The organism is Chitinilyticum aquatile DSM 21506, assembly GCF_000430805.1.
GTDB classification, from domain to species: domain Bacteria; phylum Pseudomonadota; class Gammaproteobacteria; order Burkholderiales; family Chitinibacteraceae; genus Chitinilyticum; species Chitinilyticum aquatile.
This window is the reverse complement of the sequence record NZ_AUMS01000004.1, coordinates 391,048-448,078: the sequence shown is the minus strand read 5'-3', so window position 1 is coordinate 448,078 and position 57,031 is coordinate 391,048. Positions and strand designations below refer to the sequence as shown.

General features: G+C 61.7%; 52 protein-coding genes and 3 tRNA genes (1 of these 55 cut by a window edge). 41 read left to right on the top strand and 14 right to left on the bottom strand.

The genetic code is table 11. The features are described from left to right. Positions 1–20: 20 nt before the first annotated feature. The 3 genes from prmC to H559_RS0104930 all read left to right on the top strand — a co-directional run bounded on the left by prmC (position 21) and on the right by H559_RS0104930 (position 2,408). Positions 21–866, top strand: a complete 846-nt coding sequence (gene prmC, locus H559_RS0104940; protein WP_028451780.1) for a peptide chain release factor N(5)-glutamine methyltransferase — start codon at positions 21–23, stop codon at positions 864–866. A gap of 59 nt (positions 867–925) precedes the next feature. Then, entirely contained in the window at positions 926–1,243 is a 318-nt protein-coding gene (gene grxD / locus H559_RS0104935; protein ID WP_028451779.1) for a Grx4 family monothiol glutaredoxin, read from the top strand. A gap of 127 nt (positions 1,244–1,370) precedes the next feature. After that, the gene (locus H559_RS0104930) at positions 1,371–2,408 is read left to right on the top strand and encodes a hypothetical protein (protein ID WP_155845296.1); all 1,038 of its coding nucleotides are present in this window, start codon (positions 1,371–1,373) and stop codon (positions 2,406–2,408) included. Here the strand turns inward: H559_RS0104930 and H559_RS0104925 are convergent. From H559_RS0104925 to H559_RS19000, 3 genes are all read right to left on the bottom strand, one after another. Beyond that, positions 2,376–2,960: a Maf family protein gene (locus H559_RS0104925; protein ID WP_028451777.1), complete on the bottom strand. Its 585-nt coding sequence runs from the start codon at positions 2,958–2,960 to the stop codon at positions 2,376–2,378. The genes H559_RS0104930 and H559_RS0104925 overlap by 33 nt on opposite strands. Positions 2,961–3,053: 93 nt before the next feature. Beyond that, complete coding sequence (rlmH, locus tag H559_RS0104920) at positions 3,054–3,524, bottom strand: 23S rRNA (pseudouridine(1915)-N(3))-methyltransferase RlmH (RefSeq protein ID WP_028451776.1); 471 nt, start codon at positions 3,522–3,524, stop codon at positions 3,054–3,056. A gap of 433 nt (positions 3,525–3,957) precedes the next feature. Continuing rightward, on the bottom strand, positions 3,958–5,781 hold the full coding sequence (locus H559_RS19000; protein ID WP_034639674.1) for a TolC family outer membrane protein: 1,824 nt from the start codon (positions 5,779–5,781) through the stop codon (positions 3,958–3,960). 235 nt (positions 5,782–6,016) lie between these two features. On the opposite strand from H559_RS19000, the gene H559_RS0104910 reads away from it, so the two are divergent. Both H559_RS0104910 and H559_RS0104905 read left to right on the top strand, forming a co-directional pair. Then, positions 6,017–6,703 (top strand): transglutaminase-like cysteine peptidase, encoded by a 687-nt coding sequence (locus H559_RS0104910; protein ID WP_245579331.1) that lies wholly within the window; start codon positions 6,017–6,019, stop codon positions 6,701–6,703. A gap of 13 nt (positions 6,704–6,716) precedes the next feature. Then, positions 6,717–8,612: a bifunctional diguanylate cyclase/phosphodiesterase gene (locus tag H559_RS0104905; protein WP_028451774.1), complete on the top strand. Its 1,896-nt coding sequence runs from the start codon at positions 6,717–6,719 to the stop codon at positions 8,610–8,612. Between the two features lie 112 nt (positions 8,613–8,724). Here H559_RS0104905 and H559_RS0104900 read toward each other — a convergent pair. From H559_RS0104900 to H559_RS0104890, 3 genes are all read right to left on the bottom strand, one after another. Next, positions 8,725–8,800 (bottom strand) — tRNA-Lys (locus H559_RS0104900). Between the two features lie 36 nt (positions 8,801–8,836). Beyond that, positions 8,837–8,912: transfer RNA gene (locus H559_RS0104895), tRNA-Lys, on the bottom strand. Between the two features lie 13 nt (positions 8,913–8,925). Next, positions 8,926–9,000 (bottom strand) — tRNA-Lys (locus H559_RS0104890). A 141-nt stretch (positions 9,001–9,141) separates the two neighbouring features. On the opposite strand from H559_RS0104890, the gene gloA reads away from it, so the two are divergent. The 23 genes from gloA to H559_RS22560 all read left to right on the top strand — a co-directional run bounded on the left by gloA (position 9,142) and on the right by H559_RS22560 (position 37,088). Next, the gene (gloA, locus tag H559_RS0104885) at positions 9,142–9,528 is read left to right on the top strand and encodes a lactoylglutathione lyase (RefSeq protein ID WP_028451773.1); all 387 of its coding nucleotides are present in this window, start codon (positions 9,142–9,144) and stop codon (positions 9,526–9,528) included. 38 nt (positions 9,529–9,566) lie between these two features. Next, positions 9,567–11,003: a sodium:proton antiporter gene (locus tag H559_RS0104880; protein WP_028451772.1), complete on the top strand. Its 1,437-nt coding sequence runs from the start codon at positions 9,567–9,569 to the stop codon at positions 11,001–11,003. 284 nt (positions 11,004–11,287) lie between these two features. Continuing rightward, the gene (locus H559_RS0104875; protein WP_081412877.1) at positions 11,288–13,738 is read left to right on the top strand and encodes a phosphoketolase family protein; all 2,451 of its coding nucleotides are present in this window, start codon (positions 11,288–11,290) and stop codon (positions 13,736–13,738) included. Between the two features lie 234 nt (positions 13,739–13,972). Further along, a complete protein-coding gene (rpoH, locus tag H559_RS0104870; RefSeq protein ID WP_028451770.1) occupies positions 13,973–14,830 on the top strand; it encodes an RNA polymerase sigma factor RpoH in 858 nt (285 codons plus the stop codon). A 568-nt stretch (positions 14,831–15,398) separates the two neighbouring features. Beyond that, the gene (locus H559_RS0104860) at positions 15,399–15,854 is read left to right on the top strand and encodes a division/cell wall cluster transcriptional repressor MraZ (protein WP_028451769.1); all 456 of its coding nucleotides are present in this window, start codon (positions 15,399–15,401) and stop codon (positions 15,852–15,854) included. Beyond that, complete coding sequence (gene rsmH, locus H559_RS0104855; protein WP_028451768.1) at positions 15,851–16,783, top strand: 16S rRNA (cytosine(1402)-N(4))-methyltransferase RsmH; 933 nt, start codon at positions 15,851–15,853, stop codon at positions 16,781–16,783. Before H559_RS0104860 ends, rsmH begins: the two co-directional genes overlap by 4 nt. Then, positions 16,780–17,073 (top strand): cell division protein FtsL, encoded by a 294-nt coding sequence (gene ftsL / locus H559_RS0104850; RefSeq protein WP_028451767.1) that lies wholly within the window; start codon positions 16,780–16,782, stop codon positions 17,071–17,073. The genes rsmH and ftsL overlap by 4 nt, the downstream gene beginning before the upstream one ends. Then, on the top strand, positions 17,070–18,926 hold the full coding sequence (locus tag H559_RS0104845; protein ID WP_051278940.1) for a peptidoglycan D,D-transpeptidase FtsI family protein: 1,857 nt from the start codon (positions 17,070–17,072) through the stop codon (positions 18,924–18,926). The genes ftsL and H559_RS0104845 overlap by 4 nt, the downstream gene beginning before the upstream one ends. Continuing rightward, positions 18,923–20,404, top strand: a complete 1,482-nt coding sequence (locus H559_RS0104840; RefSeq protein ID WP_028451765.1) for a UDP-N-acetylmuramoyl-L-alanyl-D-glutamate--2,6-diaminopimelate ligase — start codon at positions 18,923–18,925, stop codon at positions 20,402–20,404. The genes H559_RS0104845 and H559_RS0104840 overlap by 4 nt, the downstream gene beginning before the upstream one ends. Then, a complete protein-coding gene (locus H559_RS0104835) occupies positions 20,401–21,768 on the top strand; it encodes a UDP-N-acetylmuramoyl-tripeptide--D-alanyl-D-alanine ligase (RefSeq protein ID WP_211230891.1) in 1,368 nt (455 codons plus the stop codon). The genes H559_RS0104840 and H559_RS0104835 overlap by 4 nt, the downstream gene beginning before the upstream one ends. Next, positions 21,768–22,853 carry a phospho-N-acetylmuramoyl-pentapeptide-transferase gene (mraY, locus tag H559_RS0104830; RefSeq protein ID WP_028451763.1) on the top strand — a complete coding sequence of 362 codons (1,086 nt, stop codon included), beginning with the start codon at positions 21,768–21,770 and terminating at the stop codon, positions 22,851–22,853. Before H559_RS0104835 ends, mraY begins: the two co-directional genes overlap by 1 nt. Positions 22,854–22,860: 7 nt before the next feature. After that, on the top strand, positions 22,861–24,264 hold the full coding sequence (gene murD, locus H559_RS0104825) for a UDP-N-acetylmuramoyl-L-alanine--D-glutamate ligase (RefSeq protein WP_028451762.1): 1,404 nt from the start codon (positions 22,861–22,863) through the stop codon (positions 24,262–24,264). Positions 24,265–24,269: 5 nt separating this feature from the next. Then, the gene (ftsW, locus tag H559_RS0104820; protein WP_081412876.1) at positions 24,270–25,457 is read left to right on the top strand and encodes a putative lipid II flippase FtsW; all 1,188 of its coding nucleotides are present in this window, start codon (positions 24,270–24,272) and stop codon (positions 25,455–25,457) included. A 110-nt stretch (positions 25,458–25,567) separates the two neighbouring features. Continuing rightward, complete coding sequence (gene murG, locus H559_RS0104815; protein WP_028451760.1) at positions 25,568–26,644, top strand: undecaprenyldiphospho-muramoylpentapeptide beta-N-acetylglucosaminyltransferase; 1,077 nt, start codon at positions 25,568–25,570, stop codon at positions 26,642–26,644. Beyond that, on the top strand, positions 26,645–28,054 hold the full coding sequence (gene murC / locus H559_RS0104810) for a UDP-N-acetylmuramate--L-alanine ligase (RefSeq protein WP_028451759.1): 1,410 nt from the start codon (positions 26,645–26,647) through the stop codon (positions 28,052–28,054). A 3-nt stretch (positions 28,055–28,057) separates the two neighbouring features. After that, complete coding sequence (locus tag H559_RS0104805) at positions 28,058–28,969, top strand: D-alanine--D-alanine ligase (protein WP_028451758.1); 912 nt, start codon at positions 28,058–28,060, stop codon at positions 28,967–28,969. A gap of 170 nt (positions 28,970–29,139) precedes the next feature. Continuing rightward, complete coding sequence (locus H559_RS0104800) at positions 29,140–29,901, top strand: cell division protein FtsQ/DivIB (RefSeq protein ID WP_028451757.1); 762 nt, start codon at positions 29,140–29,142, stop codon at positions 29,899–29,901. An 83-nt stretch (positions 29,902–29,984) separates the two neighbouring features. After that, entirely contained in the window at positions 29,985–31,217 is a 1,233-nt protein-coding gene (gene ftsA, locus H559_RS0104795) for a cell division protein FtsA (protein WP_028451756.1), read from the top strand. A gap of 59 nt (positions 31,218–31,276) precedes the next feature. Further along, positions 31,277–32,458 (top strand): cell division protein FtsZ, encoded by a 1,182-nt coding sequence (gene ftsZ, locus H559_RS0104790; RefSeq protein WP_034639668.1) that lies wholly within the window; start codon positions 31,277–31,279, stop codon positions 32,456–32,458. A 441-nt stretch (positions 32,459–32,899) separates the two neighbouring features. Continuing rightward, positions 32,900–33,814: a UDP-3-O-acyl-N-acetylglucosamine deacetylase gene (lpxC, locus tag H559_RS0104785; RefSeq protein ID WP_028451754.1), complete on the top strand. Its 915-nt coding sequence runs from the start codon at positions 32,900–32,902 to the stop codon at positions 33,812–33,814. A gap of 2 nt (positions 33,815–33,816) precedes the next feature. Further along, positions 33,817–34,539, top strand: a complete 723-nt coding sequence (locus tag H559_RS0104780) for a 16S rRNA (uracil(1498)-N(3))-methyltransferase (protein ID WP_028451753.1) — start codon at positions 33,817–33,819, stop codon at positions 34,537–34,539. A gap of 94 nt (positions 34,540–34,633) precedes the next feature. Then, positions 34,634–36,388, top strand: a complete 1,755-nt coding sequence (gene msbA / locus H559_RS0104775; protein WP_028451752.1) for a lipid A export permease/ATP-binding protein MsbA — start codon at positions 34,634–34,636, stop codon at positions 36,386–36,388. Between the two features lie 172 nt (positions 36,389–36,560). Next, positions 36,561–37,088, top strand: a complete 528-nt coding sequence (locus tag H559_RS22560; protein ID WP_155845295.1) for a hypothetical protein — start codon at positions 36,561–36,563, stop codon at positions 37,086–37,088. A gap of 88 nt (positions 37,089–37,176) precedes the next feature. On the opposite strand, the gene H559_RS0104765 is transcribed toward H559_RS22560, so the two are convergent. After that, positions 37,177–37,542 (bottom strand): hypothetical protein, encoded by a 366-nt coding sequence (locus H559_RS0104765; RefSeq protein WP_028451750.1) that lies wholly within the window; start codon positions 37,540–37,542, stop codon positions 37,177–37,179. Positions 37,543–37,558: 16 nt separating this feature from the next. Next, positions 37,559–38,299 carry a glycosyltransferase family 2 protein gene (locus tag H559_RS0104760; RefSeq protein ID WP_028451749.1) on the bottom strand — a complete coding sequence of 247 codons (741 nt, stop codon included), beginning with the start codon at positions 38,297–38,299 and terminating at the stop codon, positions 37,559–37,561. A 289-nt stretch (positions 38,300–38,588) separates the two neighbouring features. On the opposite strand from H559_RS0104760, the gene H559_RS0104755 reads away from it, so the two are divergent. The 5 genes from H559_RS0104755 (at position 38,589) to H559_RS0104735 (ending at position 43,943) form a co-directional block, all read left to right on the top strand. After that, positions 38,589–40,025: a M16 family metallopeptidase gene (locus tag H559_RS0104755; RefSeq protein WP_028451748.1), complete on the top strand. Its 1,437-nt coding sequence runs from the start codon at positions 38,589–38,591 to the stop codon at positions 40,023–40,025. Further along, a complete protein-coding gene (locus tag H559_RS0104750) occupies positions 40,015–41,343 on the top strand; it encodes a M16 family metallopeptidase (RefSeq protein ID WP_028451747.1) in 1,329 nt (442 codons plus the stop codon). Before H559_RS0104755 ends, H559_RS0104750 begins: the two co-directional genes overlap by 11 nt. Before the next feature lie 7 nt (positions 41,344–41,350). Further along, positions 41,351–42,472, top strand: coding sequence for a hypothetical protein (locus H559_RS18995; RefSeq protein ID WP_051278938.1), 1,122 nt, complete (start codon positions 41,351–41,353; stop codon positions 42,470–42,472). A 69-nt stretch (positions 42,473–42,541) separates the two neighbouring features. Beyond that, positions 42,542–43,339 carry a substrate-binding periplasmic protein gene (locus H559_RS0104740; RefSeq protein WP_028451746.1) on the top strand — a complete coding sequence of 266 codons (798 nt, stop codon included), beginning with the start codon at positions 42,542–42,544 and terminating at the stop codon, positions 43,337–43,339. Positions 43,340–43,406: 67 nt separating this feature from the next. After that, positions 43,407–43,943, top strand: coding sequence for a YaeQ family protein (locus tag H559_RS0104735; RefSeq protein ID WP_028451745.1), 537 nt, complete (start codon positions 43,407–43,409; stop codon positions 43,941–43,943). 93 nt (positions 43,944–44,036) lie between these two features. Here H559_RS0104735 and H559_RS22555 read toward each other — a convergent pair whose 3' ends face one another. Then, entirely contained in the window at positions 44,037–44,213 is a 177-nt protein-coding gene (locus H559_RS22555; protein WP_155845293.1) for a hypothetical protein, read from the bottom strand. On the opposite strand from H559_RS22555, the gene H559_RS0104725 reads away from it, so the two are divergent. After that, positions 44,206–44,976: a transporter substrate-binding domain-containing protein gene (locus H559_RS0104725; RefSeq protein WP_028451744.1), complete on the top strand. Its 771-nt coding sequence runs from the start codon at positions 44,206–44,208 to the stop codon at positions 44,974–44,976. The genes H559_RS22555 and H559_RS0104725 overlap by 8 nt on opposite strands. A 99-nt stretch (positions 44,977–45,075) precedes the next feature. Beyond that, positions 45,076–47,367 (top strand): YgiQ family radical SAM protein, encoded by a 2,292-nt coding sequence (locus tag H559_RS0104720; protein WP_081412874.1) that lies wholly within the window; start codon positions 45,076–45,078, stop codon positions 47,365–47,367. Positions 47,368–47,524: 157 nt separating this feature from the next. On the opposite strand, the gene H559_RS0104715 is transcribed toward H559_RS0104720, so the two are convergent. Together H559_RS0104715 and H559_RS0104710 are read right to left on the bottom strand one after the other, a co-directional pair. Further along, complete coding sequence (locus H559_RS0104715; protein WP_028451742.1) at positions 47,525–48,664, bottom strand: response regulator; 1,140 nt, start codon at positions 48,662–48,664, stop codon at positions 47,525–47,527. A 209-nt stretch (positions 48,665–48,873) separates the two neighbouring features. Further along, complete coding sequence (locus tag H559_RS0104710) at positions 48,874–49,695, bottom strand: DUF2272 domain-containing protein (RefSeq protein ID WP_051278956.1); 822 nt, start codon at positions 49,693–49,695, stop codon at positions 48,874–48,876. Positions 49,696–49,810: 115 nt separating this feature from the next. Here H559_RS0104710 and H559_RS0104705 point away from each other — a divergent pair, with 115 nt between their 5' ends. Further along, positions 49,811–50,191: a hypothetical protein gene (locus H559_RS0104705; protein WP_155845292.1), complete on the top strand. Its 381-nt coding sequence runs from the start codon at positions 49,811–49,813 to the stop codon at positions 50,189–50,191. 68 nt (positions 50,192–50,259) lie between these two features. Here H559_RS0104705 and H559_RS0104700 read toward each other — a convergent pair whose 3' ends face one another. The 3 genes from H559_RS0104700 to H559_RS0104690 form a co-directional block, all read right to left on the bottom strand. After that, on the bottom strand, positions 50,260–51,567 hold the full coding sequence (locus tag H559_RS0104700) for an MFS transporter (RefSeq protein ID WP_028451739.1): 1,308 nt from the start codon (positions 51,565–51,567) through the stop codon (positions 50,260–50,262). 106 nt (positions 51,568–51,673) lie between these two features. Beyond that, positions 51,674–52,939, bottom strand: coding sequence for a protein kinase domain-containing protein (locus H559_RS0104695; RefSeq protein WP_028451738.1), 1,266 nt, complete (start codon positions 52,937–52,939; stop codon positions 51,674–51,676). A 107-nt stretch (positions 52,940–53,046) separates the two neighbouring features. Continuing rightward, on the bottom strand, positions 53,047–53,856 hold the full coding sequence (locus H559_RS0104690; protein ID WP_028451737.1) for a dioxygenase family protein: 810 nt from the start codon (positions 53,854–53,856) through the stop codon (positions 53,047–53,049). Positions 53,857–54,081: 225 nt separating this feature from the next. Between H559_RS0104690 and H559_RS0104685 the strand changes: the two genes are divergently transcribed. From H559_RS0104685 to H559_RS0104665, 5 genes are all read left to right on the top strand, one after another. After that, on the top strand, positions 54,082–55,161 hold the full coding sequence (locus H559_RS0104685) for a protein-glutamate methylesterase/protein-glutamine glutaminase (RefSeq protein ID WP_028451736.1): 1,080 nt from the start codon (positions 54,082–54,084) through the stop codon (positions 55,159–55,161). Positions 55,162–55,264: 103 nt separating this feature from the next. Beyond that, complete coding sequence (locus H559_RS18990; protein ID WP_051278937.1) at positions 55,265–55,633, top strand: hypothetical protein; 369 nt, start codon at positions 55,265–55,267, stop codon at positions 55,631–55,633. Between the two features lie 102 nt (positions 55,634–55,735). Next, positions 55,736–56,101, top strand: a complete 366-nt coding sequence (locus H559_RS0104675; protein WP_028451735.1) for a hypothetical protein — start codon at positions 55,736–55,738, stop codon at positions 56,099–56,101. Positions 56,102–56,120: 19 nt separating this feature from the next. Continuing rightward, complete coding sequence (locus H559_RS0104670; RefSeq protein WP_028451734.1) at positions 56,121–56,807, top strand: response regulator transcription factor; 687 nt, start codon at positions 56,121–56,123, stop codon at positions 56,805–56,807. Further along, positions 56,804–57,031 carry the beginning of a sensor histidine kinase gene (locus H559_RS0104665; RefSeq protein WP_028451733.1) on the top strand. The gene runs 1,110 nt beyond the window's last position, so the window shows 228 of its 1,338 coding nt (coding positions 1–228); it begins with the start codon at positions 56,804–56,806; its stop codon lies beyond the right edge, outside the window. Before H559_RS0104670 ends, H559_RS0104665 begins: the two co-directional genes overlap by 4 nt.

The following is a 57,031-nucleotide window of genomic DNA, read 5'->3' as shown; positions in this document are numbered from 1 at the left end:
GCTGTATGCATATACCCGCAATGACCCAGCCTACTTACCAGCAATTGCTGCGCGACAGCGGCCTGGAACGCATCGACGCCCAGGTGCTGCTGCTGCACGTCTGCCAGCAAAGCCGCGCCTGGCTGATCGGGCACGGCGACGACAGCGCGGCGCCCGAACACATCGCCGCCTTTACTGAACTGGCCGGGCGCCGCCGCGCCGGCGAGCCGGTGGCGTATCTGGTTGGCACGCGCGAGTTCTTCGGCCGCGATTTTCAGGTCACTCCGGCGGTGCTGATCCCGCGTCCGGATACCGAGCTGCTGGTGGAGACCGCGCTCGAACTGGCCGGACCGGGGGGGCGCGTGGTCGATCTGGGCACCGGCTCGGGCTGCATTCCGGTGACGCTGAAACTGGAGCGCCCCGACCTGACTGTCAGCGCCGTCGACCTCTCTCTGGAGGCGCTCGCCGTTGCGCGCCGGAATGCGGCAACGCTGGGCGCTGATGTGCGCTTTCTGCAGTCGGACTGGTATGCCGCGCTGACGGGCGAAACCTTCGAGCTGATCGTCAGCAACCCGCCCTACATCGAGCAGCACGACCCGCATCTGGCGCAGGGTGACCTGCGCTTCGAGCCGCGCAGCGCGCTCACCGACGAAGGCGATGGCCTTGTCCACCTGCGCCGCATCATTGCCGGTGCCCGCACGCATCTGGTCGCCGGCGGCTGGCTGCTGCTCGAACACGGCTTTGATCAGGGGGCGGCCTGCCGTGCTTTGCTGCATGAAGCGGGTTTCAGCCAGATCGCCACACGCCGCGATCTGGGCAGCAACGACCGCGTGACGCTGGGCATGATCGGGCCGGAACTCGTTCATCCGGAGGATTGCCGAGGCTGAGGCTTCTGGCTTACAATTACCCGAGTATTTTTATCAACCATTCTGTTTGCGAGAACATCATGACCGCCCAGGAATTCATTCATCAAACCGTTACCGAAAACCCGGTCGTGCTGTTCATGAAAGGCACGCCGACCTTCCCGCAATGCGGCTTTTCCGCCGGTGCCGTGCAGATCCTGAAAAACTGCAATGCACAGTTCGTGGCGATCAACGTACTGGAAAACCCGGAAGTCCGTCAGGGCATCAAGGATTACGCCAACTGGCCGACCATTCCGCAGCTCTACATCAAGGGCGAATTCATCGGCGGTTCCGACATCATGCGCGAGCTGTTCGGCAACGGCGAACTGCAGAAAATGCTGGCCGATCTGCCCGCCAACTGACCCCCGGTCACACTCAAGTCCATGCCACGTCAGGGTTTTTCCCCACGTGGCATTTTCATGACAGACATTGCATGCCATCGGGCTCGGGGCTAGCATAGCGCCTTGACAATGCAACGGGCTGGCAGTGATGAAACGGATTCTTGGACCGGTGTTCAGGATGCTCGACAAGGTCGGGCTGGGGGCGCAGGCGCGTCCGCAGACGCCCGATTCACGCCTCGAACAATTGCACCGCCTGCTGGCCAGGCAGCGTCATGAGGAACTCGACCGCCAGTTCTCCCGTCTGCCACCCGAGCTGCAGTATCCGGCACTGCTGAGCCTCGCCCAGGCCGGCAAGGCCGTCGACTCGTGGGCGCTGCTCGCTCCTTCGCCGACTTCACTGATGGTGCAGTCCTGCGCCCTGCTACTGGAAGCCGCCACGCTGTCGTCGGAACTGGAAAAACACACGCTGCTGCAGGAAGCAGACGATTACCTGCAGCGGGCCCACACGCTGGCCCCCTACGACCCCCTGCCTTTCTGTGCCGGCCTTGCCGTCGGCTCGGCGCTGGGGCTGGACATTGCGACGTTGGAAGAACGCTTTGCCGCCCTGCGCCAGCGTGCGCCCAAGCATTACTGGGGGCAGGTGATGATGCTCGACGCCTACGCCGCCATCAGGGACAACGAGGCCATGCTGGCGTTTGCCCGCAAGATGCAGCGCCGCAGCTCGCGCGGCGACGGCACCAACATCATGCCCGTGCTGGCCCATCTGCGTATCGCTGCACGCTTTGGCTGCGTCGAAGACCGCGAGAACTACTGCCACACGCCGGAAGTGAAAGAAGAAATCCAGCGTGTCTATCTGCGCTCGCTGGCATCCAGCAGCTATGTCATGAGCGCGGCCACCGGCCATCAGCGCAATCACATGGCGGTGGCGCTGTTCCTGTGCGGCGCCAGGCGGCAGGCACTGCGCGAGCTGCGCCGGCTGCAGGGTTACGACAGCGAGGCCTGGCAACTGCTGACCAGAACGTGGCGCGAAAGCCAGAACCCGGGCCTGGTGATCGACCGCCTCTACCGGGCGATGATCACCAAACAGGCGCGCGATGCACGCGTCAAGCTGCGCAAGGCACACACGATTCTGCAGCCGCAGCTGCACACACGCTCAAGCCAGGTGCCCCAGACCGTACCGGGCTAGCAGCTGCCCGGTTTCATGCACCGGCAAGCCCATCACGCCGGTGAAACTGCCATCCATCCAGCTGACAAACAGCCCGCCCCAGCCCTGAATGCCGTAAGCCCCTGCCTTGTCCAGCGGTTCGCCGCTGGCGACATAGGCATCGATCTGCGCAGCGGACAGCGGCATGAAGCGCACCGAACTGGTCGACAGCGTCACCTCCACCGCGCCGGCGACACACACGGCCACTGCGGTCAGCACACTGTGGGTCGAACCCGACAGGTCTGCCAGCATGGCCCTGGCATCGTCCGCGTCCAGCGGCTTGCCAAGAATGCGGCCAGCGTACGCGACCGTCGTATCGGCACCCAGTACAGGCTGTGCCGGCTCGCCGGCGGCTCGCCAGCCAGCGAGAGCCTTCTCGCGCGCCAGCCGCAGCACATAGGCCTCGACACTTTCACCAGGCAGCGGTGTTTCGTCGATGTCGGCCCGGATGATATCGAAGCTGACGCCGAGTTGCGCCAGCAGTTCACGCCGGCGTGGACTGCCGGATGCCAGATAGAGTTGGGGATGATTCATGCTTGGCTCGCCTTGCTCCCGGCCAGAAAAGCCAGGGTATATTGATGAAGCCCTTTTGATAAAAGGGCTGCAAATCGATAGATGCAAATGTATCTATTCGCGATGGTAGGGATGGTTGTTCAGGATCGATACCGCGCGGTAGAGCTGCTCGGCCAGCAGCACGCGCACCATGCCATGCGGCAGCGTCAGCGCCGAAAGCTGCAGCAGCTGGTCGGCCCGCTGCTTCACACGCGGATCAAGCCCGTCGGTGCCACCGATGACAAAGGCCACTGGCCTGCCGTCACCATGCCAGCGCTTGACGTTGTCCGCCAGCTGCATGGTCGTCCAGTTCGCGCCACGCTCGTCCAGCGCCACCAGCCGTGCATCCTGCGGGACAGCCGCCTGAATGCGGTCAGCCTCTTCCGCCATCACCTGCTGCGGGGTTTTCGCGCCGACGCGCTTGTCGGGCTTCAGCTCGACCAGCTGAACAGTAAATTCGCGCGGCATGCGCTTCACGTATTCGGTAAAGCCGTCTTCAATCCAGGCGGGCATCTTGTGACCCACGGCGATCAGGATAATTTTCATCGGGTTCTTCTGAGTAACTGAAACTACGCAGCACGATAAGCGTGCCGCCTTTTGCCCTTGCAGCAGCCGAGAAACACAGCAAGCAGCAGGGTTTCGCGGGTGAGATGTTTGAGGACGAAGCCCGAGTTTCAAACACGCGCTGCTGCTTGCGAGTATCGCAGGGAATCCGCCGCAGGCGGGCTGCGATCACCGCAGAGCTTGGCGGCGTTGCCGGCAGCGCTAGGGTGCGCCTTGGGGGTGCCGGGGGGCTTGGCAAGACAAGCCCCCTGACGTGCCGCCGGGCACACCCGGCATCAAACCACCGCGCCGCAAGGCGGCAAACAAACGAAATGCCAGTCAAAACACAACGCAACAAACCTGGCTGCGTATATCAGCGAAAAAACACCCGCAAGCCTTGCGGCTGCGGGTGCATTTTGCCAGACCTGCGCGTGGATCAGCGCACGACTTCGCGCACGATCTTCCATTTGCCGTCTTCACGCTGCAGGGTCAGCGTCTTCTGTACTTCATCGCTGTACTTGTCGGCGCGGTAGGACTGAGCAAAGCTGACTTCGACCTTGTTGTCGACAATCTTGCTCAGCGTCGGCGCGCCAACGGTGACGCTGATGCTGGCCGGAGCGGCGATGCGCTGGCGGCGGGTCTTTTCCCAGTCACTGCGGGTAACGCCCTTTTCCGGCACGAATTGCACCGAATAAGCAGCCAGATACTGCTCGGCATCCTTCTTCGACCAGGCGGCGGCCCAGGCATTCACCGCATCGAGGGCAGCTTTCGCGGCCGGGTCGGCGGCCGGAGCCTTGTTTGTGTCACCACCGGCAGCGGCAGCTTCCAGCAGCGGATCCTTGCCGCGCGGCGGGCGCTCGGCCATGGCCGCAGCGCGGTCCAGCGTCACGGTATCCGGAACGGCAATCGCGCAGGTGATTTCGATGTCATCGGGCTTGTCGCCACCGAGATCGGTGTCGGGTGTTACGGGTTCGAGCGGCGTGAGCTGCATTGCCGGCAGCAAACGGTTGCTGATACCCAGCACGCGCACCTGGGCAAACAGCTGCTCGTATTCCGATTTCACGACCGACATGCGGGCCTGGAAGAGTTCGTTCTCGCTGTCGAGCAGATCGAGCAGTGAACGCTGGCCGATATCGTACTGGCGCTGGTAGGCATCACGCGCCTTGGACGTCGAGAGTGCGTGCTGTTCCTGATAGCGCAGCTGTTCGGCCAGGCGGGTCACGTCATTCCACGCGATGACCGTATTCTGGCGCACATCACGGCAGGCCTTGTCACGCAGCTCGTAGGCGGTATTGAGCAGCTGGGAATACTGGCTGACGCGCGCGCGGTCCGAGCCGCCGCGGAACAGGTTGTAGTTCAGCACCAGCTGGACGACGCCATCCTTGTAATCCCCCTTGATGCCATCGCGGTCCTGATCCATGCCCTGCGAGGCGCGGAATTCCAGTTGCGGCCAGTAGCCGCTCTTCTGCACTTCGGCACGTGCGCGGGCGGCGCGCACGTTATAGACAGCAGCCAGGAAGGCCGGGCTTTGCTTGATCGCCGCATTCAGCAGCTCTTCACGGGCCGGCAGCTGTTTGGAGAAATCAGGCGGTGGTGCCAAATCGGCGGCCGGCACAACGCCGACAATGCGGGTATAGCGGGCGCTGACATCCTGCAGATTGGCCTTTTCGGTCAGCCAATTGGATTCGGCCAGTGCCAGACGGCCCGCAGCCTGCTCCAGATCGACGCGGCGGCCGACGCCGGCCTTTACGCGCTCTTCGATCTGGTCATACAGTTCGCGGTGCACGGCATAGTTGCTGCGCGCCAGAGCTTCCAGCTTGCGATAGCGCAGCACGTCGTAATACGCCAGCGCGGTTTGCTGGGCGATGTCGTCGGTCACCGCGAGCAGCTCGTAGAACTTGCTCAGCTGGCCGTAGCCCAGGCTGCGCACTTCGTTCTGGACAGCAAAACCGTCAAACAGCAGCTGGCGCAATTCGATACTGGCGCCCGGATGGCTGAACGAGTTGGTCTGCTGGTTTGGGCGCTCCTGACGCTCGGAACCCATATAGCCCTGCAGATTGACCTGCGGCAGGTAGCGGCCGCGGGCAACGCCGACTTCATCCTGCGCCGCCTTGAATTCATACCAGCGCGCCTTGACCTCGGGATTGCGCAGGATGGCCTGTTCGGTCACGTCACGCAGCGATTCGGCAGACGCCAGCATGGGGAAAAGCAGGCTGCCCAGCGCAAGGCTGCCCAGCATGGCGAGAGGTTTGAGCTTCATTGCTAACAGATCTCCAGACAAGAGCACGCGCCGCCATGCAAAAATGGCCGCAGCATTGGCCTGCCTTGTTTTATAGTGGTGTGTGTATCCGGGCAAACTGCACGGACCAAATCATGCAAAGCGCATGATTTTAACGGATTTTCGACCGCAGGACTTGGCGTAAAACACGTATGATACGCGCAGCTTCCTGTCAGCTGCATTACGATATCGGCACAAGCAACCTGAAATTTACCCCTTGCCTACACGCACTCCTCTCCTGCAGCGCCACGTCCTGCTGATTCTGGCGATCCTTTGCTGCCTGCTGTACGCCAGCAGCCGCAGCAGTGCGTGGGACCCAGGGCGCATCAGCCAGCTGATGGCGAAGCTCCACGGTGCAACAGCGGCACGCAGCTTCGACGAGCTAAACAGATACACGGCCAGCCTGCGTTCGCTGCCGGACGAGGACAAGCTCAAACGGGTCAACGAATATTTCAACCGCCGCATCCGCTTCGAGGACGATCAGCTCGTCTGGAAGCAGGCCGATTACTGGGCCACGCTGGGCGAAACGCTGGCCAAGGGCGCCGGCGATTGCGAAGACTTCACGATCGCCAAATTCGTCACGCTGCGCGAGCTGGGCATTGCGGCGGAAAAATTGCGGCTGACCTACGTCAAGGCGCGCATCGGCGGCGCAAGCAGCAGCGTGACGGTCGCGCACATGGTGCTGGCGTATTACGCCACGCCCGACTCTGAGCCGCTGATTCTCGACAACCTGCTGACCGACATCAAACCGGCCAGCAGCCGCCCCGATCTGAGCCCCGTTTTCAGTTTCAACAATGAAGGCATCTTCGCCGGCAGCGCGCAGCGCCCCAGTGCCGGTGTTGATCGCCTGTCACGCTGGAAGGACCTGCTGCTGCGACTGCAGGCCGAAGGCATAGAACCATAAAACAGGAAGAATCATGTCGATCTACCGTCAACTCTGGCTGGGTATCCTGGCCCTGATGATCATCCTTTTCATTGGCAGCTCTGCGCTAAGCATCCAGAGTGCACGCAGCTATCTGGAGGAGCAGCTGTTTACCCAGAGCAGCGACGGCGCGACTTCGCTTGCACTGTCAATGTCGCAGAATGCCGATCCGGTATCGGCCGAGCTGCTGATCAGCGCGCTGTTCGACAGTGGTCACTTCCAGCAGATCCGCTATATCGACGAACACGGTAAGCTGATCATCGAACGCCACAGTGCGACCCCGCCCGACCGCGTGCCCGAATGGTTCGTGCGCCTGCTGCCGATCGAGCCGCAATATGGCAAGGCACTGGTCAGCCGCGGCTGGGAACAGGCCGGCAGCATCACCGTGGTTGCGCACACGCGCTTCGCCTATGCCTCGCTGTGGACCGGCTTCAAGCGCCTGCTGCTGTGGATGGTACTGGGCGGCATCGGGGTCGGCTTCCTTGCCACACTCTTCCTGAACTGGCTCAAGCGCCCGATCGTGCAGATGGTGCAGCAGGCCGAAGCGATCAGCGAACGCCGCTTCATCACGGTTCCCGAGCCGTCGGTCAAGGAGCTGCGCATCGTCATTCGTGCGATGAATGCGATGGTGATGCGGGTGAAAAGCATGTTCGACGAACAGGCCGAGCGCATCCAGCAGTTGCGGCACGACGCCAATCGTGACAGCGTCAGCGGGCTGGCCAACCGTGCCTACCTGATGGGCCGCCTCAACAGCGCACTGAGCGACCACGATGCTGCACCGTATGGCTCGCTGCTGCTGCTGCGCCTGCACGACCTGCAGGAAATCAACCGCCAGCTTGGCCGCCAGGCTACCGACCGGCTACTGGTCCGGGTCGCCACCCGGCTGGCCAATGCCTGCAACGATCACCCGGATTGGCTGGCCGCGCGCCTGAACGGCGCCGATTTCGCCGTACTCGCACCGGAACTGGACTCCGGCCAGATGCTGGCGGAACAGCTGCTCGCCGCCATCGCCCCGCTCGCCGACATGCCCTGGCTGGTCAATATCGGCTTTACCGCTTACAGCCATGACGAAGACAGCAGTACCGTGTTGGCCAGAGCCGATCACGCACTGGCGCAATCCGAGCTCCAGCATGGCAACGCCTGCAGTGGCCAGAGCCAGAACACGACCCAGCAGACCAGTGGCCAGTGGGAAATGCGGCTCAGGGAAGCCATACGGCTGCAGCAGTTTCAGACCGCCAGCTTCCCGGTCCTGCACCTTGATGGCAGCCTGCTGCATCATGAAATGGTACTGCGCCTGCCCGATCCGGAGAGCGGCGGCCTGCTGAGCGCCGGCCAGTTCATGCCCTATGCCGCACGCTACAGCCTGCTGCCACAGCTCGACCTGATCACCATCCGCCTTGCGCTGGAACGGCTGGCTGCCGGTCCTGACAGCATTGCTGTCAATATCGCACCGCAGTCGGTACGCGATGCGGAGTTCAGGCAGGAACTCGGCCGCCTGCTTGAGCAGCGGCGCGACCTTGCACAACGCCTGTGGCTGGAAGTCTCGGAAAACGGCCTGACACTGGAGCTCGATTCCTTCGCCGTGTTCGCCAGCGAAATGAGCCATGCCGGCTGCCGCATCGGCATCGAGCATTTTGGCCGCCAGTTCGGCAGCATGCCGCGCCTGTACGACCTGCCGCTGAGCTACCTGAAAATCGACGGCAGCTTCATCCATGAAATCGACCAGCATCCGGGCAACCAGCACATGGTTCAGGCGATAGTCGGCATTGCCAGGAGCCTGGGCATTCTCACGATTGCCGAGCAGGTACGCAGCGAGGCGGAATGGCGGCAATTGCAGGAACTGGGTCTCAGCGGCATGACCGGGCCAGTGACGCGGCTGCAGCACAGATAACGGCACAGGTATTGCCCTGCAGCCTTTTATTTAAAAGGGCCGCATGGCAATACCCCACATACCCCGGCTGTATGAACAACAAAAAGCCCGGTCATTGACCGGGCTTTTGATATGGTGGGTTGTCACAGGCTCGAACTGTGGACCTACGGATTAAGAGTCCGCTGCTCTACCAACTGAGCTAACAACCCGAGACACCCCGGAAAACCGGTGCGCCTTGAAAGGGGTGGTGGGTTGTCACAGGCTCGAACTGTGGACCTACGGATTAAGAGTCCGCTGCTCTACCAACTGAGCTAACAACCCGGTTCTAGAAGGATGGTGGGTCGGGTGGGGGTCGAACCCACGGCCAACGGATTAAAAGTCCGCTGCTCTACCACTGAGCTACCGACCCGTCTTTCCAGAGAGGCCGGATTATAAATCTTTGGCCGGGGCTGTCAAGCTCCTGCGAGCTTTTTTTGTCGCGCCGGGCGCTGACACGGCTGCCGCGCATCCCGTAAACTGCCGCCTTAATCCATTTCATACCGGAAAAACCATGCGTTTACTGCACACCATGCTGCGGGTCGGCCAGCTGGACCGCTCCATCCGTTTCTACACCGAAGTGCTCGGCATGCGCCTGCTGCGCCAGCACGATTATCCGGAAGGCCGCTTTACGCTGGCATTTCTCGGCTATGGCGACGAAGCCAGCCACACCGTACTGGAACTCACGCACAACTGGGACACGGAAAGTTACGACCTCGGCAACGCCTACGGCCACATCGCCATCGAAACCGATGACATCGTCGCCACCTGCGAGGCCGTTCGCGCGAAGGGCGGCAAGGTGGTGCGCGAACCGGGACCGATGAAGCACGGCACCACCGTCATCGCCTTCGTCGAAGATCCGGACGGCTACAAGATCGAGTTCATCCAGGCCCGGACCTGAACCACGGCCCCATCCCTCATTCCAACCGGACACCCTTCATGTCTGCATCCCTGAAGCGGCTTGCGGCCGCTGCCCTGCTTTTGCTGCTGCCCGGCCTGGCAGTCGCCGCCGAGATCGACGGCACCCAGCTGTCGCTCTGGTGGGCTCTGCCCTTTGCCGGCATCCTGCTTTCGATCGCCCTGTGCCCCATTCTGCTGCCCCACTTCTGGCACCTGCATTTCGGCAAGGTTGCCGCATTCTGGGGGCTGGCCTTTCTGATGCCCTGCGCGCTGACCTTTGGCGCCAGCACCGCCGGCGGCGTGATCATCCACGCGCTGGTCGGCGAGTACATTCCCTTCATCATCCTGCTGTTTGCGCTCTATACGATTTCCGGCGGTATTCTGATCTGGGGCAATCTGCATGGCTCGCCCGCCCTCAACACCGGCCTGCTGGCGCTCGGAGCGGTACTGGCCTCGCTGATGGGCACCACCGGCGCGGCGATGCTGCTGATCCGCCCGCTGATCAAGGCCAATGACAACCGCCGCCACAATGTCCACGTGATTGTCTTTTTCATCTTCATCGTGGCCAATATCGGCGGCGGGCTGACGCCGATCGGCGACCCACCGCTCTTTCTCGGCTTTCTGAAGGGCGTGGGCTTCCTGTGGACGCTGCAGCACATGCTGCCGCTGGTGGCCTTTGCCTGCGGACTGCTGCTCGCGCTGTTCTACGCCATCGACAGTTATTACTTCCGCAAGGAAGGTGTACTCCCCTTCGACAAGACCCCCGATTCACCAATCAAGATCCATGGCAAACGCAATATTCCGCTGCTAATTGCGGCGGTGGCCTGCGTGGTGCTATCCGGCGTCTGGAGACCGGGGGTGGCCATCAACCTCGGCGCCGTGCACTGGGAGCTGCAGAATCTGGTCCGCGACATTGCGCTGATCGGGCTGGCACTGCTCTCGCTGAAACTCACCCCGAAACCGGTGCGCGCCGGCAATGACTTCAGCTGGGGGCCGATCCAGGAAGTCGCCAAGCTGTTTGCCGGCATCTTTGTCGCCATGGCTCCGGCCATCGCCATCCTGCGCGCCGGCGAGCACGGCGCGCTTGCTGATCTTGTGCGGCTGGTATTCGGCCCGGATGGCCAGCCGCGCGACCACATGTTCTTCTGGATGTCCGGTTCGCTGTCGGCCTTCCTCGACAATGCCCCGACCTATCTGGTGTTTTTCAATCTGGCTCATGGTGATGCCGCTTATCTGATGCACAGCATGCCCTCGACCCTGCTCGCCATTTCCGCCGGCTCGGTATTCATGGGCGCAATGAGCTACATCGGCAATGCACCGAACTTCATGGTCAAGGCCGTCGCCGAAGATCGCGGGATCAGCATGCCGAGCTTTTTCGGCTACATGGCCTGGTCACTCGCCATCCTGCTACCGCTCTTCGTCATCATGACATGGGTATTCTTTCACCCCCTTTATGGAATGGGCCTTGCGCAGTAATACCATAGACTGTATGCCAGAACACAGGCACAGTACCCCGTGCCACGACACCCGGCCTTGCCGGGTGTTTTTTTGGCCGGCACCCACCCCTTCTCTTTCAGGGCGTGACATTGGCATTTGTTTGTATAAACTTGCCTATGGCTTTCGTGCAGCTTGACTCTTGTAGTTTTCCTACGCGTGTACGGGAAAAACTGTCTTGCTGTCACTACTTTGACCTTTGTCAGTAGCCGGAAATACGGGCTGCGTATACTGCATTGCGAAGAGGGAAGTCTGCCGCGAGGCCGATGGCCTCCGATAAACCAATCACAAACCAAGAAACGAGGTGTACTGTGGCTCAACCGCTTTCTCCCGATCTGCTCGATAAGATGCATCGCTACTGGCAGGCTACCAACTACCTGTCCGTAGGCCAGATTTATCTGCTGAACAACCCGCTGCTGAAGGAACCCCTGAAGCGCGAACACATCAAGCCGCGTCTGCTGGGCCACTGGGGCACCACTCCCGGTCTGAACTTCATCTACGTTCACGCCAACCGCCTGATCAACGATCGCGACATCAACGCCATCTATATCACTGGCCCTGGCCATGGCGGTCCTGGCTTCGTTGCCAACACCTGGGTTGAAGGCTCCTACGAAGAATTCTTCCCGAGCATCGACCGTACCGAAGCCGGTATGCAACGCCTGTTCAAACAATTCTCCTTCCCGCGCGGCATTCCTTCGCACGTAGCACCGGAAACCCCGGGCTCCATGCACGAAGGTGGCGAGCTGGGTTATTCCGTATCGCACGCTTACGGCGCCGCTCTGGACAATCCGGATCAGGTCGTATTCGCTGTAGTTGGTGATGGCGAAGCCGAAACCGGCCCGCTGGCTGCTTCCTGGCACTCCACCAAGTACATCCACCCGATCAATGACGGTTTCGTTCTGCCGATCCTGCACCTGAACGGCTACAAGATCGCTAACCCGACTCTGATGGCCCGCATGAACAAGGACGAATTGACCGCCCTGTTCGTAGGCTACGGTTACGAGCCGATCTTCGTTGAACTGAAGCAGGAAACTTTCAACGACAAGCCGGAAACCTTCAAGGACATCCACCAGGAAATGGCTGCTGCCATGGACCTGTGTATGGACAAGTTCAACGCCATCCGCGAAGCCGCCAAGGCTGAAGTTGCTGCCGGCAAGCCGATCACCCGTCCGCGCTGGCCGATGATCATCATGCGCACTCCGAAGGGCTGGACCGGTCCTAAGGAAATCAAGGGCAAGAAGGTTGAAGATTACTGGCGCTCCCACCAGGTTCCGTTCTCCGACATCGACGGCGAAAACGTGCAGAACTTGGAAATCTGGCTGAAGTCCTACCAGATCGACACCCTGTTCAACGCTGACGGCACCGTCAAGGAAGAACTGGTTGCCATCGCTCCGAAGGGCCAGAAGCGTATCGGTTCCAACCCGGTCGTACACGGCCAGGTTTCGAAAGACCTGAAGATGCCGGACTTCCGCAAGTACGAAGTGAAGTTCGACAAGCCGGGTACCGTTAACGCCGAAATGACCCGCGTGATGGGCAACTTCCTTGCCGACATCATGCGCGAGAACGAAGCCGAGAAGAACTTCCGCATCTTTGGCCCGGATGAAACCGCGTCCAACCGCTGGAACGCCACCATCGAGTACTCCGGCAAGACCTGGCTGGCCAACCACTTCGAAGTGGACGGCATCAATAACAACGACAATCTGCAACAAGACGGTCGTGTTATGGAAATCCTGTCCGAGCACACTTGCCAAGGCTGGCTGGAAGCGTACAACCTGACCGGTCGTCACGGCTTCTTCAGCTGCTACGAAGCGTTCATCCACGTGATCGATTCGATGTTCAACCAGCACGCCAAGTGGCTGAAGACTACCCGTCACATCAACTGGCGCAAACCGATCCCGTCGCTGAACTACCTGCTGACTTCGCACGTATGGCGTCAGGATCACAACGGCTTCTCGCACCAGGATCCGGGCTTCATCGATCACGTTGTGAACAAGAAGGCTGAGGTTATCCGCGTTTACCTGCCGGCCGATGCCAACACCCTGCTGAGCGTGACCGACCATGTACTGCGCAGCCGTCACTATGTGAACGTGGTTGTTGCTGGTAAGCAACCGGCTCTGCAATACCTGACCATGGATCAAGCGATCAAGCACGCTACCAAGGGTCTGGGTATCTGGGACTGGGCGTCCAACGATCAAGGCGGTGAGCCGGACGTGGTTATGGCTTGCGCGGGCGAAATCCCGACCATGGAAGCCCTGGCCGCTACCGACATCCTGCGTCAACACTTCCCGGACCTGAAAATCCGCTTCGTGAACGTGTGTGACCTGATGACTCTGCAACCGAAGGAAGAGCACCCGCACGGCCTGTCCGATCGCGAGTTCGATGCGATCTTCACCGCTGACAAGCCGGTCATGTTCGCCTTCCACGGCTACCCGTGGCTGATCCACCGCCTGACATACCGTCGCAACGGTCACAGCAACATCCACGCTCGTGGCTACATTGAAGAAGGTTCGACTTCCACTCCGTTCGACATGGTTGTGGTTAACCAGCTGGACCGCTTCAACCTGGTCATCGACGTGATCGACCGTGTACCGCAACTGCAGAAGACCGGTGCTTATGTTCGCCAGAAGATGGTTGACAAGCTGGTTGAGCACGCCGAGTACATCGCCGAAGTCGGTGATGATATGCCGGAAGTCAAGAACTGGAAGTGGACTTACTAAGTCCTGCTTGAGCGGGGTTAACCCCGCCGGTTCATGCACTGAAAACCCCCGCCACAAGCGGGGGTTTTTTTGTGCGCCAGAACGATCCGGCTATCGGGCCAATAGTAACTTTTGCACTGTGCATTCTTGCGCACTGTGGTTTAATCCGAGAACTTTAGTCGGATTTAGCACTCTATCCACAAGAGTGCTAATATCATGCACATCACGCATTCACTTCCACGGAGGAGACTACCAATGGCCCATGCACTGACCTTGCCGGTACTCTCAGCAGGCGACAGCATCGAGCGCTACATCCAGAGCGTCAACACGGTGCCGCTGCTCACGCCGGAAGAAGAAACCGAACTGGCAACACGTTATCACCGCGACGAGGATCTCGAAGCCGCCCGCCGCCTGGTGCTCTCACACCTGCGCGTTGTAGTGTCGATTGCCCGTGGTTATTCCGGCTATGGTCTTCCGCAGTCCGACCTGATCCAGGAAGGCAATATCGGGCTGATGAAAGCCGTAAAACGCTTCGAACCAGACCGCGGCGTTCGCCTGTTCAGCTTTGCCGTGCACTGGATCAAGGCTGAAATCCACGAATACATCCTGCGCAACTGGCGCCTGGTCCGCATTGCCACAACCAAAGCACAGCGCAAGCTGTTCTTCAATCTGCGTTCGATGAAAACCGGCTTCGCCGCTCTGACCTATGCCCAGGCGCAGGAAATTGCCACCGACCTCGGCGTCAAACCCGAAGAAGTGCTGGAAATGGAAACGCGCATGACCGGGCAGGATGTCGCCCTGATTGCCGATGAAGGCGATGACGAAGGTTATGCGCCCATCGACTGGCTGGCCGACAGCCACGACGAGCCAACCCAGGCACTGGAACGCCAGGCAACGGATCGCCTGCAATCCGACGGCTTGCGCGAAGCCCTCGATACGCTGGATGAGCGCAGTCGCCGCATCATTGAAACACGCTGGCTGGCCGATGAAGGTGAAAGCAAGACCCTGCATGACCTTGCCGCCGAATACAATGTATCAGCCGAGCGGATCCGCCAGATCGAGAGCAAGGCGCTGCAGAAGATGAAAACAGCCTTGCTTCCCGCTGCGGTCTGAACTCATTCATCCGCATATGCCAAGGGCTCCCGCAGGAGCCCTTTTTCATTGCGACTGTTCAGCCTCGTCACCGTACGGCATGCCAAAGCAGGAGCAGGGTTCCCAGTGCCAGTAACGCGCCGGCAAGCAGCCGGACAGCCCGGTCAACCTTACAGCGCAATGCGGCAGGCATGGCGATCCAGACCAACCCGGCCAGCAGCAGGAAGCCCGCCATCATTCCAAAAGTACGCATCAGCTACCGTTTAGCGGAGAAAATGTCAGGAGCATTGTAAGCATAAGGAATCACGGCCCGAATACTTGAGAAGTTACTTTAACTTTGTCTGATTTGGCATTCTTTTAAAAAGAAAAGTTAATTCAGACACTTACCCGAGCTAAGTGATTGTATCAAAAAGACATTTCATTTGTCAGTGCTTGTGTGTGGCGTTTATTTACCTTATAGTGGGCCGCAGTGGGAAAAAGTGGGTAAAAGTGGCAGAAATTGGCCAACCCGTGAGCAAGGCCAATCCGGACACAGTCCGGGTGCTTACGGGGTTTCTGACACAACCGATCCTCCCACCCGAGGCAAGGCATGTTTAGCGGCGTATCAACACTCACGATTGACAGCAAGGGGCGCATGGCGATTCCAGCCAAGCAGCGCGACCTGCTGGCCGTGCTCGGGCAAAGCCGCCTCTGGCTCACACTCAACCTCACCGGCAGCAACCCCACCGGCTCGCTGGCGCTCTACACCCATGACGAATGGCTGCGCGTCACGACACAAATCAACGCCACACCGGGCGCCCAGGGCCAGTTCCACAAACGCCATCTCATCGGTAATGCCGAAGAAATCGAACTGGACGGCTCCGGCCGCATGCTGCTCTCGCCCAACCTGCGCAAACTCTCGGGGCTGACCAAGTCCGTCGCTTTTGTCGGCGTGGGCAACCGCTTCGAAATCTGGGATGAAGAACGCTGGAATGCGCTCAATGACGCAGCCCTGTCGCTGGATGGTGACGCCCTGGCCGAAATGATGCAGGGGATCGTGCTGTGAGTTTTGTGCACAAGACGGTCCTCCTCGACGAGGCCGTAGCCGCACTGGCTATTCGTCCCGATGGCATTTATGTCGATTGCACCTTCGGCCGTGGCGGCCATTCGCGCCTGATTCTTGCCCAGCTTGGCCCCGCTGGCCGCCTGATTGCCTTCGACAAGGATCCGGCCGCCATTGCGGAAGCCGGCACGATCACCGATCCGCGCTTCACCATCGTGCACAACGGCTTCGCCACGCTCACCGAAGCACTGGACCAGCTCGCCATCCCAGCCGTCGATGGCGTGCTGATGGATCTGGGCGTTTCCTCGCCACAGCTGGACGATGGCAGCCGTGGCTTCAGTTTCCGTTTCGATGCGCCGCTGGACATGCGCATGGACACCACCCGCGGCATGACTGCCGCGGACTGGCTCAATACCGCTCCTGAAAAGGACATTGCAGAGGTTATCAAGGACTATGGCGAAGAACGGTTTGCTAAATCGATTGCAGCAAAGATTGTTGCGCGTAGGCTCGAGCAGCCCCTTGCAACAACACGCGAGCTTGCCGCACTCGTGGCGCAATGTGTCCGCACCCGCGAGCCGGGCCAGGACCCGGCGACGCGCACCTTCCAGGCTGTTCGGATTTTCATCAATCGCGAGCTTGAAGAGCTCGCGCTAGTCCTGCCGCAGGCGCTGGCTCGCCTGAAAACCGGCGGCCGCCTGTCGGTCATTGCCTTCCATTCGCTGGAAGACCGCATCGTCAAACGCTTCATGCAGGATGCGGCCACCGCCGACAAGCTGCCGGCCGGGCTGCCAATCCGGGCCAGCGACATCCCTGCCGCGCCACTGAAGATTGTCTGCAAGCCGCAGCGGGCATCGGATGCCGAAGTGGCAGCCAACCCGCGCGCGCGCAGCGCCATCCTGCGCATTGCGGAGCGGACGGAGGGCAGGCTGTGATCCGCCTGAACCTGTTCCTGCTCGGCATCCTCATTCTGTGCGCGCTCAGCGTGATTACCAGCTCGCACCGCGCCCGCAAGCTGTATGGCGAGTTGCAGAAAGAAGAGAACCAGTCGCGCAAGCTCGATCTTGAATGGGGACAGCTGCAACTGGAACAGAGCACCTGGGCCATTCACTCGCGCGTTGAAATCGAGGCCGCGCAGAAGCTCGACATGCTGGTACCACCCAGCAATCGCGTCCAGACCATCCTGCCCGATGGCAACACGCCGGCCGGGAATCATCAGCAATGAGTTTCCCGAATACTGCCGCCCGCCAGGCTGGCCGCCGCCAGCTGCGCCCGCAGCCGCGGCTGGAGAACTGGCGCACCTGGTTCGTGCTCTCCTCCTTGCTGCTGCTGTTTGCGATTCTGCTGGGTCGCGGCATATACCTACAGGGGTTTAATGAAGAATTCCTTAAAGAGCAAGGGGATCAGCGCTATACCCGCAATCTGAAAATGGAAGCCTTGCGGGGAATGATCACCGACCGCAATGGCGAGCTGCTGGCGCAATCCACCACGGTGCAATCGATCTGGGCCAGCCCGCGCTCGATTTATCTGCTGCCCAAGGGGCAGGAGCGCCCGCATGACTGGCGTCAGAAAAATGACGAGGAACAGGTACCGGTTTCCCTGACCGAAATCCACAAGCTGTCCAGCCAGCTTGGGGTCAGCGATGCCGAGCTGCTGAAAAAACTCTTCGACGAGCGCGTCAACAGCAAGGGCGAGGCGCAGAAGCGCCCGGATTTCGTCTGGCTGAAACGCCAGCTCTCGCCGGAAGACGCCAAGAAGGTCATGGCGCTGAATATTCCGGGCATCTATTCCCAGACCGAATACCGACGCTTTTACCCGGCCGGCGAACAGCTCGCTCACGTCATCGGTTTTACCGACATTGATGGCAAGGGGCAGGAAGGCTTCGAGCTGACGCGCGACAAGACACTGGCCGGCAAGGCCGGCAGCCGCACCGTCATCCGCGACCGCCGCGGTTACATCGTCGAGGACATTTCGACCATCGTGCCGCCGCTGGATGGCCAGACGCTGCAACTGTCGATCGACCGCCGCATCCAGTATCTCGCTTTCCGCGAATTGAACAGCATGGTGGAACGGAGCCATGCCGTCGGCGGCGCCATCGTGGTGCTCGATTCGCGTACCGGCGAAGTGCTGGCTCTGGCCAACGCGCCGTCGTACAACCCGAACAGCCGCACCAGGATCGACCCGGCACACCGCCGCAACCGGGCCGTCACCGACCTGTACGAGCCGGGTTCGACCATGAAGGCCATCACTGCAGCGATGGCGCTCGACGCCGGCAAAGTCAAGCCAACCACCGTCATCAATACCGATGGCGGTCGCATGACCATCGGCCCGGCCACCATCCGCGACGACCATCCGGGTGGCTCGATGACCATCGAGCAGATCATGCAGAAATCGTCTAACGTCGGCGCTGCCAAGATGGCACTGATGATGGACAGGGAAGCCATGCACACCTTCCTGAAAAACATGGGCTTTGGCGAAAAGCTGAACACCGGCTTTCCCGGCGAGGCCGCAGGTCGCCTGCGCCCCTGGAAGGACTGGCGGCCGATCGAGCAGGCGACCATGGCCTATGGCTACGGCGCTTCCGTCAGCGTCATGCAGATGGCACGCGCCTATCAGGTCTTTGCTTCCGACGGCGAACTGCGCCCGATCACCTTCACCAAACTCGTTGCTCCGATGCCGGGCCGGCAGGTCATCAAACCGGAAACGGCACAGGCCGTGCGCAAGATGCTGGAAATGGTGACCTTGCCCGGCGGCACGGCGACGCGCGCCCAGGTGATCGGCTACCGCGTCGGCGGCAAGACCGGTACAGCCAAGAAACTGGTCAATGGCGTGTATTCCGACACCGCCCGGGTCGGCTCCTTCGTCGGCATCGCCCCGATCTCGAATCCGCGCATCGTGGTTGCCGTCATGATCGACGAACCCGCCTTCGAAATGCGTTATGGCGGCCTGGTGGCCGCACCGGTATTCAGCAACGTCGTCGCCGGCACCTTGCGCATTCTGGGCGTGCCGCCGGATTCACCCACCGAGAACATCCTGCTTCCGCCGCCAGGTGCGCCGGAAATCCTGGAGGAAACATGAAGCCAGCCAGCCGGGCATTGCCTGCTCTCGACTTTGCCGCCATCGATGCGATCGCTGCCGGGCGCAATCTGTGCGTCGACAGCCGCAAGGTGCAAACGGGTGACGTGTTTCTGGCCTTCCAGGGCGAGTACGCCGATGGCCGTGACCATATCGCCGCAGCAATTGCCAATGGCGCTACTGCTGTTATCTGGGAAAGCGATGACTTCGAGTGGAACACGAACTGGCAGGTCGCCAATCTCGGCATCGCGCAACTGCGCGAGCAGGCGGGCATCGTTGCCAGCCATCTGCTGGGTAATCCGTCGCACGACATGACCGTCATCGGCATCACCGGCACCAACGGCAAGACCTCGATTGCCAACTGGCTGGCACAGGCTTTCGCACTGCTGGGCAACAAGTGCGGCGTACTCGGCACGCTGGGCAATGGTTTCCCGGGCGCACTGGAAAGCTCGACCCATACCACGCTCGATCCGGTCAGCCTGCAGGGCTGGCTCGCACGCCTGAAGCAGGAAGGCGCGACCCACGTTGCAATGGAGGTCTCGTCGCACGGACTGGTGCAGGCGCGTGCGCACGGCACGGCCATCACGACCGCCGTGTTCACCAATCTGACCCGCGATCATCTTGATTACCACGAAACAATGGCCGCCTATGGTGCGGCTAAGGCGCAACTGTTCGACTGGCAGGGCCTCAAGGCAGCGGTCATCAATGCCGACGATGCCTTTGGCCGCGAACTGATTGCCGGCTGCAACTGCGAACTGGTGTATGGCTACGGCTTTACCGCCGGCGACCTGCGCGTAACGCGCTATGCGGCAACGCTGGAAGGCCTGCAACTGGAAATCGATACCCCGCTGGGCAGCACAACCATCCGCTCGCCCCTGCTGGGCAGCTTCAACGCCAGCAATCTGCTGGCCTGCCTGGGCGTGCTGCTGGCACAGGGTGTCACGCTGAGCGCCGCCAGTGCAGTGCTGGGCCAGATCGAGCCGGCCGCCGGCCGCATGCAGCGCCTGGGTGGCAATGGCAAACCGCTGGTCGTGATCGATTACGCCCATACGCCCGATGCACTGGAAAAGGCGCTGACCACGCTACGCGAAGCCATGCCGTCGCACAGTCACCTGTTCTGCGTCTTCGGCTGCGGTGGTGATCGAGATCGCGGCAAACGGCCGATCATGGGCGAAATCGCCTGCCGTCTGGCCGACTCGGTGGTCATCACCAGCGACAACCCGCGCAGCGAATCACCGCAGCGCATCATCCAGGACATCGTCGCCGGTGTATCCGGGGTGCCGGGCAGCGGCAATGCCAATTATGCGATCACGTCGGATCGCGCTGACGCCATTGCCGACACCATCGACATGGCGCAGGCCGGTGACGTGATCCTGATCGCCGGCAAGGGACACGAGACTTATCAGGAAATTCAGGGTGTACGACACCACTTCGACGACAGCGAAGTGGCCGCCCGCGTATTGGCAAGGAAAAAGGGATGATGTTGTCCTTGCGGGAAACCGCACAAGCACTTTCCGGCAGCGTGATCGGTGACGAAGGGCTCCGCTTTGCCCGCGTCACGACCGACAGCCGCGATATCCGCCCGGGCGACCTGTTTGTCGCCCTGAAGGGCGAGCGCTTCGACGCGCACGACTTTGTCGCCGCAGCCCTGGCGCAGGGAGCCGTAGCCGCACTGGTCGAGCGGGAAGTCCAGAATGCCGGCCCGCAGGTGATTGTCGGCAATACCCTGGATGCCCTTGGCCTGCTAGCCAAATACTGGCGTGGGCTACACGCCGATACCCGCATTGTTGGCGTCACCGGCAGCAATGGCAAAACCTCGGTCAAGGAAATGTGCAGCGCCATTTTTGCGCAACTGGCTGGTCATGACGGCGTGCATGCCACCCGCGGCAATCTCAACAATCACATCGGCCTGCCACTGACGCTGCTGGGTCTGCGCAGCACGCATCGCGTGGTCGTCGCCGAAATGGGAATGAATCATTTCGGGGAAATCGACTACCTGACGCGCATTGCGCGGCCGGATGTGGCCGTCATCAACAATGCCGGTGCCGCGCATCTGGAAGCACTGGGCTCGGTCGAAGGAGTCGCGCGCGCCAAGGGCGAAATTTTCAACGGCCTTGCGGAACACGGTACGGCCATCATCAATAGCGATGATCCGTTTGCGCCACTGTGGAGCCAGCTTGCCGCCGGCCACCGCCAGATCACCTTCGGCCTGAATGCCGCTGACGTGAGTGCGCGCCAGATCGTGCAATCGGCCACATCCAGCCGCTTCATCATCGATCTGTCGCACGACGAAGCCGAAATCATCCTGCCGGTACCGGGCCTGCACAATGTGCGCAACGCGCTCGCCGCAGCCGCATGTGCTTACGCGCTGGATGTCGGCATCAATGACATCGCTGCCGGGCTGAATGCCTACCGGGGGGTTGCCGGTCGCCTGCAGGCCAAACAGGCTTTCAACGGCGCACAGCTGCTCGACGACAGCTACAACGCCAATCCCGACTCGATGAAGGCCGCCGTGGATGTGCTGGCCGGCATCGGCGGGCATACCGTACTGGTGCTGGGCGACATGGGCGAAGTCGGTGATGACGCCCCGCAGCGTCACAGCGAAATCGGCGGCTATGCCCGTGAAAAGGGGGTCAGCGAACTGTTCACGCTGGGCGAACACATGGCCGGCGCGGCTCGCGCCTTTGGTAGCAGCCATTTCGCAGACATCACTGAACTGCTGGCCGCTGTGCGCGCTGCAATCCGGCCGGAAAGCACCGTGCTGGTCAAAGGATCGCGCTTCATGAAAATGGAGCGCGTGGTTGCCGGTCTGGAACAGACCGCCAGGCTTGAGGGAGAGAAGTAATGCTGTTGTGGTTGACCCAATGGCTCGGCGAATCAGTTCGGGCTTTCAATGTCTTCAATTACCTGACGCTGCGCGCCGTGCTCGCGACAATGACCGCGCTCGCCATTTCGTGGCTATTGGGTCCTTTGGTGATCCGCAAGCTCACCGAACTCAAGGTCGGCCAGGCCGTGCGCAACGATGGCCCGCAGACACACCTGGTAAAGGCCGGCACGCCGACCATGGGCGGCACACTGATTCTGCTGTCGATCGCCATTACAACGCTGCTGTGGGGCGATCTGAAGAACAAGTACATCTGGCTGGTACTGATCGTCACACTGGCGACGGGCATCATCGGTTTTGTCGACGACTACAAGAAGGTCGCACTGAAAGACCCTAAGGGCTTGTCAGCGAAAGCCAAGATGTTCTGGCAATCGGTCATTGCGATCACTGCCGGCGTATTCCTGAGCTATTTCGTGAAAGACCCGGCCCAGACCGGCTTCATCATTCCGCTGTACAAGGAAATCCTCTATCCGTTTGGCGCGGTCGGGTTCTGCGTGCTGACCTATTTCGTGATTGTCGGCACGTCCAACGCGGTGAACCTCACCGACGGCCTTGATGGACTGGCCATCCTGCCCACGGTGCTGGTTTCCGGCGCCTTCGTGATCTTTGCCTACGTGGCCGGCAACGCGGTGTTCTCGAAATACCTCGGCATTCCGCACGTTCCCGGAGCCGGTGAACTGGCGGTGTTCTGCGCGGCGATGGCGGGGGCGGGGCTCGGCTTTCTGTGGTTCAACGCCTATCCGGCGGAAGTCTTCATGGGTGACGTCGGTGCACTGGCGCTCGGTGCAGCACTGGGCACCGTCGCCGTGGTCGTGCGGCAGGAAATCGTGCTGCTGATCATGGGTGGTGTGTTTGTCGTGGAAGCACTGTCGGTAATGATCCAGGTCGCCAGCTTCAAGCTGACCGGCAAACGGGTTTTCCGGATGGCACCGCTGCATCACCACTACGAACTCAAGGGCTGGAAGGAGACGCAAGTCGTCGTGCGCTTCTGGATCATCACCATGCTGCTGGTGCTGGCGGGTCTCGCCACACTGAAGCTACGCTGAGGTGAATATGAAGCTCAACGGTAAACACTGCATCGTCGTTGGCCTGGGTGAAACCGGTCTGCCTACTGCCCTGTGGCTGGCCAAACACGGCGCGCGCGTCACGGCGGCCGACAGCCGCAGCGCCCCGCCCAGCCTCGCAGCCCTGCAGGCAGCACTGCCGGACATCGAAGTCCGCCTTGGTGCCTTTGACGACAACACGTTTGCTGATGCCGATCTGCTGGTCACCAGCCCCGGTGTACCGGTCGCGACTCCCGCCATCGCCGCGGCCGCCGCACGCGGCGTGCCCGTGGTGGGCGATGTCGAATTGCTGGCCCAGGCCCTCGAAGGCAAGGGCAGCAAGGTGATTGCAATTACCGGTTCGAACGGCAAATCCACTGTCACGACCATGGTCGGTGAAATGTGCAAAACCGCCGGGCTCGATACCGTCATCGCCGGCAATATTGGTCTGCCGGTACTGCAAGCACTGGCCGACTACGAAGCACAAGGCAAGCTGCCGGACGTGTGGGTGCTGGAGCTCTCCAGCTTCCAGCTCGAAACCACCTCGTCGCTGAAGCCCGACTCGGCGGCGGTATTGAACATCAGCGAAGACCACCTCGACCGCTATGCCGGCATGCGCGAATACGCCGCGGCCAAGGCGCGGATTTTCGAGGGGCTCGGAGTGATGGTGCTGAACCGCGAGGACGGCTGGTGCCGGGGTATGGCGCGCGCAGGCCGCGACATTGTTTGGTTCGGGGCAGATACCCCGCGCAATGGCAGTGAATATGGCCTGGTGGCGCTGGGGGATGACTTCAGCCTGCGTGCCGGTGATTATGAATTGCTCAAGGCCAGCGAATTGCCGCTGGCCGGCCTGCACAATGCGGTGAATGCGCTTTCGGCAATCGCACTGTGCCGTGCCATTGGCCTCGCCACCGGCCCGCTGGTGGCTGCACTGAAAGCCTTCAAGGGCCTGCCGCACCGGGTCGAATTCGTCGCCGAAGTCGCTGGCGTGCGCTATTACGACGACTCGAAAGGTACCAATGTCGGCGCAACCGAAGCCGCACTGAAGGGCATGACCCAGCCGGTGGTGCTGATCGCCGGTGGCGACGGCAAGGGTCAGGATTTCCGTCCGCTGGTTCCGGCCTGCGAGCGCATCTGCCGCGCCGTAGTTCTGATCGGACGTGATGGCCCGCTGCTGGCCGAAGCGCTGAATGAAGCACAGTCGCAACTCGTCACGGAAAATGACGAAGGCGAAGCCTTCCTGCCGGTACTGCAGGTGCCGACACTGGAAATGGCCGTTCAGATGGCCGCCAATCTGGCCGAGCCGGGCGATGCCGTTCTGCTGTCGCCGGCCTGCGCCAGCCTCGACATGTTCCGCAACTATCACCACCGCGCCGAAGTATTCATCGCGGCCGTGAAGGCACTGGGGGCCTGAACGGCATGAAGCAGATCTTCTATCAGGCGATGAAGCGGCTGAAACCCACCATGAGCGCTTATGATCCGGCGCTGCTGTGGTGCGTGCTGCTGCTGCTGTCGATCGGCCTGGTGATGGTCTATTCGGCCTCGATTGCAATGGCCGAAGTCGACAAGGATACCGGCTTCAAGGCCACGTATTTCCTGACCCGCCACAGCATGTTCCTTGTGGTCGGGCTGGCGGCCGGCATGTTCGGCTTCAGCATTGCGACCAGACACTGGCAGGATTACGCACCGATGCTGTTCCTGTTCGGCATCCTGCTGCTGGTACTGGTGCTGATTCCGGGCGTCGGACGCGAAGTCAACGGTTCGCGGCGCTGGCTGTCGCTGGCCGTGATCAATTTGCAGCCATCCGAACTGATGAAGTTCTTTGTCGTGCTGTACGCCGCCGACTATGCCGTGCGCAAGGCACACAGCATGACCGGCAAGTTCATCGACAGCATTACCAAGGTACTGCTGCCCATGGGGCTGGTCATGGCCCTCGTCGGCGCCCTGCTGCTGCTCGAGCCCGACATGGGGGCGTTTGTCGTCATCACGGCGATTGCCATGGGCCTGCTCTTCATCGGCGGTTACAACTGGCAGCTGTTTGCCGGTCTGGTGGTGCTGCTCGGCGGCGCATTTGCCGCGCTCATCATGTCTTCCGAATACCGCCGCGCACGCGTGCTCGGCTTCATGAATCCGTGGGAAGACCCGTTCGGCAAGGGCTACCAGCTGTCGCATTCGCTGATTGCCTTCGGTCGCGGTGAGTGGACCGGTGTCGGGCTGGGTGCCAGCGTGGAAAAACTCTCCTATCTGCCCGAGGCGCACACCGACTTCCTGATGGCCATCATTGCCGAGGAATTCGGTTTTGTCGGGGTAACGGTGGTCGTGCTGCTGTTCACTTTCCTCGTATTCCGGGCATTCCGCATCGGCCTGCAGGCCGCCAAGCTGGAACGCCACTGGCAGGCGCTGGCCGCACAGGGCATCGGCATCTGGATCGGCGTGCAGTCGATCATCAATATCGGCGTGAACATGGGCCTGCTGCCGACCAAGGGGCTGACCCTGCCGCTGCTCTCGTTTGGTGGTTCCGGCATTGTGGCCAATCTGCTGGCGCTGGGCGTGCTGCTGCGCATCGATTATGAAAACCGCCAGATGATCAAGGGGTACAGCCTGTGAGCTCATCCGTTCTGATCATTCCTTTAATCGCACTGATAACACTGATTGTCGCGATATATAGTCGGCGCAGTGCCCGCACACAAAAGGCCGAAACAAGCGTGTCGCCCCAGATTGGACAAGCAGGTCGCCGGACCATTCTCGTGATGGCAGGCGGTACTGGCGGCCACATCTTTCCGGCACTGGCAGTCGCACAGGCCGTCGAAGCCCGCGGCTGGAAGGTCGTGTGGCTGGGTGCCGCCGGCGCGATGGAAACCCGCGTCGTTCCGCAGTACGGCATTCCGCTGGAAACGCTTGCCATCACCGGTGTGCGCGGCAAGGGCCTGCTGAAAAAACTGGCGCAGCCCTGGGTACAGCTGAAAGCGCTGTTCGGTGCCTTGCGCGTGATTTTCCGCCATCGCCCGGACGTGGCGATCGGCTTCGGCGGCTTTACCGGCTTCCCCGGCGGGCTGGCGATGCGCCTCCTGTGGCTGCCGCTGGTGATTCACGAACAGAACTCGGTCGCCGGCCTGACCAACAAGACGCTGGCAAGAATCGCCAGCCGCGTGCTGTTTGCCTTCCCGTCGGCCTTCCCGGGGCGCGACGGTTGTGTCGGTAATCCGGTGCGTGAGGAAATCACCACCGTGCCGGCCCCTGAAGCCCGCTTTGCCGGCCGCAGCGGCCCCTTGCGCGTGCTGGTCGTTGGCGGCTCGCTCGGCGCACAGGTGTTCAACGAAGAAGTTCCGAAGGCACTCGCCCTGCTGAGCACGGAGGCTCGCCCGCTGGTCACGCATCAGGCCGGTGAAAAACACATCGAGAGCCTGCGCGCCAACTATGCCGCTGCCGGCGTTGCCGCCGAATGCGTGCCCTTCATCAAGGACATGGCCAGTGCTTATGCGGAAGCCGATCTGGTGATCTGCCGCGCCGGCGCCCTCACGGTTTCCGAGCTGGCCTGCGTTGGCGCTGCCAGCGTGCTGGTGCCTTTTCCACATGCGGTTGATGATCATCAGACGGGTAATGCCCGTCATCTCAGCGACAACAAGGGCGGTGAGCTGATACCCCAGAATGTATTTAACGCAGACCGACTGGCAGGCCTGCTGCAGAACCTGAATCGCGACCAGTGTCTGGCGCAGGCGATTGCCGCGCGGAAACTGGCCAAACCCGACGCCACCGCCAGCGTGGTGGCCGTCATTGAAGAACTGGCGCAGTAAATGAAACATAAAGTCCATCACATCCATTTCGTGGGCATCGGAGGCGTCGGCATGAGCGGCATCGCCGAAGTGCTGCTGAACCTCGGCTACACCATCAGCGGCTCGGATCTCGGCAGCAACGCCACGACCCAGCGCCTGCAGGCAGCCGGAGCCACCGTGCATCTGGGGCACGCGGCTGAATACATGCAAGGCGCCGACGTGGTGGTGATATCCAGCGCGGTAAAGGATGACAATCCGGAAGTCGTCGCCGCACGCGAAAAGAAAATCCCGGTCGTGCCGCGCGCGATGATGCTGGCCGAGCTGATGCGCCTGAAGCAGGGCATCGCCATTGCCGGCACACATGGCAAGACCACCACCACCAGCCTGACCGCGTCGATTCTGGAAGCCGCCGGGTTCGATCCGACCTTCGTGATCGGCGGCAAGCTGCACGCGGCTGGCAGCAATGCCCGGCTGGGCAGCGGTGATTTTCTGGTGGCCGAAGCCGACGAGAGTGATGCGTCCTTCCTGTTGCTCAGCCCGGTGATTTCGGTCGTCACGAATATCGACCAGGATCACATGGACACCTACGGGCATGATTTCGAGAAACTGAAGCAGGCCTTCGTCGATTTCCTGCACCATCTGCCCTTCTACGGGCGTGCCGTGCTGTGCATCGACGATCCGCACGTGCGCGCCATCCTGCCGCGTGTCACCAGCCCGGTGACGACCTATGGCGTCAGCGACGACGCCATGCTGCGCGCCGAGAACATCCGTGCCGTCGGCGGCCAGATGCATTTCGATGCCGTGTGGGAAAACGGCGAAACCCGCCGCATTCCGGTGGTGCTGAATACCCCGGGACACCACAACGTACTGAACACGCTGGCCGCAATTGGCGTGGCACTGGAAGTCGGCGCCGACGAGGCCGCCATCCAGGAGGCGCTGGCCGAATTCGCCGGCGTGGGCCGCCGCTTCCAGCGCTACGGCGAAGTGAACTTGCCAGCGGCAGCAGACGGCAGCAGTCGCGGCAGCATCACGGTGGTCGATGACTATGGTCACCACCCGGTGGAAATGGCCGCGACACTGGCTGCCGCCCGTGGCGCGTTCCCGGGCCGGCGGCTGGTGCTGGCGTTCCAGCCGCATCGCTACACGCGCACCCGTGACTGCTTCGAGGATTTCGTGAAGGTGCTCTCGACCGTCGATGGCCTGATTCTCGCCGAGGTCTATGCCGCCGGCGAAGCACCGATCGTGGCCGCCGACGGCCGGGCGCTGGCCCGCGCGGTACGGGTTGCCGGCCGCGTCGAACCGATTTTTGTCGAAAGCATCGCCGATCTGCCGGAAACCATCTTGGCCAGCGCGCAGGACGGCGATGTGATCATGACCATGGGCGCCGGGTCGATTGGCGGCGTACCGGCAAAACTGATAGTGAAGAACTGAGCGATGACTACAAACAACTACGGCAAGGTCGCCGTGATCATGGGTGGCAATTCGGCAGAGCGCGAAGTCTCGCTGATGAGCGGTGGTGGCGTGCTGGCCGCACTGCAAAGCCGCGGCGTCAATGCACATGCCTTCGACCCTGCCGAGAAACCGCTGGCGGCATTGCTGGACGAAGGCTTTGACCGCGCCTTCCTGATCCTGCACGGCCGTGGCGGCGAAGACGGCACCATCCAGGGCGCGCTGGAATTCCTCGGCATTCCCTACACCGGCTGCGGCGTAATGGCCTCGGCGATTGCCATGGACAAGTGGCGCACCAAGCTGCTGTGGGAAGCTGCCGGTCTGCCGGTGCCCGAATACCGCATCGTTGAGAGTGCCGACGAACTGGTGCGCGCCGCTGACGAACTCGGCCTGCCGCTCTTCGTGAAGCCTGCCAGCGAGGGATCGAGTGTCGGCGTGGTGAAGCTGAAATCACTGGACGAATGCCAGGCAGCCTGGGCCGAAGCCTCGAAGCACGATGCCATCGTGCTGGCCGAACGCAATATCGCCGGTGGCGAGTTCACCTGCGCCGTGCTGGACGGCAAGGCGCTAGCATCGGTGCGCATCATTCCGGCAACCGAGTTCTATGACTACGACGCCAAGTACCTGCGTGACGATACCGAATACCGCTGCCCGGCGGGCCTGTCGGACGCCGACGAAGCACTGGCCCGCCAGCTTTCCGAGAAAGCCTATAGGGTACTGGGTGCTTCGGGCTGGGCGCGCATCGACTTTCTGACCGACACCGATGGCACCATTTACCTGCTCGAAGCAAACACCGCTCCGGGCATGACCAGCCACAGCCTGTTCCCGATGGCAGCCCGCGAAGCAGGGCTGAGCTACGAGGATCTGGTGCTGAAGGTGCTGGACACCACGCTGTAGGAGAGCAGAAAACGTGTTCGAAGCTTTTTTCCCCTTGATGTGCGTAGCGAGCCGGCTCCAGGCAAGGAGTCCGCAGCGCAGCCACCGGAACGTACATGCGGTACGTGAGGATGGCGAGCAGCGCGCGACGCAGTCTGGGGGCGGCGCAGTAGCGCAGCAAGGGGAAAAACATGTGGGATAAGCCGCAACTGCTGCTCTGGCTGGCCAATTTGCTCACCGCATTGGCGCTGCTGCTGCTGTTCTACTCGCTGCTGTTCCTCACGGTGCATTCACCGCTGTTTCCGGTCAAGCGCATCAAGGTGGATGGCAATCTGGAGCACATCACGCGCGAGCAATTGCAGTACATCGTGAAGAACGAAGTGAAGGGCACCTTCTTCACGCTGGATCTGGACAAAACGCGGCAGGCATTCGAGAAGCTGCCGTGGGTAAGAAAAGTGGAAGTACGCCGGCGCTGGCCGGACAAGCTGGAAGTGAATATCGAGGAACACCGCGCCATTGCACGCTGGGGAGCCGCGGGGCTGGTGAATGTCCACGGCGAGCGCTTCGACGCGGCATCCGGCGAAGAACTGCCGGTACTGGAAGGGCCGGAAGGCACGGAAAAGGAAATGGTCGACGGGCTGGTCGCTCTGACGGCAGCGCTGCAACCGATAGGCAGAAAACCGACGCATGTCTGGCTGTCCGACCGCCGCGCCTGGCGCATGCAACTGGACAAACAGCTGATTGTCGAAATCGGCCGCGACAGCGCCCGCGAACGGGTAGCGCGTTTTGTAAACGCCTACTCGCACTCGCTGGCCCGTCTGCAGCAGCCGTTCGAGTATGTGGATTTGCGGTATCCGAACGGTTTTGCCGTGCGCTTGCCGGATTACAGGCCCGAGGCCGCCAATGCATCGGCACCGGTGGCAAGACCCAAGCCGGTACGTGCATCGGCCTGAGTGGCTGAATTTTGAATAATTCTATATAAAGCAATTAATTAACCGGGAAACTTAAAGTACTGGTTTAGGTAAAGAGGTTTTCAGTGACTAGAGACGCAAAAAATCTCATCGTCGGCCTGGATATCGGCACATCGAAAGTGGTGGCGGTAGTGGCCGAAATCACCGATGAAGGCGCCCTGAATGTGGTGGGCCTGGGTTCGGCTGCGTCCAGGGGACTCAAGCGCGGCGTCGTCGTCGACATCGAGAAAACGGTGTCCGCCATCCAGTCGGCGCTGGGTGAAGCCGAGCTGATGGCCGACTGCAAGATCCGCGAAGTCTTCACCGGCATTGCCGGCAGCCACATCAAGGGCATCAATTCGCACGGCATGGTCGCCATCAAGGATCGCGAGGTGACGCAGGCCGACATCGACCGCGTGATCGAAACCGCCAGCGCGGTGAACATTCCCACCGACCATCAGGTGCTGCACATCCTGCCGCAGGAATACGTGATCGACGGCCAGGAAGACGTGAAAGAGCCGCTGGGCATGTCCGGCGTGCGCCTTGAAGTGCGCGTGCACATCGTCTCGGGAGCAGTCTCGTCGGTGCAGAACATCACCAAGTGCATCCGCCGCTGCGGGCTCGAAATTGCCGAGGTCGTACTCCAGCCGCTCGCCAGTGCCCATGCGGTGCTCACTGAAGACGAGAAGGAACTCGGTGTGTGTCTGGTCGACATCGGTGGCGGTACCACCGACATGGCCGTATTCATCAACGGTGCAATCCGCCACACGGCGGTGATTCCGATTGCCGGCGACCAGGTCACCAATGACATCGCCATGGCGCTGCGCACGCCGACCGGAGAAGCCGAAAGCATCAAGATGCAGCATGGCGTCGCCCTGCGCCACATGACCGACCCGTCGGCCATGATCGAAGTGCCGGGCGTGGGTGAGCGCGGTGCACGCCAGATGAGCCGCCATACGCTCGCTGAAGTGGTCGAGCCCCGCGTTGAAGAGCTTTACAGCATGGTGCTGCAGGAACTGCGCCGCTCCGGCTTTGCCGAGCGCCTCTCCAGCGGCGTCGTCATTACCGGTGGCGCGGCACTGATGCCGGGCATGGTCGAACTCGGTGAAGAGATTTTCCACATGCCGGTCCGTCTGGGTTTGCCGAAGTATGTCGGCGGCCTGGCCGAGGTGGTGAAGAACCCGCGTTATTCGACAGCAGTCGGCTTACTGCTGCTGGCACGCGAACAGATGATGAAAAACCCGATGGGACGCGGCAAGGACGCTGGCATCGGCGATATTTTTGGTCGCATGAAGTCGTGGTTTAAAGACAATTTTTAGGCAATCAGATTTCTGATTAATTCAGCTTGGCGGTAAAATCGGGTCAGAGGAGAAACAAAATGGCATTGACCATCGAAGTACAAGAATCAGTTCATAACGTGAACATCAAGGTAATCGGCGTGGGTGGCGCCGGTTGCAACGCGATCAATAACATGATCGAACACAATCTGCGCGGCGTGCAGTTCATTGCTGCCAACACCGACGCCCAGGTACTGGGCCAGTCGCAAGCCGATGACGTGCTGCAGCTGGGTCAGGCCGTAACCCGCGGTTTCGGTGCCGGCTGCAAGCCGGAAATGGGCCGCCAGGCAGCCGAGGAAGACCGCGAGCGCCTGGCCGAGCTGATCGACGGCGCCGACCTGCTGTTCATCACGGCCGGCATGGGCGGCGGCACCGGTACCGGCGCAGCACCTGTCATTGCCCAGATCGCCCGCGAAAAGGGCATCATGTCCGTCGGCGTGGTCTGCAAACCGGGCACCGATGAAGGCGTACGCCAGAAAATCGCCCAGGCCGGCATCGACGAACTTTCGCGCTACGTTGATTCGCTGATCATCGTTTCCAACGCCAAGCTCGAAGAAGTGCTGGGCGAAGACGTGACCATCGACGAAGCCTTCCGCGCCGCCGACAACGTGCTGCGTGATGCCGTCGCTTCCATCGTCGAAATCATCCATTACCCGGGCCTGATCAACGTCGACTTTGCCGACGTGCAGACCGTGATGCGCGAAGTCGGCATGGCCATGATGGGCTCCGCCCGCGCCGCTGGTGAAGACCGTGCCGAGCGTGCCACCGAGGCCGCCATCCACAGCCCGCTGCTGGACAACATCAGCTTCAAGGGTGCCCGCGGCGTACTGGTCAACTTCTCCGGCAGCCGCACCTCGCTGAAGAAGGCTGAAATCAGTCGTGCGATGAAAATCATCCACGAGCAGGTTTCCGAAGATGCCATCGTCAAGCATGGTCTGGTCTACGACGACAGCCTGGGTGATGAAATCCGCGTGACGCTGATCGCCACCGGTCTGGGCGGCAAGGAAGCCGTCAAGCCGCAGTTGTCCGTCGTCAGCACTCCGGCTCTGAAAACCGGCACCGACAACGCCGTGATCAACCCGGAAGACTTCGATACCCCGGCGATCTGGCGCAACAACCGTCGCGGCTCAGAAGCGGGTGCCAGCACAGGCCGTACCCCGGTCAGCGTGGGCAGCAATGTCGATATGGACATTCCGGCCTTCCTGCGCCGCCAGGCCGACTAAGGGCCGCAGACAGAATCCTGCTGGCCTGCGTTGTGCTCACCGGCCGTACACCACCCTGTACGGCCAGCAGCTCGCGCGCCTTGCCAGCACCGTTGCACCGGATTCTGTCAGCAGCTCCAGTAGCAAGCAGTACCCGCCAGCATCAGCAAACCCGCCAGCACCCTGACCCGGGCTGGCGGGCTTTTGCGTCTGTACTCGCCGGTAAAAGCGGGGGTCCCGCCGGCAGCAAGCGCCGGGCAGGGCCCTGCGCAAATCGGCATCTGCAAAATCAGTGTCTAGGTTTTTCTTTTCGTGCTTTTTCCCGGTTTCGCCGTGAAAACCCGGACTACAGGCGGTTTTTAGCTCCCTGATTAAGCGCAGCCAATCATCCCGATTGCCCGAATCAATACAGCCGGTGAAATCCCGCTGCTAGAATGCGGCTGTCGCTTACGAGTTTCCGCCATGTTCCAGCAACGCACCCTGAAAACCCCCATCCGCGCGACCGGCGTCGGCCTGCATTCCGGCGTCAAGACGACGCTGACGCTCAAGCCGGCCCCGATCGATTCCGGCATCCGCTTTCATCGGGTCGATCTGGCCGGCACCGAACCGTTTCGCGTGCACCCCGATCAGGTCAACGACACGCGCATGTCGTCCACGCTGGTCGTCAATGATGTGCGGGTCGGAACCATCGAGCACCTGATGTCGGCCTTTGCCGGGCTGGGGCTGGACAATGTGCTCGTCGAAGTCGACGCGCAGGAAATGCCGATCATGGATGGCTCGGCGGCCCCCTTCATCTACCTGATCCAGAGTGCGGGTGTACTCGACCAGCCGGCGGCCAAGCGTTTCGTGCGCGTGAAAAAGCCGCTCGAAGTGCACGACGGCGACAAATGGGTGAAGCTCGAGCCGCACGACGGCTACAAGGTGCAGCTCACCATCGATTTCCAGCACCCGGCCTTCAAGAAATCCAGCCAGACCGTGGCCTTCGATTTCGCCAACACCAATTACATCGACGCAATTGCGCGCGCGCGCACCTTCGGCTTCATTCACGAGGTCGAATACCTGCGCGCCAACGGACTGGCCCGCGGCGGCAATATGGACAATGTCGTCGTGATCGACGAATACCGCGTCATCAACGAAGGCGGCCTGCGCTTCGAGGATGAATTCGTGCGCCACAAGATTCTCGACGCCATTGGCGACCTTTACATCCTCGGCCACCCGCTGATTGCCAGTTTTTCCGGGTTCAAGTCCGGCCACGCGCTCAACAACAAGCTGCTGCGCGCCATGCTCGCCGATCCGGATTCGTATGAATTTGTCACGTTTACGCGCCGCGAAGACGTGCCGTCCAGCTTCCACGACCTGCCACCGCTCGATATCTGACCATGCCGCGTTTCCATCTGCCCCAGCCGCTTGTTGCCGGCTCCGAATTCGATCTGCCGGAAGCCCAGTCCCGCCATGTGCAGGTCTTGCGCATGCAGCCAGGCGAAGCCATCACGCTCTTCAATGGTGAAGGCGGCGAGCACACTGCGGTGATTACCGCGATGGGCAAGCGCAGCGTCTCGGTGCGCGTGGCCAGCTTTGACGCCACCACGCGCGAATCGCCGCTGCATCTCACGCTGGTGCAGAGCATCACGGCGGCGGACCGCATGGATTACACGATCCAGAAGGCTACCGAACTCGGCGTAAATGTCATCCAGCCGATCACCAGTCAGTACTGCCAGCAGCGCCTGAGTGGCGAGCGTGCCGAGAAACGCATCGCCCACTGGGAAGGCGTTGCCGCCGCTGCTGCTGAACAGTGCGGCCGCACCCGTGTTCCGCAGATTCTTCCCATCATCAGCCTTGAACAATGGCTGGCGCGCCCCTGCGCTGCTGAGTTGAAACTGCTGCTGTGCCCGACCGGTGCCGTGAGCTGGGACAGCCTGCCAGCCAGCGCCGCCAGCGCCGTGATGCTGGTTGGCCCCGAAGGGGGGTTTAGCCGGCAAGAAGACGAATCTGCTGGGCTACAGGGCTATACCCCTGTTGTGCTTGGCCCGCGCCTTTTCCGTGCCGAAACGGTTACGCCGGTGGTGGCCGGGCTCTTGCAGGCGCGCTACGGCGATTTCTGATGCCAGCGCCGCAAGTCGGTGAGGCGGCAAGGACATTTGCCGCATGCTCCCGGCCCGCATTTCGGCGATAATGCGCGGCTCGAAGGGAGTCAACATGAACAGCAGGCAGCTCTATTTCCGCGTACTGGGTGAAATCAAACCCTACTGGCCGATCATCCTCTTCAATATGGTTTGCCTTGGCCTGGCGGCGGCCGTTGACGCCGGCATGACGCTGCTGCTCAAACCGCTGATCGACCAGAACCTGAAAGCCGATTCGCTCGCCCACACTGCCGCCTGGGTCGTGCCCGCGCAGATTTTCGGGCTGGCCATCCTGCGCATGCTGACGAATTTCGGCAACGAATACACCAGCAACTGGCTCGGCACCCGTGTCGTTGCCGACCTGCGCGACAAGATGTTCGCGCGCATGATCAACATGCCGGTGCGCTTTTTCGACCAGAGCTCGGTCGGCGTACTGATTTCGCGCATCACCAACGATGTGAACCAGATCATGCAGGCCAGCATCCAGGTGATGACCGTCTTCGTACGCGACATCCTCTCGGTGTGTTTCTACCTCGGCGTGATGCTCTACCAGGACTGGCGCCTCACCTTGCTGTGCATCGGCCTGATTCCGGGCGTAGCACTGAGCATCCGGCTGGTGGGTAAACGCCAGCGCCGGCTCGCGCGCGAATCGCAAAGCCAGGTCGGCATCATCACCAGCACGCTCGACGAAGCCTTCTCCGGCCAGCGCGTGGTGAAAATCTTCGGCGGACAGGCATATGAAAAAGGCCGCTTCGGCGCGGTGAACAACAGGCTGCGCCTGGTGAATGTGAAGCAGACCGCCACCTCCAGCCTGAATTCCAGCCTGATGATGATGATGATCGGCACCACGCTCGCCATCGTCATCTACTTCGCCACACTGCAGGCACAGGCCGGCCACCTCACGGCTGGCGGATTTGTGGCCTTCATTGTTGCCATGATGGCGATGCAGGCGCCGATCAAGAGCATCACCAAGATGAACGAACAGCTCAACAAGGGGCTGGCTTCCGCTGAATCGGTGTATCACGTGCTCGACCAGGAAGCCGAGCGCGACACCGGGACGCGCACCATCGAGCGCGCACGCGGCGACATCCGCATCGAGAACCTGCGTTTCCATTACGGTGACGAAAACAGCACGGATGAGAAAAGATGGGCGCTCGATGGCGTCAGTCTCGACATTCCGGCGGGCCAGACTGTCGCGCTCGTCGGCTCGTCCGGCTCCGGCAAGACCACGCTCGCCAACCTGATGCCGCGCTTCTACGAGCCGGTCGAAGGGCGCATCCTGCTCGATGGCGTTGCCCTGGCCGATTACCAGCTCGGCAATCTGCGCAGCCAGATCGCACTGGTCAGCCAGGACGTGGTGCTGTTCAACGATTCGGTCAGCGCCAACATCGCCTATGGCGACGCCAGGCCGGACATGGAGCGCATCCGCGCTGCCGCCGACGCGGCCTTCGCCACCGAATTCATCGAACAGATGGCGCAGGGCTTTGATACCGAGCTGGGCGAAAACGGCGTGCGACTCTCTGGCGGCCAGCGCCAGCGCCTCGCCATCGCCCGCGCCATCTACAAGAATGCGCCGATCCTGATTCTGGACGAAGCCACCTCGGCGCTCGACACCGAATCGGAACGCAAGGTGCAGGCCGCGCTGGAAAACCTGATGAAAAATCGCACCACGCTGGTCATCGCCCACCGGCTGTCGACCATCGAAAACGCTGACCGCATCGTCGTGATGCGCCACGGCAAGATCGTCGAAACCGGCCGCCACGCCGAACTGCTGGCACAAGGCGGGCTGTACGCGCAGATGCATGCGGTGCAGTTCAGCGACGCGGGATAAATAGCAGTGGGTATTGGCCTGTAGCCATTTAATGTAAAGGGTTGCAGAGCAATACCCATTAATAACCGGGCGAATGTTTTGCATCCGTGCCTTGCGGTGAGCATCGATACGCGGGTCGAAACGACCCGCCAGACCATCACAAATTTAGATGCTGTTGGACAGGTAGCTTGGGTTGAGCGCAGCGAAGCCCAACGTGGTTGCGGAACGATGTTGGGCTTCATTTCATTCAGCCCAACCTACGCGCGGTGAAATCGATACGCGAATCGGGAATACCCAACCAAGGCTTGGGCTGGGTCCACTTTCAAATTTCAACGTCAATGGAAAGAACATATTCCCGCATCAGGCAAGGCCGAAATCCTGTATAAACTTGCCAAGACGTAAATTCACTCTAGGAAATGCGATGTCAGAACCAACAGTCGAAGAAGCGCTCTACACTCTCCATCTAGTAACAGGACTGGAAATAAATAAAGACATTGATGGCTTGAAACAAATGAAAAGCACAAGCATTGATGGAAAAATATACACATCGGAGTGGTTCATCATCAGAGATGTCATTACCTCAGCGACTGAGTCATTCAAAGCCTTCGACATAGTCATGAAGCAATTCCGCGTCTACAGACCAAACAGCGATGAATGGTGTGTAATTGACCATGTCTTACTCCAATCTGCCATCGAAAATGGATATACAATCCAAATTTGATTAGCCCGAGTAGAGACGATTAGCCCAGCGTAATCGTCCGGATGTGCCATGTGTATGAATACGCTTCGCTATTCGTACCAACCGCTGTTTACGACCGACTCGCTGATGCATAGCGCTTCAGCACTTCAAGGCGCATGCTTGACCCACGAGCCAGTAGCGTTTGTTGGCCCGACTCATCAACAGCCCAAAGCTCGGAAAACTGGTCTGAATGCCAATCCAATGGAAGAAAACAGCGACGCATTTCCTGTGCACTGCGCACTTCAAGATTGTCCAAGTCCAAAATACTGTTAACGCCAAGCCATTCGCCATCTTCGATACACAGTTGGCATTCGACAGGAGTCATGATTTCCTGATTGTCGTCATATGCCATTTGACGGAAAAACACGACGCTCAACGTGGAACCAGTCTTCTGAATCCCAGTGATTCGGGCTGGATTAAAATCGATAATTGTCATTCAGTCATCGCCAGTTTCAACGCTGCATCTTCAAAAACCGGTAATACACCGTCTCGGCATTGAAGATCGCCACCATCAGCCCCGCTTTGCCATCGAGAAAGCCCAGCCGCAGGAAGTAGGTGCGTAAAAACGCCCACAGCCCGCGCGTTACTGCCTTACCGACGCTGGCGGTTTCGCCGCGGGCGAGGCGCTGCTGCGCGCCGAGGCTGGAGTAGTGTTCGAGTTTGCGCAGCACGTCGCTGTAGCTTTCATACGAATAATGCAGCAGTTCACCCTTGAGCCGTGCCGCCTTCCCGTTAAAACGCAGGCTCTCATGCACCAGATCGTCGGAAAAGCGCGCGCTGCCACGCTTGAACAGCCGTGCAATCCAGTCGGGATACCAGCCTGAGTGGTGCATCCAGTGGCCGCAGAAGCTCGACAGGCGGTTGAGCTCGTAGACTTCGGCCTGCGGCGCGGTGATGGCGGCGACAATGCTGGCAGCCAGCTCCGGCGGTACCACCTCGTCGGCATCGATGAAGAAAATCCAGTCGGTTTCCAGCAGGTTGACCGCGCGGTTTTTCTGGATGCCGAACCCCGGCCAATCGCTGCTGTGGTGGATTCTCACGCCGTGCCGGCCGGCAATCGCCAGCGTGTCGTCGGTGCTGCCGGAATCCAGCAGCACGATTTCGTCAGCGAAGGTGAGCGAAGCCAGGCATTCGTCGAGCCGCAAGGCGGCATTCTTGGTGATGAGCGCAACGCCCAGCGTGGGTCTGGTCATGGTGGGGCGACAGGATTCCGGTTGGCAGGCGGGTATGATCGCGATTTGCGGCCACGGGCACAAGCAGGTCACGGCAGCAGGCCGGCTGACCGATTGCTCCGACAGCGGCCTGCTGTGCGAGCTTCTTTTTATACACCTCATGGTATGTATTTCTTGCCCAATGACAATAAAGGGTACGACCATATACTGCCAGAATCTGCCCCACAGCCAGCTGTTTGCCGCCACCCCTTGTGCTCCGGCCGCCACGGTTCTGGCACAATGTCATTCAATACTTCAGCCAGGATTTTCCATGTCCGTCTTTTCATTTGCACGCCGCCTGCGCCTGCCGCTGGCCGGCTGCCTGCTCGGCCTGCTGCTGGGCCATGCGGCACCGCTGCAGGCTGCCGAGATCAAGATACAGGGCGGTGAGCCCTCCGCCATGCCGGATTTTCCGCACCCGCTGCTCGCCAGCGAGCGCTACACGCTGCCGAACGGGCTGGCGGTCGTGCTGCACCCGGACCACCGTGCCGCGCGCGTGGAAACGCAGGTGTGGTACCGGGTCGGCTCGCTCGACGAGCCGCTCGGCCAGACCGGCATCGCCCACGCGCTGGAGCACATGATGTTCCGCGGCACCAAAAACCTCCCCGGCGACGGCTTCGCGAAACGCGTGCACGAGCTGGGCGGCAGCGAGAACGCCTACACCACCAGCGACAACACCTATTACTACATCCAGCTGCCCGCACGTTACCTGAAGGAAGCGCTGGCGCTGGAAGCCGACCGCATGCGCAATCTCGATCTGAAGGATGCCGATTTCAAGACCGAGATCGAGGTCATCAAGGAAGAGCGCCGGCTGCGCTACGACAATAATCCGGTCATGCTGATGAACGAGCAGCTGGACAAGCTGACCTTCGGCAACACTCGCCCGGGCATCGCCGTGATCGGGAGCATGGCCGATCTGGAAAGCCTGCAGCCGCAGCAGCTGCGTGACTGGTACCAGCAATGGTATGTACCGGGCAACGCCACGCTGGTCATCGCCGGCGATTTCGACCCGGCGCAGGCACGTGCGCTGGTGCAGCAGCATTTCGGTGCCATTCCCGCCAGGGCCGCACCGGCACGGCCGGATGTGGCGCCTGCGCTGGCAGCGGAGAAGGACGAGCCGCGCCGGGTCGTGGTCAAGGCACCGTCCTACAACAGCTATGTGAGTTTCCGCTGGTCGCTGCCCGGAGAACTGCCGGCTGATGACATCGCTGCACTGCAGGTGCTTGCGCGCATGCTCAATGGCGAATACCAGACCACCTCGCTGGCTGAAGCCAGCAGCGCACTGAGCAGTGATTTCAGCTGGCTGGGGCGCGAAGCCCCCAGCTTCAGCCTGATCGCGGCCAAATCGGCCGACCGCAGCCTGAGCACGCTGGAAGGCGCGATGCACAAGCAGGCGCGCCTGCTGCAGGGCGCGGGGCTGTATCGCGAAACGCTGGAACGCGCACAGCGTCGTGTACTGACCGAGCAGATTTTCCAGTATGACGCGCTCAGCAACAAAACCATGCACCTCGGCCTGCTCTACAGCATGGGGGAAACGCCGGAAAGCTGGGTTGCCAATCTGCAGCGCACGCAGGCGGTCAAGCTGAAAGACCTGGAACGGGTTGCCGAGCGCTACCTGATCGACAAATACCTGACCATCGCCGTGCTGGACGCCCTGCCACCCGAAAAGAACCAGCCGGTCAATGTGGAGATGAACCATGGCCGCTAAACACGTCGTCCGCCTGCTTTCCGGTCTTGCCGTACTGGTGCTGCTAGCCGCCGGTCCGGCACAGGCCTTTCCGAAAATCGAAAACTGGGTCACCGCACAGGGCACCGAAGTCTATTTCGTTCCTCGCCACGAACTGCCCGTCATCGACCTCCGGCTGGACTTCGACGCCGGCGAGAGCCGAAGCCCGGCCGGCAAGGCCGGCATGGCGACCATGGTTGTTTCCGCCATCCTCGACAAGGAGCTGGAAGCTTACGAGCTGGAACGCCCCTATCAGCAGATTGCCAATTCGGGCAACCACATTGGAATGAGTGCCGGTCGTGATCGCGCCAGCATTTCGCTGCGCATGATCAGCCGCAGCGGCAATTACAACGCCATTGTCGGGGTGCTCGCCCGCCAGCTCAGTGAAGCGCGCTTCCCCGCTCGGTCAACCGATTACCGCCGCGACTGGCAAAAAGAGCAGGCGCCCAGGGAAGCAGCAAAAGCCCGCGCCGATGTCCGCATCGACCAGCTCGTGTATGGCAAGCACCCCTACGCCAACCTCGACCTGCGCGATGAAGACAGCCTGGATGCAGTCGGTGAAATGGGCATGCGCAGCTTTCACCGCGAGTACTACCGCCCCGGCAACCTCACGCTGACCGTTGTGGGTGACGTGGATCGTGCCCAGGTCGAGAAAATGGTCGAAGAACTCACCCGCTACCTGCCCAGGGGCGAGCCTGCGGCGCCGTTGCCCAAATTCACGCCGCCAGAGCTGCCGCTGGAACAGCGCACGGTTCACATTTCGCGTGCCGGCAGCCAGACCAAATTCATCGTGGCCTACCCGCTGACGATTTCGAACAGCTCACCCGATTATCCGGCGCTGCTACTGGGCAATTACATCCTTGGCGGCAGTGGCCAGCGCGCGCGGCTGATGAAAACCATCCGCCAGCAAGCCGGGCTGACCTACGGCATCTCCAGCAGCATGGTGCTGGCACGCGATGGCGGCTCACTGCAGATCACGGCCCGAACCCGCAACGATCAGAAGCAGGAAATGGCCAAGCAACTTGCCGCCGAGTTGCTGCGCTATGAGAACGGTCCTTCTGAAGACGAGCTGAAGGAAGGCAAATCCTTCTTCCTGCTGGAAATGGAGCAATGGGGGGCCACCAACCAGGAGCTGCTCGATCTGGTCAGCTCGCTCGGCTACAAGAAGCTGCCGCTGGATTATTACGACCGCCTGCGCGAGTCGATTGCCAAACTGGACGTAAAAACCATCAGCGAAGCCTGGAAACGCCACATCCGCAGCGAGGACATGATCATCATCACCGAAGGCCCGGAGCAGTAAGGCCGCCATGAGCAGCAACGCCTCGCGCTGGCTTGCGTCACCGCGTTTCGACCTCGTCTGGATGATCGCGCCGCTCTTCAGCCCGGCGTTGCTGGTACTGGCTTTCCCCGGCGTGGTGCAGCAGCTGTCGGCCCAGCCGGACTGGCTGTGGCTGCTGCTGATCGTCGGCGTCGATGTCGGTCACGTGTGGTCAACCGTCTTCCGCACCTATCTGGACGAGCGCGAATTCACCGCACGCCGGGCACTTTATCTGTGGGTACCGCTGGCAGGTTTTCTGGGGGGCGTCGTGCTCTACAGCTTCGGGCACATGGTGTTCTGGCGGGTACTGGCCTATCTGGCCATTTTCCATTTCGTGCGCCAGCAATACGGCTTTTTCATGCTCTACCGCCGCGGCGAGGCGGTCAGCAAGGTGGTGCTGTGGCAGGAGAAGGCGTTGATCTATCTGGCCACACTGTGGCCACTGCTGTTCTGGCACAGCGCCGGGCGCAGCTTCCACTGGTTTGTCGCTGGTGATGTATTGCGCTGGAACCTCCACTGGCTAACGGTTCTCAGCGGCATCCTCTACGGGGTATTGGCCGTGATGCACCTGTGGCGCACGGTGCGCCAATGGCTGGGCGGCAATGGCATCAACTGGCCCAAGCAGCTGTGGCTGGCTGGTACCGCGCTGAGCTGGGGCGTGGGCATTGTTGCCTTCGACAATGATCTGGCGTTTACCGCTACCAATGTACTGTCGCACGGCATTCCCTATCTGGCACTGGTGTGGCTGTACGGCCACCGGCAGGAAAAACTCGCACCGCCCGTGCACCGCTACCGCTGGTCCGGGCTTGGGCGGCTTTTCACGCCAGCTGGCGCGCTGCTGCTGGCGGCCTTCGTGTACGCACTGGGCTGGGGTGAAGAAGCACTGTGGGACCGGCTGGTCTGGCGCGATCACCCCGATCTTTTCAGCATGCTGAACGTCTGGCTGCCACCGGCCAGCGACGAGATGCTGGTGTGGCTGGTACCCCTGCTGGCCCTGCCGCAGCTGATCCACTACCTGCTTGACGCCGTGATCTGGCGGCTGCACGCGCCGGGTACCGTCTGGGCTCGCGTGCTGCTGGGCCCCAGGCCGCCGTCGGGCGGCCAAAGCTGACAGCGAGCCGCAGCAGGGCACGGCACAGCGGCTAGATTGGGCTTATCTGTACGCCAGCCGGAGACAGCCATGTTCCGCTTGCCAGCCCTGATCGCCCTGCTGTTTGTCGCCTGCCTTGCCCGTGCCGCCGGGCCAGCCTGCCCGGCTACTCCGGTTTCGGTTGGCCTTTATGAATTTGGCGTGCAATTCCACGACGGCAAGGGCATAGACCGCGATGTGATCGAAGAACTGGGCCGTCGCAGCGGCTGCAAGCTCGACATTCGCGTCATGCCGCGCGCGCAGATCTGGCAGGATCTCGCCAGCGGCGCGCTGATGATCAGCGTTTCCGCGCTCTACACACCGGAGCGCGCGCGCGTCGTGCTCTACAGCCCTGCGTACACGCAAACCAAGAATGTCGTCATCCTGCCGCGCCAGATCGGCCAGCAGGTCAGCGGCCCGGCTGCCTTCATCGCCAACCCGGCCTGGCGCTGGGGTGTCGTCAGGTCCTACCGGCATGGTGACGAGCAGGATGCGCTGATCGCCACCCTGCGCGCGCAGGGCCGCGTGGATGAAGCCCAGAACATCGAGGAGCTGTTCGCCTGGCTGGCCAGCGGCAAGATCCAGGGGCTCTTCGCCCAGCCTGTTGCCTATGCGCTCTATCTGAATGAGCAGCCGGTGCCTGGCGATTTCGTCGCACGCGACTGGATGCCGGCAGACCGCGGCGTGACCGGGCATCTGGTGTTCTCGCGCAAGCATTTCAACGAGCGCGAGGTAGCCGACTGGTCACTGTTGCTGATGCAGATCCGCCACGACGGCACACTCGAACAGATCTATCGCCGCTATCTGCCACAAGCGGAAGCCCGGCGTCTGCTGCCCCGCGGTGACTGAGCGGCATTCGGCAAGGCAGGCAAAGCCGTGGCTTGTTACACTGGCGGTTTTGCCCCTTTGCGCTGCCATGGCCCTCAAAGCAACGGTCTACAAGGCCGAACTCACCATTTCCGACATGGATCGCGGCTATTACGCCACGCACCACCTCACCCTCGCACGCCATCCTTCCGAGACTGACGAACGCATGATGCTGCGGCTGGCTGCCTTTGCCCGCCACGCCAGCGAAACACTGGAATTCGGCCGTGGCCTCAGCGACGAGGAAGACCCGGCGCTGTGGCAGAAGACGCTGACCGACGACATCGAACTGTGGATCGACCTCGGCCAGCCCGACGAAAAGCGCGTCAGGCAGGCCTGCCAGCGCGCAGCCGAAGTCTGGATCTACACCTACGGCAACCGCGTGGCGGACACCTGGTGGAAGAAAATCGAGGGCCAGGTGTGCCGTTTCGACAATCTGCATGTGATCGAAATCGGCATGGATACCTTTGCCGAGCTGGGGCAACTGGCCGAACGCACAATGCGGCTCAATGCCACTCTGCAGGATGGCGAACTCTGGCTGGCCAGCGATACGCAATCGGTACAGGTCGTGGCAGCCACCATCAAGTAAGCCACGTTTGTTTATTGGGTATATTCGTGCAGTCATTGATAGTAAAAGGCTGCGTGAATATACCCTTTTCATTTTTGAAAACTTCCCTATCCGCTACCCCAGTGCCGGCCGCAGGCGCAGCAGCTCGTGGATCGGACCTGCCAGCAGGCCCGGATGGCAGACCCCCGGCCGGCCTGCTACAAAGAGCAGGCACGGCCCATGCTGACTCAAACCCGGCATGCGGCGCCAGATACACACCACAATCACGTCAGCCAGGGTGCACATGTTCATACGGATTGCATTCTTTCTCATCGCACTGCTGCCCGGCGTCGGCCGGCTTGCTGCCTGCGAGCTGGCTGCCGCGTATACGACACCGGAAGTCGAGCGCCTGCTGGGCGGCAACCCCGACAAGGGCCTGCCGCCGCTGCACCAGCGCCTGGGCGAGCTCAGCGGCTGCACCCTCCGGATGGGTGACTACCCCAACCCACGCATCTGGTACATGTTCCAGCGCGGCGAGCTCACGCTGGTGCTCGGCGCCATTGCTTCGCCCGAGCGCAACAAGGCCGGCCTGTTCTACCGCATGTACCACGGCAATCTGCTGTGGGTCACCCGGCGTGGCAGCCCGGTGGCCAGCGGGCCTGCCGCGCTCGGCAGCGGCCGCCTGGGCGTGCTGCGCGGCACGCAGTCCACACCGGAATTGCTGGCCCTGCAGGCGAAACTGGCCCCAAGCGGTCAGCTCGACTATTCCACCGGCTGGGGCATGCTGCTGAAGAAACTGGAAAAAGACCGCATCGCTGCCACAACCTTTGTACCGGAAATTTACCAGAGCATCGGGCCCGAGCTGCGCGCGAACTTCGACGCTCGCCCGGCACCGGAACTCGGTCTGATCGAGGCTGGCGTCTATCTGAATCCGGCACGACTGCCAGCCGCCGAGCGGCAGCGCCTGGATGCCGCCTTGCAGCAGATGATTCGGGAGCGCTACATCACCCGTCTGATGCAGGCCGCCAGGCCGGCCACCGCATCGCAGCCCACCCCGGCGGCACGGCAGAAATAACCTTGCAGACCGCAGGTCTATCCCCATGAAAAATCAGGCTTTTTTGAATTGCCCCGGCTTTTCTGCGACAATGCGCGATTAGTTTCGCTCATCGTGCTCATGAATTCCGTCGTTTCCGCCACACCCTCCCCGATTTTCCAGCTGCCTGCCGGCGTCAGCCCGCGTTCGCCCGCGCCCTTCCTGCCGATGAGCCGTGCGGAGATGGACCAGCTCGGCTGGGACGAATGCGACATCATTCTGGTGACGGGTGACTGCTACATCGACCACCCAAGCTTTGGCATGGCGCTGGTCGGGCGGCTACTGGAAGCGCAGGGCCTGCGCGTGGGCATCCTTGCGCAGCCGGACTGGCACAGCGCCGACGCCTTCAAGGCATTGGGCAAGCCGCGCCTGTTCTTTGGCGTGACATCGGGCAATATGGACTCGATGATCAACCAGTACACGGCGGATAAAAAGCCGCGCTCGGACGATGCCTACACCCCCGGCGCGGCCGCCGGCAAACGACCCGACCGCGCGGTGAACATCTACTCGCAGCGCTGCCGCGAGGCGTATCCCGGCGTGCAGATCATGATCGGCGGTATCGAGGCCAGCCTGCGCCGTATCGCCCAGTACGATTACTGGAGCGACACGGTGCGCCAGTCGGCACTGATCTATGCCAAGGCCGACCTGCTGCTGTTCGGCAACGCCGAGCGCGCGCTGGTCGAGGTAGCGCAGCGCGCCGCCGCCGGCGAGAAACTCAAAGACATGCGCGACATCCGCGGCACGGCCTTTCTGGTGCCATACGGCTGGAAGCCGGATGCGCACTGGCTGGAGCTGGATTCGTCCACCGTCGATACCCCGGGACGCATTGATCCACACCTCAATCCCTACGAAATGCAGCCGGAGATACACCAGGGTAATGCTGAATCCAGCACCGGCGTGCAAACAATCAAGTTCCTGCCGCTGGCCGATCGCGTCGCCGCGCGCAAAGCCGCCCGCAAGACCACCGTGATCCGCATCCCGGCCTTCGAGGCTGTCGCGCACGATCCGGTGCTCTACGCGCACGCCAGCCGCACGCTGCATCTGGAAGCCAACCCCGGCAATGCGCGCGCGATGGTGCAGCAGCACGGCGAACGCGACGTGTGGCTGAACCCGCCGCCGATTCCGCTGACCACGCCGGAAATGGATTACGTGTTCGGTCTCTTTTACGCCCGCAACCCGCACCCATCCTACGCTGACGCACACATCCCGGCCTGGGAGATGATCAAGTTCTCGGTCAACATCATGCGCGGCTGCTTCGGCGGCTGTACCTTCTGCTCGATTACCGAGCACGAAGGCCGCATCATCCAGAGCCGCTCGCACGAGAGCATCCTCAGCGAAATCGAGGAAATCCGCGACAAGACCCGCGGCTTCAAGGGCCACATCACCGATCTGGGCGGCCCGACCGCCAACATGTACCGGCTGGCGTGCAAGGACCCGAAAATCGAATCGTCCTGTCGCCGCTTGTCCTGCGTGTATCCGGGCATCTGCGAAAACCTCAACACCGATCACTCCAGCCTGGTGCAGCTGTACCGCAAGGCGCGTGCAGTGCCGGGGGTGAAGAAGATCACCATCGGCTCGGGTGTGCGCTACGACCTCGCCGCCGAATCCCCCGAATACGTCGAAGAGCTCGCCAAGCATCACGTCAGCGGCTACCTGAAAATCGCGCCGGAGCACACCGAAGACGGCCCGCTGTCGAAAATGATGAAGCCGGGCATCGGCACCTTCGAAAAATTCCGCAAACTCTTCGACTACTACTCGGAAAAGTCGGGGAAAAAGCAGTATCTGATCCCCTACTTCATCGCTGCGCATCCGGGCACGACCGACGAGGACATGCTGAACCTGGCGCTGTGGCTGAAGAAAAACCACTTCCGCCCCGACCAGGTGCAGGCCTTCACGCCGACACCGATGGCGATGGCCACCACCATGTGGCACACCGGGCGCAACCCGCTGAAAAAACTGAGCCGTTCCAGCGAGAAGGTTGCGATCGTCAAGGCCGCGAAGCAGCGCACGCTGCACAAGGCCTTTCTGCGCTATCACGATCCGGCCAACTGGCCCATCCTGCGCGAGGCGCTGATTGCGATGGGCCGGCGCGACCTGATCGGCCACAGCCCGAATCACCTGATTCCGCCGGAAACGGCCGCCGAGCGCAGCATGAAGGCGCCGCGCGGCAATGCCCGCGGTGGTGGCGGGCCGGGTACGCCGGACAAGGCACGGGCACTGATCCGCCCCACTGGCGGCAAACCCTCCAGCCGCGAGAACGGCTCGCGTGGCACACCTTCTGCCACACCGGACAAGCCGCACGCAGGCGCGAAGCCGACCGGTGCCCGCCGCGCGCCGCCAGCGGCCGGACAACAGGGCAGCCGCAAGAAATAGGCCACCAGGTATTAGGCTCTGTTGATGTTTGATGAATTTTTACGCGATGGGCGCTGTTCACTGCTCAGGCCGCAGGCTGCACCTGTGCGGCGCCGCTCATCCGGTCCGGGCGAGGTCGCGTCTGAATTCCGCATGCGATCCGTTGACGGTGCAAGGATCAGACCGAAGCCATCTGCTGCAGATCGCGGACGATATGCGTCAGACGGTCCTGCAACTCGGCCTCGTCACCATACGTTGCCGCCACCCGCTCCCAGGCTTCGCGCACAATATTGAGCAGGTTCTGCTCCTGCCGCTCCGACAGGCTGAACGCGGACAATGATTCTTCCAGCCGCATCATTGTTTCATTGAAAATCATCGTGCGATTGGCTTTGCCCTCGCGTTGCTGCATGTCGATTTCCAGCAAGGCGCGGGTGAGGGACTGAATGGTGTTGACGATCGCCACCTTGCGTTGAGCCGAGAGCAGCGACGCCTTGACCTTGATGGCCTCCAGCCGGCTTTCGGCAGCCTCGACCAGAATGGCCAGATTGTCGCGCAGCCGGCCACAGCGCTCTTCATCGCCAATCGGCATATTGCTCACCAGCAGCTTGATGCCGGGGAAGTTGATCGCCAGCCGCCGGGTGAACTGCTGGATGCGATCCATGCTGGCCACATGCTGCAAGATCGAGCGCTCGACATCCGTCGCCGGCCCCTTGCGGTTCAGCGCCACGAGCTCTTCGCTGCCGGCCAGCTGCACCGCGCCATCCAGCTCGAACTGCCCCAGCGCCAGCATGATCTGCTCGCCCAGGTCGCGCGTGGTTTCGCACGAATTGAACTGCTTGAGCGATTCCATCACCAGCCCGGTTTCGCTCATGCTGCTCATGGCGGTAAACGCCGTGCTCGTCGCGTAGCTGATCTGATCCTGCATCGCCTTGCGCTCGCGCTGGGTATCAAGCATATAGGTGATTTTGGCCCGCAAAGCTTTGGGATCAATCGGCTTGGTGATGTAGCCATCGCCGCCGACGTCGTAAGCCCTCAGCAATTCATCCTTGTTTTCCGCCGCCGACATCAGCATCACCGGAATGCCAGCAAGCTCCATATCGGCATGCAGGGCCTCGCACAACTCGAAGCCATTCATCCTGGGCATCTGGATATCGACAATCATGCCGTCGGGCAGCAGTTCGCGAGCCCGTGCCAGCCCCTGCTCGCCGTCTTCCGCCACTTCAACGCGGTACTGCTCGGACAACAGCCGCGAGACGACCTGCCGGATGATCGCGTCGTCATCGACAATCAGGATCAGGGCTTTGTTATTGTGTTCCATCGCATTACGCTCCCGAAATAAGGCAGGCCGGCCGATCCACCTGCCCTGTCCAGTCTATGCAAGAAAACGGCAAGTCGCCCGGCATGGTGGCAAGCAACGCCGGCACGCCAGCAGCATTAGCAGGTATTGCCACGCAACCCTTTAAAACAAAGAGCTGCATGGCAATACCCATGAACGAACCTGATCATTTGTCCATCCTCCCTGTCGCATCAGTCCAGCCGGTTTTCGATGATCAGAAACCACGGCCGCAGGCGGGAGAACTGCACATAGCCTTCCGGCGACAGGGTGAGGATGGTCTTCGAAACCGAATTGCGCACATTGCCACCGATCACTTCCAGCAGCTGCCCGTCGCGCGCCACAACAATATCGCAGTGCAGCGGCATGGCAAGGCTGACAGGCAAGGTTTCCGGCGCTTCATCCGGAGGATTGCGGCCCCGCGTGGTGCACAGCAGATCGCCGGGCCGGGGCTGGTACTGCCGGATCGGATGCGGCCGCAGCAGGGCTTCCGGCTTGTCTGCGCCGGCCAGCACGTGATTGAGGTAGCTGCGGTGGGCACCGGCAGGCGGAAACAGTGATTTCGCCACGCCAGCTTGCTGCATCACCCAGCTGATGAAGGCGGCGGACCACGGCTCCCGGCAGTCGTACCCGGACAGGCGCGCACTGCCAACGCTGCGCCAGTACTGATTGATTCGCGCGCTGTGTTCGGGGTCCTCATCTTCCCAGATGCCCATGTGCGGGATGCTTTCTTCCCCGTCGCTGATCACGACGGTCTGCTGGCCAAAGTATTCCCACTCCCGGATGGCTGCCGCGATGATTCCGGCGCGCAGCGGTCCGGCAGCGGGAACATCAGCGGCAGGTGCGCTGGCAAAGACCTCGGCGGGCGCGGAGGCAATTTCCGGCTCGACCGGCACAATGACGGCAGACGGCGGCGGAGTAGTGCCACAGGCGGCCAGCGCCAGCAGCAGCAAGGCAGACAAGCGTTTCATGCGGGAAGGCAGAGTGCCGGTATGCGGGCGGCGCAGGACTTTCATGATAGGCCAGACGCCGGCTGCACACTTGCCAGCGTGGCTGCGTTTGCGCACCATGCGACTTTGCCGGGTCACGCCGGCTCCGCCCGTGTTTCTTTCCTGTTTGATGGACCACACCATGCAGCCCGGACTCTATCTTGCCTTCGACCCGCCGGTCACCACACCCGGCCCGCGTGCCGGCAGCCAGCTCATTGCCGCACTGGCGATGCTGGAAGACATCGCACAGGAGTGGGGCGTCAAGCCGCTCAGCCAGTATCTGGACCAGGGGGGCCAGGCGAAGAACGAGCTGCGCCACGACTGGCACGCCATCAGCGACGGCCTGATGACCATCGGGACGCTGGCGGGCAACCCGGCCTGCGAGGATGCGGCACTGCAGACCGAGCTGTTTTTGTGGGTCAGGCAGCTGGAATTCGCACAGAGCCGTGGCGTAAGCGCCTTTCGCATCGAAGTGGGCCTGTGCGAGGACGAAACGCGCGAATACGACGCGAACGGAGACTAGGGCGGGTAGCCGCCCTCAAGGCTCAAGAACGCTCAGGCAGACGGGCCGGCCAGCGGCTCGATGGTGCTTCAAGCGGCCTGCACCGCCAATACCGGCTGCGGCCGCAAGCGCAGCAGCCAGACGCCCAGCAACACACCAAGCCCGGCCAGCGCCATCACGTAATGCGCGGGAGCCAGCGGATTGCTCTTCATCCACAGCGACACCATCAGCGGCGTCAGCCCGCCCAGCACGGCATAGGCCACGTTGTAGGAAAACGAAAGCCCGGTGAAACGCACGGCGGGCGGAAAGGCACAGATCATAACGAAAGGCACCGCGCCAACAATGCCGACACTGAGCCCCGCCAGCGTGTAATACGCATACAGATGAGTAGCGCCAGCGGCTACATCGCTGTAGAACAGGTGCGTGCAGGCCCCCAGCAGCAGGGAACCCGCAATGAAGGTCAGCCCGGCACCGATGCGGTCGATGATCCAGCCCGCCAGCATGCAGCCCAGCGTCAGCGCGAGAATCGCCATGCTGTTGGCCTGCAGCGTGACCGCCGGCAGGATGCCGAACTGCTTTTGCAGCAGCGGCGGAGTCATCAGGATCATTACGACAATCGCAGCAGACAGCAGCCAGGTCATCAGCATCGACAGCAGCACGGCCTGTTTGTGATCGCGCAGAACGGCCTTCAGCGGCAATTCCCCGGCCAGCGCCTTGCGCGCCTGCAGTTCGGCAAATACCGGTGTTTCATGCAGCCAGCGGCGCAGGTACATGGCCAGAAGGCCAAAGCCACCGCCCAGAATGAAAGGAATCCGCCAGGCCCAGCCTGCAATTTCGGACGGGCTGTAGCTACGGTTTATGAAGGTGGCCACCAGCGAGCCCAGCAGAATACCGGCCGTGAGCCCGGCGGTCAGCGTGCCGCAGGCAAAGCCCACATGACGGGACGGCACATGTTCGGACACGAATACCCATGCCCCCGGCACCTCGCCACCAATCGCGGCGCCCTGCAGGATGCGCAGCGCCAGCAGCAGGATCGGTGCCCAGATCCCGATGGCGGCATAAGTTGGCAGCAGGCCCATCAGCAGTGTGGGCACCGCCATCAGGAAAATGCTCAGCGTGAACATGCGCTTGCGCCCCAGCAAATCGCCGAAGTGGGCCATGATGATGCCGCCCAGCGGCCGAGCCAGGTAGCCGGCAGCAAAAATGCCGAAGGTCTGCACCTGACGCAGCCAGTCCGGCATGTCGGGAGGGAAAAACAGCTGCCCCAGCACGACGGTAAAGAACACGAAGATCACGAAATCGTAGAATTCGAGCGCACCACCCAGGGCGGCCAGCCCCAGTGTGCGGTAATCATTGCCGTTCAGGGGGCGGTGGCTGTGCGGATCGGGTGCAGTCATGGCGGCGCGGTCGAATAAGGGCAAACCCTGATTCAAGCACAGGCGCTGCCGGCTTGTCACAGTGCCGGCTGCAGTAGCCCGCAAAATGCCACAGCCATGCTGCTACTCAGAACGCGGCGACGAGCTGATTGTTGGTTTCCTCAAGGCGAGCGACCAGCAGGCGCAGGAAGCATTGCTCGAAGCGTGACTGCAGTTGCGGCGACCCCTCGATCGAGCGGCGACGGAATTTCACCACCAGCACCGAGGTCACTGCGGCGACCGTGGCGCGGCGCAGCGGTTTTTCCGGCGTGATGTAGGCCATTTCACCCATGCAGTCGCCGGGACGGAGCGTGGCAAGCGTCTGCCCAGCCCGGCTCACCGCTGCCTTGCCCTGCAGCAGGATGGAGAAGGAATTGCCAGGCTGGTCTTCCTGCATCAGTACGCGCCCCGGAGTCAGCAGATGCCAGCTGGCGATGCGCAATACCTGCCACAGCTCAGCGTCGCTGAAACTCTGAAAAAAACGGTTCTGCCGCAGCAAGAGGAATTTCTCGCGGTCCGACAGTTCCTCGCGTGCACTGCGTACGGTCTGGTCAATGGCCGAAAGGTGATCGGCAAAGGCTTTCCAGGTCGGGAAGCGGGCTTCCGGGTCTTTCTGCAGGGCGATTTCCAGCAGCAGTTCGAGCGCTGCCGGCAAGTCGGGACGGCGCGCACGCAGCGACTGGTGTGGCGTATGGCTGATCTGGTAGAGCGTACTCATCGCGTTCTCGCCCTCGAAGGGGCGGCTGCCGGTCAGGAGCTCATAGAGCACCACGCCCAGCGCAAACATGTCGGAACGGGCATCGACTTCGCCGCCGGCGACCAGCTCGGGCGACATGTAATAAGGCGTGCCGATCATGCGGCTCGCTTCACCGGCATTGCCCTGCAGGCAGGAGGCACCAAAATCGGTGATCTTCACTTCGCCGCTCTTGCTGAGCAGCAGATTGTCGGGTTTCAGGTCACGATGCACCAGCCCGTGCTGATCGGCGTGGTGCATCGCCATGCAGCACTGGAAACCGATCTGCAGCACGGTATCCAGCGGCAGCAGCGTCTGCGGCTGCGCATGGACTGACAGCGGCACGCCATCGACATATTCCATCACCACATAGGAATGCTGGCCATCCTGCACGGCATCCAGCGTATTGACGATGCAGGGATGATGCAGCTCGCGCACCAGCCGTGCTTCGTTCAGGAACATGTGGCGCACGCGCGCGGCAGCTTCAGGGTTGCCGGTCACATCAGCACGGAAGAGCTTGAGCGCCACATCGCAGCGCAGGAAAGGATCCCAGGCCAGATAGACATCGGCGGTCGCGCCGCCACCCAGCCTAGAACGAATCTGGTACTTGCCGATCTGCATCTCGCCCCTGCCTGATGTCAATTTGGATGGCACCATCATAACAAATCATGACAGGCAGGCGACGGTGGCTTGCCCCGGGTACGGCTCATGCCGTGGTACAGCTCACTTCATGCACCTTCGGCAAGCTCCGCCTGCGGAACAAAGGCCAGTGCCTGCATGCCCAGTACGCCAAAAGTGGTGCTGTCATGCCAGCGCCCGACCGTCGCGCGGGCCCCGGCTGCACCGCGTGCCACCAGCAGCGGCAGGAAATGGTCGATCGTCGGATGCGCACGCCGGGCATACGGTGCCAGTGTCTGCCACTGCGCCAGCTCGCCGGGCAGATCGGCAGTGGCGGCCTGCTCCACCCAGTCAGAAAACGCAGCAACGTAAGGATCTGCGGCATCATCCATGTCATGGCTGAATACCTCGCGCAGATTGTGCGTCATGCTGCCGGAAGCCAGCAGCAGCACATCATCAGGCAGGATGGCTGCCAGCGCCTGGCCCAGCCGCAGATGCCCGGCACTGTCGAGACCAGAAGACAGCGACAGCGTGATCACCGGCACATTTGCCTCCGGCCAGGCCAGCTTCAGTGGCACCCAGGCGCCGTGATCGAGCCGGCCATCGTCTTCCGCCGCCACATCGAAGCCCTGCTCGCGCAAACCGGTCACCAGCTGCAGGCCCAGCTCCGGCGTACCGGCCGGGCGATAGCGCTCTTCATACAGCGCAGCCGGAAAACCGCCAAAATCGTGCCATTCCTGCCAGTGCGCGCTGATACCGATACGAGTCGTCTGCCTGACATGATGGGCGGAGACCACCACGACCGCGCGCGGCAGCGGCAGACGCGCCGCCAGCGTGGCCAGAAAATCACGGGCTGGCACGGCATCGTGCAGCAGCGTCGGTGCGCCATGACCGACAAAGAGGGTGGGCAGGCGGGCCATGCTCGGCTCCTTCAAAAAAATGATCAGATGAACACAATTCTAGGCAGCTTCAATGCCACAGAGGTCGAAAAATAAAGCTCGTAGCATTCAATAAAATTGAATAAGAAAAGGCCACCACGTTCCTGCCCTGCCACACAACGGCTTGCGGAAATCCCTGTCTGGCTTTACGCCGGACTTCCTTCCCATAATGGCTGCATGGACAAATGAGCAAGTCGGGGCCAGCCCATGATCAAGGTAATGGTGGTGGATGATTCAGCCGTGGTGCGCCAGGTCGTGACCGAAACCCTCGCACGCACCCGCGATATCCGCGTCAGCGCCGCGGCAGCCGACCCGATCCAGGCACAAACCATGCTGGCGCGCGAATGGCCGGATGTGATCGTGCTTGATCTGGAGATGCCGCGCATGGATGGCATCACCTTCCTGAAAAAATTGATGAGCGAGCGCCCGACCCCCGTCATCGTGCTCTCCAACGTCACGCAGCAGGGCTCACCCAAGGCCATCGAGGCGCTGCGGGCCGGCGCGCTGCATGTGATGCCCAAGTCGGCACTGGGAACCACACAGCAACTGCAGACCGATATCAGCTCGCTGGCCAGCCAAATTCGTGAAGCGGCTCGCGCCAGGGTCAGCGCATTGCGGCCGGCCGCGCCAAGCAGCGCCACGATGGATCGCAAGCTGCAGAATGCCGATGCCGTACTGGCGCCTCCCGTCGCCGGCATGCGCATGCAGAATACTGAACGCATCGTGCTCATCGGTGCGTCCACTGGCGGCACGCAGGCGCTGGAGGAAATTCTGGCAAAGCTCACTGTGCGCTGCCCGCCGATCGCCATCGTCCAGCACATGCCCGGCAACCTAACCGGTTCGTTCGCGCGCCGGCTCGACCAGCTCTGCAAGATCACCGTGAAGGAAGCCGAGCACGGTGACCGCCTGCGCAACGGGCATGCGCTGATCGCCCCCGGTGGCAAACATCTGATGATCAAACGCCAGGCCGGCTTCTACACCGTCGATGTCACCGCCGGCCCGGCCGTCACTCGACACTGCCCCTCGGTCGACGTGCTGTTCCGCTCGGGCGCAAAATTCGCCGGGCACAACGCCATCGGCATGCTGCTGACCGGGATCGGCGAGGACGGCGCACGCGGCCTGAAGGAAATGCGCGATGCCGGCGCCCACACCGTCGCGCAGGATGCCGAAAGCTGCGTGGTCTTCGGCATGCCCAAGGAGGCCATCGGGCTCGATGCCGTGGTGCAGATCCTGCCGCTCAGCCAGATGGCGCGCGTGATCGAGACTGCAGCGTCGCGCCCTTCCTGAACGATTGTTAATCCTCCGTTGAGCTCCGCCCAAGCCAGGCCTGCGCATACTGCAAGGCAAGCCCGAGGCTCACCCTGGGCCGAACCTCAACGGAGAGACTCACATGAACGCACTGAAACACATCATCCTGGCAAGCGCTCTGGCCACTTTCGGCGCTGGCGCATTTGCCGCTACCACCTCCCACCCGGCCAAGCACCACAAGACCGCGAAACACCACGTAAGCGCGCCGCAGCAAGCTCAAGCCAAGAAGCACGCCAGCGCAGCAAGCGCCGCCCAGAAGGCACAGGCCAAGAAACACGCCAGCACAGCCAGCGCGGCCCAGAAGGCCCAAGCCAAGAAACACGCCAGCGCAGCAAGCGCTGCTCAAAAGGCACAGGCCAAGAAACACGCCAGTGCAGCCAGCGCAGCCCAGAAGGCACAGGCCAATCTGAAGAAAGCCTCTGCAGTAGCTTCCAAGCCGGCCAGCAAGTAACTCCCAGGCAAAACAGCAGCTCCTCGCTTCCGTTTCGCTTCACCTGCCTTGCCAGACTCCCACCTGGCAAGGCTTTTTTCCAACCGGCCGGAGACTGAGAGCATGCCCCATCTTTTTGCCGCGCTGCTGGTCACGGGAATTGCATCGCAAGCCGGTTGGCGCGAACAGATTCGGCTACCGGCGCATGCACACTGGCAGGTCACTCCTTCCGGACAGGTGGAAATCTGGACTGGCAAACAGGAAGCCTGGCGGCTGACGTTGAGCAGCGCATGCCCAAGCCCCAAGGCCGGCCAAACCCTGATTCTGCTTACCCGCAAAGGGCATTTGCAGACCGGGCAAGCGATTTTTCCTGGCGCCGACAAACGCTGTACACTGATCAGCATCGAGCCCTCACTGGTTGATAACCGGACCATGCCCGAGACTGCGGTGCAACGACTCGAAGCCGGGCCCTCCGGCAACACCCCCTAACCAACCCGCCCATCCTGCCATGCGCATCCTGCTTGTCGAAGATCAGCCACAACAGGCGCACTACACCGAAAAGGCCCTGCGCGAGGGCGGCCATGCCGTCGACGTCGCCAGCGAGGGCAAGACCGGGCTTTTTCTCGCCACCACCGAACCCTACGACGTCATCGTGCTCGACCGCATGCTGCCGCAGGTCGACGGCCTGACCATCCTGCGCACGCTGCGTGCCTCGGGCAGCCAGGTGCCAATTCTGCTGCTGACCGCACTGGCCGAAGTGGATGATCGTGTCGAAGGCCTGCGTGCCGGTGCCGACGATTATCTGGGCAAACCCTTCAGCAGCGCCGAACTGCTGGCGCGGGTCGATGCGCTCGCGCGCCGCCGGCAGGCGCAGCCCACCGAGGCAAGCCACCAGCTGCGAGTCGGTGATCTGGTGCTCGACCGCCTCTCGCGCACCGTCAGGCGGGGCGGCCGCAAGCTCGACCTGCAGCCACGCGAATACCAGCTGCTCGAATACCTGATGCGCCACGCCGGCCACGTGGTCACGCGCACCATGCTGCTGGAAGGGGTGTGGAATTACCATTTCGACCCCGGCACCAATGTGATCGACGTGCATATCAGCAAGCTGCGGGCGAAGATCGATGGCGATGGCCAGGAGCCACTGCTGCAGACCATCCGCGGCGCAGGCTACCGGCTGGGCAACAGCGTAGAATGACCCCGGCCTCGCTCGGCCGCGCCTGGCGCAATCCGTTCACCCGCTATCTGCTGCTGTTTTCCCTGCTGCTGTCGCTCGCCATGGGCGCCTTCGCCACACTGGCCTACCGCGATGCACATCGTGCGCTGCTGAACGAATTCCGCACCGCGCTGCGCGACGAAATCTCGCTGCTGGAAGCCATTTACCGCGAAGAAGGCCTGACCGGCCTGCAGCAATCGATCCAG

What these genes read in the sequence shown, in the direction of transcription:
- prmC (WP_028451780.1), top strand. Translation starts at nt 21, where the DNA reads ATGACCCAGCCTACTTACCAGCAATTGCTGCGCGACAGCGGCCTGGAA.
- grxD (WP_028451779.1), top strand. Translation starts at nt 926, where the DNA reads ATGACCGCCCAGGAATTCATTCATCAAACCGTTACCGAAAACCCGGTC.
- H559_RS0104930 (WP_155845296.1), top strand. Translation starts at nt 1,371, where the DNA reads ATGAAACGGATTCTTGGACCGGTGTTCAGGATGCTCGACAAGGTCGGG.
- H559_RS0104925 (WP_028451777.1), bottom strand. Translation starts at nt 2,960, where the DNA reads ATGAATCATCCCCAACTCTATCTGGCATCCGGCAGTCCACGCCGGCGT.
- rlmH (WP_028451776.1), bottom strand. Translation starts at nt 3,524, where the DNA reads ATGAAAATTATCCTGATCGCCGTGGGTCACAAGATGCCCGCCTGGATT.
- H559_RS19000 (WP_034639674.1), bottom strand. Translation starts at nt 5,781, where the DNA reads ATGAAGCTCAAACCTCTCGCCATGCTGGGCAGCCTTGCGCTGGGCAGC.
- H559_RS0104905 (WP_028451774.1), top strand. Translation starts at nt 6,717, where the DNA reads ATGTCGATCTACCGTCAACTCTGGCTGGGTATCCTGGCCCTGATGATC.
- gloA (WP_028451773.1), top strand. Translation starts at nt 9,142, where the DNA reads ATGCGTTTACTGCACACCATGCTGCGGGTCGGCCAGCTGGACCGCTCC.
- H559_RS0104880 (WP_028451772.1), top strand. Translation starts at nt 9,567, where the DNA reads ATGTCTGCATCCCTGAAGCGGCTTGCGGCCGCTGCCCTGCTTTTGCTG.
- H559_RS0104875 (WP_081412877.1), top strand. Translation starts at nt 11,288, where the DNA reads ATGGCCTCCGATAAACCAATCACAAACCAAGAAACGAGGTGTACTGTG.
- rpoH (WP_028451770.1), top strand. Translation starts at nt 13,973, where the DNA reads ATGGCCCATGCACTGACCTTGCCGGTACTCTCAGCAGGCGACAGCATC.
- H559_RS0104860 (WP_028451769.1), top strand. Translation starts at nt 15,399, where the DNA reads ATGTTTAGCGGCGTATCAACACTCACGATTGACAGCAAGGGGCGCATG.
- H559_RS0104845 (WP_051278940.1), top strand. Translation starts at nt 17,070, where the DNA reads ATGAGTTTCCCGAATACTGCCGCCCGCCAGGCTGGCCGCCGCCAGCTG.
- H559_RS0104840 (WP_028451765.1), top strand. Translation starts at nt 18,923, where the DNA reads ATGAAGCCAGCCAGCCGGGCATTGCCTGCTCTCGACTTTGCCGCCATC.
- H559_RS0104835 (WP_211230891.1), top strand. Translation starts at nt 20,401, where the DNA reads ATGATGTTGTCCTTGCGGGAAACCGCACAAGCACTTTCCGGCAGCGTG.
- mraY (WP_028451763.1), top strand. Translation starts at nt 21,768, where the DNA reads ATGCTGTTGTGGTTGACCCAATGGCTCGGCGAATCAGTTCGGGCTTTC.
- murD (WP_028451762.1), top strand. Translation starts at nt 22,861, where the DNA reads ATGAAGCTCAACGGTAAACACTGCATCGTCGTTGGCCTGGGTGAAACC.
- ftsW (WP_081412876.1), top strand. Translation starts at nt 24,270, where the DNA reads ATGAAGCAGATCTTCTATCAGGCGATGAAGCGGCTGAAACCCACCATG.
- murC (WP_028451759.1), top strand. Translation starts at nt 26,645, where the DNA reads ATGAAACATAAAGTCCATCACATCCATTTCGTGGGCATCGGAGGCGTC.
- H559_RS0104805 (WP_028451758.1), top strand. Translation starts at nt 28,058, where the DNA reads ATGACTACAAACAACTACGGCAAGGTCGCCGTGATCATGGGTGGCAAT.
- H559_RS0104800 (WP_028451757.1), top strand. Translation starts at nt 29,140, where the DNA reads ATGTGGGATAAGCCGCAACTGCTGCTCTGGCTGGCCAATTTGCTCACC.
- ftsZ (WP_034639668.1), top strand. Translation starts at nt 31,277, where the DNA reads ATGGCATTGACCATCGAAGTACAAGAATCAGTTCATAACGTGAACATC.
- lpxC (WP_028451754.1), top strand. Translation starts at nt 32,900, where the DNA reads ATGTTCCAGCAACGCACCCTGAAAACCCCCATCCGCGCGACCGGCGTC.
- H559_RS0104780 (WP_028451753.1), top strand. Translation starts at nt 33,817, where the DNA reads ATGCCGCGTTTCCATCTGCCCCAGCCGCTTGTTGCCGGCTCCGAATTC.
- msbA (WP_028451752.1), top strand. Translation starts at nt 34,634, where the DNA reads ATGAACAGCAGGCAGCTCTATTTCCGCGTACTGGGTGAAATCAAACCC.
- H559_RS0104765 (WP_028451750.1), bottom strand. Translation starts at nt 37,542, where the DNA reads ATGACAATTATCGATTTTAATCCAGCCCGAATCACTGGGATTCAGAAG.
- H559_RS0104760 (WP_028451749.1), bottom strand. Translation starts at nt 38,299, where the DNA reads ATGACCAGACCCACGCTGGGCGTTGCGCTCATCACCAAGAATGCCGCC.
- H559_RS0104755 (WP_028451748.1), top strand. Translation starts at nt 38,589, where the DNA reads ATGTCCGTCTTTTCATTTGCACGCCGCCTGCGCCTGCCGCTGGCCGGC.
- H559_RS0104750 (WP_028451747.1), top strand. Translation starts at nt 40,015, where the DNA reads ATGGCCGCTAAACACGTCGTCCGCCTGCTTTCCGGTCTTGCCGTACTG.
- H559_RS18995 (WP_051278938.1), top strand. Translation starts at nt 41,351, where the DNA reads ATGAGCAGCAACGCCTCGCGCTGGCTTGCGTCACCGCGTTTCGACCTC.
- H559_RS0104740 (WP_028451746.1), top strand. Translation starts at nt 42,542, where the DNA reads ATGTTCCGCTTGCCAGCCCTGATCGCCCTGCTGTTTGTCGCCTGCCTT.
- H559_RS0104735 (WP_028451745.1), top strand. Translation starts at nt 43,407, where the DNA reads ATGGCCCTCAAAGCAACGGTCTACAAGGCCGAACTCACCATTTCCGAC.
- H559_RS0104725 (WP_028451744.1), top strand. Translation starts at nt 44,206, where the DNA reads ATGTTCATACGGATTGCATTCTTTCTCATCGCACTGCTGCCCGGCGTC.
- H559_RS22555 (WP_155845293.1), bottom strand. Translation starts at nt 44,213, where the DNA reads ATGAACATGTGCACCCTGGCTGACGTGATTGTGGTGTGTATCTGGCGC.
- H559_RS0104720 (WP_081412874.1), top strand. Translation starts at nt 45,076, where the DNA reads ATGAATTCCGTCGTTTCCGCCACACCCTCCCCGATTTTCCAGCTGCCT.
- H559_RS0104715 (WP_028451742.1), bottom strand. Translation starts at nt 48,664, where the DNA reads ATGGAACACAATAACAAAGCCCTGATCCTGATTGTCGATGACGACGCG.
- H559_RS0104710 (WP_051278956.1), bottom strand. Translation starts at nt 49,695, where the DNA reads ATGAAAGTCCTGCGCCGCCCGCATACCGGCACTCTGCCTTCCCGCATG.
- H559_RS0104705 (WP_155845292.1), top strand. Translation starts at nt 49,811, where the DNA reads ATGCAGCCCGGACTCTATCTTGCCTTCGACCCGCCGGTCACCACACCC.
- H559_RS0104700 (WP_028451739.1), bottom strand. Translation starts at nt 51,567, where the DNA reads ATGACTGCACCCGATCCGCACAGCCACCGCCCCCTGAACGGCAATGAT.
- H559_RS0104695 (WP_028451738.1), bottom strand. Translation starts at nt 52,939, where the DNA reads ATGCAGATCGGCAAGTACCAGATTCGTTCTAGGCTGGGTGGCGGCGCG.
- H559_RS0104690 (WP_028451737.1), bottom strand. Translation starts at nt 53,856, where the DNA reads ATGGCCCGCCTGCCCACCCTCTTTGTCGGTCATGGCGCACCGACGCTG.
- H559_RS0104685 (WP_028451736.1), top strand. Translation starts at nt 54,082, where the DNA reads ATGATCAAGGTAATGGTGGTGGATGATTCAGCCGTGGTGCGCCAGGTC.
- H559_RS18990 (WP_051278937.1), top strand. Translation starts at nt 55,265, where the DNA reads ATGAACGCACTGAAACACATCATCCTGGCAAGCGCTCTGGCCACTTTC.
- H559_RS0104675 (WP_028451735.1), top strand. Translation starts at nt 55,736, where the DNA reads ATGCCCCATCTTTTTGCCGCGCTGCTGGTCACGGGAATTGCATCGCAA.
- H559_RS0104670 (WP_028451734.1), top strand. Translation starts at nt 56,121, where the DNA reads ATGCGCATCCTGCTTGTCGAAGATCAGCCACAACAGGCGCACTACACC.